General features: G+C 68.5%; 56 protein-coding genes and 2 tRNA genes (1 of these 58 cut by a window edge). 40 read left to right on the forward strand and 18 right to left on the reverse strand.

Annotated features, from left to right (window positions below; genetic code table 11):
- Positions 1-28: 28 nt before the first annotated feature.
- Positions 29-1,732: a dihydroxy-acid dehydratase gene (ilvD, locus tag JNB_RS18845; protein ID WP_009778128.1), complete on the forward strand. Its 1,704-nt coding sequence runs from the start codon at positions 29-31 to the stop codon at positions 1,730-1,732.
- 91 nt (positions 1,733-1,823) lie between these two features.
- On the opposite strand, the gene JNB_RS18850 is transcribed toward ilvD, so the two are convergent.
- A complete protein-coding gene (locus JNB_RS18850; protein ID WP_083784535.1) occupies positions 1,824-2,777 on the reverse strand; it encodes a family 43 glycosylhydrolase in 954 nt (317 codons plus the stop codon).
- Positions 2,778-2,920: 143 nt separating this feature from the next.
- Positions 2,921-3,463 carry a methylated-DNA--[protein]-cysteine S-methyltransferase gene (locus JNB_RS18855; protein ID WP_040885250.1) on the reverse strand — a complete coding sequence of 181 codons (543 nt, stop codon included), beginning with the start codon at positions 3,461-3,463 and terminating at the stop codon, positions 2,921-2,923.
- Positions 3,464-3,721: 258 nt separating this feature from the next.
- Between JNB_RS18855 and JNB_RS18860 the strand changes: the two genes are divergently transcribed.
- From JNB_RS18860 to JNB_RS21080, 5 genes are all read left to right on the forward strand, one after another.
- Positions 3,722-5,116 (forward strand): IS110 family transposase, encoded by a 1,395-nt coding sequence (locus JNB_RS18860; protein WP_083784584.1) that lies wholly within the window; start codon positions 3,722-3,724, stop codon positions 5,114-5,116.
- A gap of 324 nt (positions 5,117-5,440) precedes the next feature.
- The gene (locus JNB_RS18865; protein ID WP_009778131.1) at positions 5,441-7,330 is read left to right on the forward strand and encodes an acetolactate synthase large subunit; all 1,890 of its coding nucleotides are present in this window, start codon (positions 5,441-5,443) and stop codon (positions 7,328-7,330) included.
- Positions 7,330-7,842 carry an acetolactate synthase small subunit gene (gene ilvN, locus JNB_RS18870; RefSeq protein WP_009778132.1) on the forward strand — a complete coding sequence of 171 codons (513 nt, stop codon included), beginning with the start codon at positions 7,330-7,332 and terminating at the stop codon, positions 7,840-7,842. The genes JNB_RS18865 and ilvN overlap by 1 nt, the downstream gene beginning before the upstream one ends.
- A 12-nt stretch (positions 7,843-7,854) precedes the next feature.
- Positions 7,855-8,937 (forward strand): ketol-acid reductoisomerase, encoded by a 1,083-nt coding sequence (ilvC, locus tag JNB_RS18875; protein ID WP_256364587.1) that lies wholly within the window; start codon positions 7,855-7,857, stop codon positions 8,935-8,937.
- 118 nt (positions 8,938-9,055) lie between these two features.
- Positions 9,056-9,577: a DedA family protein gene (locus tag JNB_RS21080; RefSeq protein ID WP_237700707.1), complete on the forward strand. Its 522-nt coding sequence runs from the start codon at positions 9,056-9,058 to the stop codon at positions 9,575-9,577.
- Here JNB_RS21080 and JNB_RS21400 read toward each other — a convergent pair.
- On the reverse strand, positions 9,492-10,028 hold the full coding sequence (locus JNB_RS21400; protein WP_009778135.1) for a hypothetical protein: 537 nt from the start codon (positions 10,026-10,028) through the stop codon (positions 9,492-9,494). The genes JNB_RS21080 and JNB_RS21400 overlap by 86 nt on opposite strands.
- A complete protein-coding gene (locus JNB_RS18885) occupies positions 10,025-10,807 on the reverse strand; it encodes an SDR family oxidoreductase (RefSeq protein WP_009778136.1) in 783 nt (260 codons plus the stop codon). The genes JNB_RS21400 and JNB_RS18885 overlap by 4 nt, the downstream gene beginning before the upstream one ends.
- Before the next feature lie 217 nt (positions 10,808-11,024).
- On the opposite strand from JNB_RS18885, the gene serA reads away from it, so the two are divergent.
- The 14 genes from serA (at position 11,025) to JNB_RS18960 (ending at position 28,006) form a co-directional block, all read left to right on the forward strand.
- Positions 11,025-12,611, forward strand: coding sequence for a phosphoglycerate dehydrogenase (gene serA / locus JNB_RS18890; RefSeq protein WP_009778137.1), 1,587 nt, complete (start codon positions 11,025-11,027; stop codon positions 12,609-12,611).
- A gap of 171 nt (positions 12,612-12,782) precedes the next feature.
- Positions 12,783-13,061 (forward strand): HU family DNA-binding protein, encoded by a 279-nt coding sequence (locus JNB_RS18895; protein ID WP_009778138.1) that lies wholly within the window; start codon positions 12,783-12,785, stop codon positions 13,059-13,061.
- A 505-nt stretch (positions 13,062-13,566) separates the two neighbouring features.
- Positions 13,567-14,646: a 3-isopropylmalate dehydrogenase gene (locus JNB_RS18905; protein WP_040883987.1), complete on the forward strand. Its 1,080-nt coding sequence runs from the start codon at positions 13,567-13,569 to the stop codon at positions 14,644-14,646.
- A 67-nt stretch (positions 14,647-14,713) separates the two neighbouring features.
- A complete protein-coding gene (locus tag JNB_RS18910; protein ID WP_009778141.1) occupies positions 14,714-15,811 on the forward strand; it encodes a branched-chain amino acid aminotransferase in 1,098 nt (365 codons plus the stop codon).
- Between the two features lie 198 nt (positions 15,812-16,009).
- Positions 16,010-17,599 carry an amino acid permease gene (locus JNB_RS18915; protein ID WP_009778142.1) on the forward strand — a complete coding sequence of 530 codons (1,590 nt, stop codon included), beginning with the start codon at positions 16,010-16,012 and terminating at the stop codon, positions 17,597-17,599.
- Positions 17,596-18,510, forward strand: coding sequence for a choline kinase family protein (locus JNB_RS18920; protein ID WP_009778143.1), 915 nt, complete (start codon positions 17,596-17,598; stop codon positions 18,508-18,510). The genes JNB_RS18915 and JNB_RS18920 overlap by 4 nt, the downstream gene beginning before the upstream one ends.
- A complete protein-coding gene (locus JNB_RS18925) occupies positions 18,507-20,975 on the forward strand; it encodes an FAD-dependent oxidoreductase (protein ID WP_009778144.1) in 2,469 nt (822 codons plus the stop codon). The genes JNB_RS18920 and JNB_RS18925 overlap by 4 nt, the downstream gene beginning before the upstream one ends.
- Before the next feature lie 54 nt (positions 20,976-21,029).
- Positions 21,030-21,776, forward strand: a complete 747-nt coding sequence (locus tag JNB_RS18930; RefSeq protein WP_009778145.1) for a FadR/GntR family transcriptional regulator — start codon at positions 21,030-21,032, stop codon at positions 21,774-21,776.
- 16 nt (positions 21,777-21,792) lie between these two features.
- On the forward strand, positions 21,793-23,178 hold the full coding sequence (locus tag JNB_RS18935; RefSeq protein ID WP_009778146.1) for a glutamine synthetase family protein: 1,386 nt from the start codon (positions 21,793-21,795) through the stop codon (positions 23,176-23,178).
- 4 nt (positions 23,179-23,182) lie between these two features.
- Positions 23,183-24,556 (forward strand): aldehyde dehydrogenase, encoded by a 1,374-nt coding sequence (locus JNB_RS18940; RefSeq protein ID WP_009778147.1) that lies wholly within the window; start codon positions 23,183-23,185, stop codon positions 24,554-24,556.
- A 42-nt stretch (positions 24,557-24,598) separates the two neighbouring features.
- A complete protein-coding gene (locus JNB_RS18945; protein WP_009778148.1) occupies positions 24,599-25,366 on the forward strand; it encodes a 3-oxoacyl-ACP reductase in 768 nt (255 codons plus the stop codon).
- A 6-nt stretch (positions 25,367-25,372) separates the two neighbouring features.
- Positions 25,373-26,101 carry a gamma-glutamyl-gamma-aminobutyrate hydrolase family protein gene (locus tag JNB_RS18950; protein WP_009778149.1) on the forward strand — a complete coding sequence of 243 codons (729 nt, stop codon included), beginning with the start codon at positions 25,373-25,375 and terminating at the stop codon, positions 26,099-26,101.
- Positions 26,102-26,198: 97 nt separating this feature from the next.
- Positions 26,199-27,221 (forward strand): MBL fold metallo-hydrolase, encoded by a 1,023-nt coding sequence (locus JNB_RS18955; protein ID WP_083784536.1) that lies wholly within the window; start codon positions 26,199-26,201, stop codon positions 27,219-27,221.
- Between the two features lie 59 nt (positions 27,222-27,280).
- On the forward strand, positions 27,281-28,006 hold the full coding sequence (locus tag JNB_RS18960; protein WP_009778151.1) for a cyclopropane-fatty-acyl-phospholipid synthase family protein: 726 nt from the start codon (positions 27,281-27,283) through the stop codon (positions 28,004-28,006).
- On the opposite strand, the gene JNB_RS18965 is transcribed toward JNB_RS18960, so the two are convergent.
- On the reverse strand, positions 28,007-28,570 hold the full coding sequence (locus tag JNB_RS18965) for a hypothetical protein (RefSeq protein ID WP_009778152.1): 564 nt from the start codon (positions 28,568-28,570) through the stop codon (positions 28,007-28,009).
- On the reverse strand, positions 28,557-28,811 hold the full coding sequence (locus tag JNB_RS18970; RefSeq protein WP_148232519.1) for a hypothetical protein: 255 nt from the start codon (positions 28,809-28,811) through the stop codon (positions 28,557-28,559). Before JNB_RS18970 ends, JNB_RS18965 begins: the two co-directional genes overlap by 14 nt.
- A gap of 175 nt (positions 28,812-28,986) precedes the next feature.
- Between JNB_RS18970 and JNB_RS18975 the strand changes: the two genes are divergently transcribed.
- Complete coding sequence (locus tag JNB_RS18975) at positions 28,987-30,336, forward strand: DUF2786 domain-containing protein (RefSeq protein WP_009778154.1); 1,350 nt, start codon at positions 28,987-28,989, stop codon at positions 30,334-30,336.
- A 23-nt stretch (positions 30,337-30,359) separates the two neighbouring features.
- Here the strand turns inward: JNB_RS18975 and JNB_RS18980 are convergent, their stop codons facing one another.
- Positions 30,360-30,821 (reverse strand): YdeI/OmpD-associated family protein, encoded by a 462-nt coding sequence (locus JNB_RS18980; protein WP_009778155.1) that lies wholly within the window; start codon positions 30,819-30,821, stop codon positions 30,360-30,362.
- Positions 30,822-31,187: 366 nt separating this feature from the next.
- On the opposite strand from JNB_RS18980, the gene cimA reads away from it, so the two are divergent.
- The 4 genes from cimA (at position 31,188) to arfB (ending at position 34,855) form a co-directional block, all read left to right on the forward strand.
- Positions 31,188-32,801 carry a citramalate synthase gene (gene cimA, locus JNB_RS18985; protein ID WP_009778156.1) on the forward strand — a complete coding sequence of 538 codons (1,614 nt, stop codon included), beginning with the start codon at positions 31,188-31,190 and terminating at the stop codon, positions 32,799-32,801.
- Positions 32,802-32,910: 109 nt separating this feature from the next.
- Entirely contained in the window at positions 32,911-34,119 is a 1,209-nt protein-coding gene (locus JNB_RS18990; RefSeq protein WP_148232520.1) for a hypothetical protein, read from the forward strand.
- Between the two features lie 95 nt (positions 34,120-34,214).
- Positions 34,215-34,403, forward strand: coding sequence for a GNAT family N-acetyltransferase (locus JNB_RS21775; protein WP_040883988.1), 189 nt, complete (start codon positions 34,215-34,217; stop codon positions 34,401-34,403).
- Positions 34,404-34,444: 41 nt separating this feature from the next.
- On the forward strand, positions 34,445-34,855 hold the full coding sequence (arfB, locus tag JNB_RS19000; protein ID WP_009778159.1) for an alternative ribosome rescue aminoacyl-tRNA hydrolase ArfB: 411 nt from the start codon (positions 34,445-34,447) through the stop codon (positions 34,853-34,855).
- Between the two features lie 128 nt (positions 34,856-34,983).
- Here the strand turns inward: arfB and JNB_RS19005 are convergent, their stop codons facing one another.
- The gene (locus JNB_RS19005) at positions 34,984-36,888 is read right to left on the reverse strand and encodes an N-acetylmuramoyl-L-alanine amidase (RefSeq protein WP_009778160.1); all 1,905 of its coding nucleotides are present in this window, start codon (positions 36,886-36,888) and stop codon (positions 34,984-34,986) included.
- Between the two features lie 110 nt (positions 36,889-36,998).
- Positions 36,999-37,892 (reverse strand): hypothetical protein, encoded by an 894-nt coding sequence (locus JNB_RS19010; protein ID WP_040885262.1) that lies wholly within the window; start codon positions 37,890-37,892, stop codon positions 36,999-37,001.
- A gap of 115 nt (positions 37,893-38,007) precedes the next feature.
- Here JNB_RS19010 and JNB_RS19015 point away from each other — a divergent pair, with 115 nt between their 5' ends.
- Genes JNB_RS19015 through JNB_RS19025 form a run of 3 tightly spaced genes read left to right on the forward strand, consistent with a single transcriptional unit; the run spans position 38,008 to position 40,120 of the window.
- The gene (locus JNB_RS19015; protein ID WP_009778162.1) at positions 38,008-38,859 is read left to right on the forward strand and encodes an SGNH/GDSL hydrolase family protein; all 852 of its coding nucleotides are present in this window, start codon (positions 38,008-38,010) and stop codon (positions 38,857-38,859) included.
- Between the two features lie 13 nt (positions 38,860-38,872).
- Positions 38,873-39,337 (forward strand): group II truncated hemoglobin, encoded by a 465-nt coding sequence (locus JNB_RS19020; protein ID WP_040885265.1) that lies wholly within the window; start codon positions 38,873-38,875, stop codon positions 39,335-39,337.
- 9 nt (positions 39,338-39,346) lie between these two features.
- On the forward strand, positions 39,347-40,120 hold the full coding sequence (locus JNB_RS19025; RefSeq protein ID WP_009778164.1) for a fumarylacetoacetate hydrolase family protein: 774 nt from the start codon (positions 39,347-39,349) through the stop codon (positions 40,118-40,120).
- A 126-nt stretch (positions 40,121-40,246) separates the two neighbouring features.
- Here the strand turns inward: JNB_RS19025 and JNB_RS19030 are convergent, their stop codons facing one another.
- The gene (locus JNB_RS19030; protein WP_009778166.1) at positions 40,247-40,822 is read right to left on the reverse strand and encodes a GNAT family N-acetyltransferase; all 576 of its coding nucleotides are present in this window, start codon (positions 40,820-40,822) and stop codon (positions 40,247-40,249) included.
- A gap of 150 nt (positions 40,823-40,972) precedes the next feature.
- Here JNB_RS19030 and JNB_RS19035 point away from each other — a divergent pair, with 150 nt between their 5' ends.
- Positions 40,973-41,326 (forward strand): YciI family protein, encoded by a 354-nt coding sequence (locus JNB_RS19035; RefSeq protein ID WP_009778167.1) that lies wholly within the window; start codon positions 40,973-40,975, stop codon positions 41,324-41,326.
- Between the two features lie 10 nt (positions 41,327-41,336).
- Positions 41,337-42,581 carry an RNA polymerase sigma factor gene (locus JNB_RS19040; RefSeq protein ID WP_009778168.1) on the forward strand — a complete coding sequence of 415 codons (1,245 nt, stop codon included), beginning with the start codon at positions 41,337-41,339 and terminating at the stop codon, positions 42,579-42,581.
- Positions 42,582-42,601: 20 nt separating this feature from the next.
- Here JNB_RS19040 and JNB_RS19045 read toward each other — a convergent pair whose 3' ends face one another.
- Complete coding sequence (locus tag JNB_RS19045; RefSeq protein WP_009778169.1) at positions 42,602-42,814, reverse strand: dodecin; 213 nt, start codon at positions 42,812-42,814, stop codon at positions 42,602-42,604.
- 76 nt (positions 42,815-42,890) lie between these two features.
- Between JNB_RS19045 and gltX the strand changes: the two genes are divergently transcribed.
- The 4 genes from gltX to JNB_RS19065 all read left to right on the forward strand — a co-directional run bounded on the left by gltX (position 42,891) and on the right by JNB_RS19065 (position 45,516).
- The gene (gene gltX / locus JNB_RS19050; RefSeq protein ID WP_040883989.1) at positions 42,891-44,423 is read left to right on the forward strand and encodes a glutamate--tRNA ligase; all 1,533 of its coding nucleotides are present in this window, start codon (positions 42,891-42,893) and stop codon (positions 44,421-44,423) included.
- The gene (locus JNB_RS19055) at positions 44,420-45,172 is read left to right on the forward strand and encodes an HAD family hydrolase (RefSeq protein ID WP_009778171.1); all 753 of its coding nucleotides are present in this window, start codon (positions 44,420-44,422) and stop codon (positions 45,170-45,172) included. Before gltX ends, JNB_RS19055 begins: the two co-directional genes overlap by 4 nt.
- 100 nt (positions 45,173-45,272) lie before the next feature.
- Positions 45,273-45,344, forward strand: a tRNA-Gln gene (locus JNB_RS19060).
- A 99-nt stretch (positions 45,345-45,443) separates the two neighbouring features.
- A tRNA-Glu gene (locus JNB_RS19065) sits at positions 45,444-45,516 on the forward strand.
- Between the two features lie 62 nt (positions 45,517-45,578).
- On the opposite strand, the gene JNB_RS19070 is transcribed toward JNB_RS19065, so the two are convergent.
- On the reverse strand, positions 45,579-46,322 hold the full coding sequence (locus tag JNB_RS19070; RefSeq protein ID WP_009778172.1) for an IclR family transcriptional regulator: 744 nt from the start codon (positions 46,320-46,322) through the stop codon (positions 45,579-45,581).
- A gap of 132 nt (positions 46,323-46,454) precedes the next feature.
- Between JNB_RS19070 and leuC the strand changes: the two genes are divergently transcribed.
- From leuC to JNB_RS19085, 3 genes are all read left to right on the forward strand, one after another.
- On the forward strand, positions 46,455-47,888 hold the full coding sequence (leuC, locus tag JNB_RS19075) for a 3-isopropylmalate dehydratase large subunit (RefSeq protein ID WP_040883990.1): 1,434 nt from the start codon (positions 46,455-46,457) through the stop codon (positions 47,886-47,888).
- Position 47,889: 1 nt separating this feature from the next.
- Complete coding sequence (gene leuD, locus JNB_RS19080) at positions 47,890-48,477, forward strand: 3-isopropylmalate dehydratase small subunit (RefSeq protein ID WP_009778174.1); 588 nt, start codon at positions 47,890-47,892, stop codon at positions 48,475-48,477.
- A gap of 388 nt (positions 48,478-48,865) precedes the next feature.
- The gene (locus JNB_RS19085; protein WP_009778175.1) at positions 48,866-49,573 is read left to right on the forward strand and encodes an HU family DNA-binding protein; all 708 of its coding nucleotides are present in this window, start codon (positions 48,866-48,868) and stop codon (positions 49,571-49,573) included.
- 71 nt (positions 49,574-49,644) lie between these two features.
- On the opposite strand, the gene JNB_RS19090 is transcribed toward JNB_RS19085, so the two are convergent.
- Genes JNB_RS19090 through cofC form a run of 3 tightly spaced genes read right to left on the reverse strand, consistent with a single transcriptional unit; the run spans position 49,645 to position 51,287 of the window.
- Positions 49,645-50,385 carry a hypothetical protein gene (locus tag JNB_RS19090; RefSeq protein WP_009778176.1) on the reverse strand — a complete coding sequence of 247 codons (741 nt, stop codon included), beginning with the start codon at positions 50,383-50,385 and terminating at the stop codon, positions 49,645-49,647.
- Positions 50,386-50,444: 59 nt separating this feature from the next.
- Entirely contained in the window at positions 50,445-50,654 is a 210-nt protein-coding gene (locus JNB_RS19095) for a hypothetical protein (RefSeq protein ID WP_009778177.1), read from the reverse strand.
- Between the two features lie 9 nt (positions 50,655-50,663).
- Positions 50,664-51,287: a 2-phospho-L-lactate guanylyltransferase gene (gene cofC / locus JNB_RS19100; protein WP_009778178.1), complete on the reverse strand. Its 624-nt coding sequence runs from the start codon at positions 51,285-51,287 to the stop codon at positions 50,664-50,666.
- Positions 51,288-51,401: 114 nt separating this feature from the next.
- On the opposite strand from cofC, the gene JNB_RS19105 reads away from it, so the two are divergent.
- Positions 51,402-52,232 (forward strand): 1-acyl-sn-glycerol-3-phosphate acyltransferase, encoded by an 831-nt coding sequence (locus tag JNB_RS19105; RefSeq protein WP_040883991.1) that lies wholly within the window; start codon positions 51,402-51,404, stop codon positions 52,230-52,232.
- Positions 52,229-53,227: an NAD(P)H-dependent glycerol-3-phosphate dehydrogenase gene (locus JNB_RS19110; protein WP_009778180.1), complete on the forward strand. Its 999-nt coding sequence runs from the start codon at positions 52,229-52,231 to the stop codon at positions 53,225-53,227. Before JNB_RS19105 ends, JNB_RS19110 begins: the two co-directional genes overlap by 4 nt.
- On the opposite strand, the gene JNB_RS19115 is transcribed toward JNB_RS19110, so the two are convergent.
- The gene (locus JNB_RS19115) at positions 53,224-54,300 is read right to left on the reverse strand and encodes a PLP-dependent aspartate aminotransferase family protein (protein ID WP_009778181.1); all 1,077 of its coding nucleotides are present in this window, start codon (positions 54,298-54,300) and stop codon (positions 53,224-53,226) included. The genes JNB_RS19110 and JNB_RS19115 overlap by 4 nt on opposite strands.
- A gap of 51 nt (positions 54,301-54,351) precedes the next feature.
- Between JNB_RS19115 and JNB_RS19120 the strand changes: the two genes are divergently transcribed.
- The gene (locus tag JNB_RS19120) at positions 54,352-55,500 is read left to right on the forward strand and encodes a D-alanine--D-alanine ligase family protein (protein WP_009778182.1); all 1,149 of its coding nucleotides are present in this window, start codon (positions 54,352-54,354) and stop codon (positions 55,498-55,500) included.
- An 81-nt stretch (positions 55,501-55,581) separates the two neighbouring features.
- Here the strand turns inward: JNB_RS19120 and JNB_RS19125 are convergent, their stop codons facing one another.
- Together JNB_RS19125 and JNB_RS19130 are read right to left on the reverse strand one after the other, a co-directional pair.
- On the reverse strand, positions 55,582-56,037 hold the full coding sequence (locus tag JNB_RS19125) for a DUF3515 family protein (RefSeq protein ID WP_237700712.1): 456 nt from the start codon (positions 56,035-56,037) through the stop codon (positions 55,582-55,584).
- A 2-nt stretch (positions 56,038-56,039) separates the two neighbouring features.
- Positions 56,040-56,055, reverse strand: partial view of an Lrp/AsnC ligand binding domain-containing protein gene (locus JNB_RS19130; protein WP_009778184.1) — the final stretch only. Its footprint extends 218 nt past the window's final position; the window shows 16 of its 234 coding nt (coding positions 219-234); its start codon lies beyond the right edge, outside the window; its stop codon occupies positions 56,040-56,042.

Consider the following 56,055-nt stretch of genomic DNA (forward strand, 5'->3'; position numbering starts at 1 on the left):
TCGTGGACACGGGTCCTAGAGTTGCCCCATGAGCAAGCCCGACATCGACATCAAGCCCCGTAGCCGCGACGTCACCGACGGTCTCGAGAAGACCGCGGCCCGAGGAATGCTCCGTGCCGTAGGCATGGGCGACGACGACTGGGTCAAGCCACAGATCGGTGTCGCGAGCTCCTGGAACGAGATCACCCCCTGCAACCTCTCTCTCGACCGCCTGTCCAAGGCAGTCAAGGACGGCGTCCACGCTGCCGGTGGCTACCCGCTCGAGTTCGGCACGATCTCGGTGTCCGACGGCATCTCGATGGGCCACGAGGGCATGCACTTCTCGCTCGTGTCGCGCGAGATCATCGCCGACTCCGTCGAGACCGTCATGAGTGCCGAGCGCCTCGACGGCTCGGTCCTGCTCGCCGGCTGCGACAAGTCCCTCCCGGGCATGCTCATGGCTGCGGCGCGCCTCGACCTCGCCTCGGTCTTCCTGTATGCCGGGTCGATCCTTCCCGGGATCGCGAAGCTCTCGGACGGCACCGAGAAGGAGGTCACGATCATCGACGCCTTCGAGGCCGTCGGTGCAGCCAACGCGGGCAAGATGTCGCTGGCCGACGTCGACGCCATCGAGCGCGCGATCTGTCCGGGGGAGGGCGCCTGTGGCGGTTTCTACACGGCCAACACCATGGCTGCGGTCGCCGAGTCGATCGGCATGTCCATCCCGGGTTCGGCCGCCCCGCCAGCCACCGACCGACGCCGCGACGTGCACGCCCGCCGCTCCGGTGAGGCCGTCGTCGAGCTCCTGCGTCGCGGCATCACCGCCCGCCAGATCATGACCAAGCCCGCGTTCGAGAACGCCATCGCCGTCGTCATGGCCTTCGGTGGCTCGACCAACGCCGTCCTCCACCTGCTCGCCATGGCCCACGAGGCCGAGGTCGACCTCACCATCGGCGACTTCCAGCGCATCGGCAAAAAGGTCCCGCACCTCGCCGACGTCAAGCCGTTCGGCGCCTTCGTCATGAAGGACATCGACCACATCGGTGGCATCCCCGTCGTCATGAAGTCGCTGCTCGAGGCCGACCTCCTCGATGGCGACGCACTCACCGTGACCGGCAAGACCGTCGCCGAGAACCTCGACGAGATCAAGCCGCCGCACATCGACGGTCGCGTGATCCGCGAGTTCAGCAACCCGATCCACAAGACCGGGGGCCTCACCATCCTCACCGGCTCCCTCGCGCCCGAAGGTGCGGTCGTGAAGTCGGCCGGATTCGACACCGAGGTCTTCGAGGGCAGCGCCCGCGTCTTCAACGGCGAGCGTGCCGCGATGGATGCCGTCGAGCAGGGTGCCCTCAAGCCCCAGGACGTCGTCGTCATCCGCTACGAAGGGCCCAAGGGTGGCCCGGGAATGCGCGAGATGCTCGCCGTCACCGGCGCCATCAAGGGCGCGGGTCTCGGCAAGGACGTCCTCCTCCTCACCGACGGTCGCTTCTCCGGTGGCACGACCGGCCTCTGCGTCGGACACGTGGCCCCCGAGGCCGTCGACGAGGGCCCCATCGCCTTCGTCCGTGACGGAGACGGCATCCGCCTCGACGTCGCGAACGGCACTCTTGACCTCCTCGTCGACGACGCCGAGCTCGAGCGCCGCCGCACCGAGGGCGTCACCCATCCCGAGCCCAAGTACACCCGCGGCGTGCTCGCGAAGTACCGCAAGCTCGTCGGCTCGGCCAGCAAGGGCGCCGTCTGCGACTGACCTCCAGCGCAACGGGCGCAGCCCGCACACGTGAGCACGCGGCATACCGAAAATTTCTCGGTATGCCGCGTGCTCACTCCTTGTTCAAGCGTCAGCGAACGACGGGGAGACCGTTCACCCAGTCGAGCTTGGCCGTCTTGAGGATGCGCTTGCCGGCCGTGGTCGGGGTCGGCTTGCTGTTCTGCCAGACGTGGTACGCGATCCAGGTGGACCCGTCCGCTGCCGTCTCGACCTCGGCACCACCGGGGCCGTAGCCGTATCCCTGCCCGGTCTTCATGAGGTTCTTGCGGAACGTGAAGGTGCCGTGGATCGTGTCGGCCGAGTAGACGGCCGTGTAGTAGGCGTTGGTGTCGTAGCGGTTGCGCGAGACGAACAGCCACACCTTGCCGCCGTGACGTACGAGGCTCGGAGCCTCGTAGACGTAGTCGGAGGTCCGGTGCAGGAGGTTGTCGGCGGCCTGGCCGCTCGTGAAGCCGACCGTGCCGGTGGTTCCGTTGAAGGTCAGCATGCGCGCGATGATGTCGTAGTCGCCGCGGGGGAAGCCGAGGCGGTGCACACCACTGCGCCACGTGAGATAGGTGTTGTTCTCGCTCGTGACGTAGGTCGTCGCGTCAATCGCCTCGCGGCCACCGCCACCACCACAGGTGAGGAGCCTCGGGCCGGAGTAGCCACCCACGACGGTCTTCGAGGAGGCGTAGTAGACGCAGGGAGCCGCCCCGTTGTGGCTGGCGCTGAAGAACGCGAAGAAGTAGCTGCCGCGCTTGACGATGTGCGGGGCCCAGAACTTCGAGTAGCCGGCGCGAGCCGCGTTGATGTTGCCGATCTTCGTGTAGGCGCCGGTGGGCGCGGCACGACGAAAGACCGGCATGGTCCCCGTCTGGCTGCTGCCTGTCGCCGCGAGGTAGTAGTTCGCGCCGATCCGGGTGAAACCCGGGTCAGCGGCGCCCAACGGGCTCGCGATGGTCGATGCGCTCGCGGACCCTGCCGACACTGCGAGCAGGCCCACCACTGCGGCTGCGCTCACGACAAGCTGTCGAATTCTCATGTTCCAGTTCCCTCCTGTCACGGGCTCCCGCCCTTGAGGTGCCGCCCCCTCCGGAGGCACCGTCGGCGCGGAGCCGACGAGTTGAAACGTAGGGACCCGCGGCGGTTTTGCCCATGGGGAGCACTCCCCGCGGTCGAGGTGGGTCAGGCGTCGAACAGGGTCGGCGGGTCGGGCTCGCGCGCGCCCTCGATGACGAGCATCCGCAGCTTCGTCTGGGCGCCACCCGGTGCGGAGAAACCGCCCGGCTTGCCGCCCGCCGCCAGAACGCGGTGGCACGGCACGACGATCGGGAACGGGTTGCGGCCCAGCGCCTGACCCACGGCCTGTGCCGCGCCGGGGTCGCCCAGCAGGCGCGCGACCTCGCCATAGGTCACGGTCGAACCCGGCTCGATCGCCCGGGCGAGCTCGTAGACCCGGTGGTGGAAGTCGGACACGCCGCCCCAGTCGAGGGCCACGTCTGCGAGGTCGTCCCGGGCGCCGTCCATCAGGGCGCGCATCCGGGTGATCGCCTCGGCCACAGCGGGCGGCGGCTCCTGTTCGCTGGCTGCCGGTCGGTCACGAGACATCTGGTCGCGGACCGCCTCGGCGCTCGCACCGGGCAGCAGCACCCGAGCGATGCCGCGTTCGGTCCAGGCCACGGCGCACGTGCCGATCGCGGTGGCGAACAGCGCGAACCCCTCGGACATGCCGCCCATCATCGACCCGACCACCGACATTTAGCGTTGGGGTAGGTTCGCGGGCGGCCGAACCACCGACCGGGACACGTGGTGATCCCTGAGCGCTGAGTGGTCGTCCGCGAGCCGGTGTCTGGTCGATGCGGTGTCCCTGTTCGGGAACTTGGAGCCAGCCGGTTGGCGTGGACTCCTGCTTAGAGAATGTCTGGGCCGCGGCCGCGAGGGTCAGTCACCTGATGGATCAGGATCCGACTGACAGGAGCGGTGACGATGGTATTGACATTGGGTATCGACGTGGCCTGCAGGGCTGCGCATCAAGCGACACTCGTACGCGATGGCGCGACCGTGTGGCGGGGCAGAAAGTTCTGGACCCGGCCCGCGGATCTTGATCGGTTGTGGGCCGATCTGGACCTTTGTGACCCGGGCGATTTGACGGTCGTTGTTGAGCCCACCCGCAATGCGTGGATCGTGGTCGCGGAATGGTTCCGGCGTCGCGGAGCCCGGGTGGTGATGGTCCCGACGACGCAGTCGGCGGACCTGCGGAAGTACTACTCCAAGCACACCAAGAACGACCGGATCGACTCTGAACTGCTCGCCAGGTTGCCGATGCTGCACCCCGAAGGCTTGCGTGAGTATTCCGGCCAGGGACCAGCCGACGCGCTACGGCGGCTGGTCAAGCAGCGCTCGACGATGGTCAAGCGCCGCACTGCGGTCTACTCCCGGCTCGACGCTCTGGTCGAGCTCCTGGGCCCTGCCTGGTACGAGGTGCTCGGGTCGAACTATGGCATCGCTGCGCTCGAGTTCCTGGCCCGCTATGCCGACCCGAACGCGGTGATCCGGCTCGGTCAGGCACGGCTGGCCAGGTTCCTGATCGCTCGTTCGCGCGGTGCGTGGCGTCAGGATCACGCAGCAGGACTGGTCGTGGCAGCCAAAGACACCCTCGCCCTGTGGGGACCTGCCGGGATGGACTTTGCCGAGCTCGCCGACGACATCGGCCACGAGGCCGAGCAAGCCTTGTTCCTGACCCGTCAGATCAAGCAGATCGACGAGCGGGTCGCGAACCTCTACGCCGAAGCCGACCCCCAGGGCATCGTGGCCTCCGCCCCCGGAGTGGGCCCGGTGATCAGCGCCGTCATCGCCGGCCGGATCGGCGACCCGCACCGGTTCACTTCGCTGGCCGCGATCCGCGCCTACACCGGGCTGGTCCCCAAAGTCAGCCAGTCCGGGGTCCGCAAGGTCGAGTCCTCAATCACCAAAGCCGGCGACCCCCTGCTGCGCGAAATGTTGTTCACCGCCGCCGACCAAGCCCGCAAGATCGACCCGCAGATCGCCGCGAAATACCAGCGACTGATGGTCGGCGACCGCCACCATGACTCCGCGATCTGCCACCTGGCCACCCAACTGCTCACCCGCATCGCGACCTGCATGCGCACCGGCCAGCCCTACGCCCTACGCGACGTCGACGGCACCCCCATCACCGAAGCCGAGGGCCGAGCCATCGTCAAAGAGCGATACCAGATCCCTGCGCGGCACCGCGACAACCTCCGCCACAAGCAGATGCGCGACCGCCGCAAGCAGGCGGCGAGCCCGGAGTCACAGAAGTCGCAAAGCGCTCCAACATCCGGGCCCGCCAACACCAAGCCTACGAGCCGCCAAGTGGCTTGACTCTGGTTAGGAACTCAGGCACCCGTGGCGGCAGGCCCGGGACACCCAAATGACCGGATGGTGGGATGTGGCGTCTCACACGTTGACACAGCATGAGACGAGCGGGAGAGTCGTCCTGTGACCCGCTTCCTCGTACTTCTCTCGGCGCCCGGCCCCTCCTGACAGGTCCGGCCAGGCGCCTCCCTCCATCGTCCCCCAGTACGTGGGACGGGAGGGTTTTTTTGTGTCACGCACAGCACGACCAGCACCAACAGCAAGAACAGCACGACCAGCACGGAAGCAACACCCCCGACTCAAAGATTCCGACTCAAAGATGGTGACGACGTGAGCGAGACCCAGGCAGCGCCCACCCCGGCGCGGCTCGCCGAACAGGCCCGAGCCAAGGCGCCCCTCGAGGTGACCGGAGCCCAGAGCCTCGTACTCTCCCTCGAGTCCCTCGACGTCGACACCGTCTTCGGTATCCCCGGAGGCGCGATCCTCCCGGCCTACGACCCGCTGCTCGACTCGGTCAAGGTGCGCCACATCCTCGTGCGCCACGAGCAGGGTGCCGGCCACGCCGCTGAGGGCTACGCGGCCGCGACCGGCAAGGTCGGCGTCTGCATGGCGACCTCTGGCCCCGGAGCCACGAACCTCGTCACGGCCCTGGCCGACGCCCACATGGACTCGGTCCCGATCGTGGCCATCACCGGTCAGGTCGCGAGTGCGTCGATCGGCACGGATGCGTTCCAGGAAGCCGATATTCGCGGCATCACGATGCCGATCACGAAGCACAACTACCTCGTGACGGACGCGTCCCAGATCCCGCGCGTGCTCGCCGAGGCCTTCCACATCGCCCTGACCGGTCGCCCCGGCCCCGTGCTCGTCGACATCAGCAAGGACGCCCTCCAGGCGAAGACCACGTTCGCGTGGCCGCCGCGGATCGACCTGCCCGGCTACCACCCGGTGACGCGCCCGCACGCCAAGCAGATCCGTGAGGCGTCCAAGCTCATCGCCGCGGCGCAGCGCCCCGTCCTCTACGTCGGCGGCGGTGTCATCCGCGCCGACGCCAGCGAGGAGCTGCGCCAGTTCGTCGAGCTCACCAAGATCCCCGTCGTCACGACGCTCATGGCTCGCGGCGCCCTGCCTGACAGCCACGAGCTGCACCTCGGGATGCCGGGCATGCACGGCTCGGTGGCCGCGGTCACCGCCCTGCAGAAGTCGGACCTGCTCATCACCCTGGGTGCCCGCTTCGACGACCGGGTCACCGGCCAGCTGTCGTCGTTCGCCCCCGAGGCCAAGGTCATCCACGCCGACATCGACCCGGCCGAGATCTCCAAGAACCGTCAGGCCGACGTGCCCATCGTCGGCTCGTGCAAGGACGTCCTCGTCGACCTCATCGCCTCGGTCGACGCCGACATCGATGCCGGTCGTGGCGGCGACTACGCGGCGTGGCGCGAGCGGACCCAGGGCTGGAAGCGCGACTTCCCGCTCGGGTACGCCGAGTCCGAGGCCGGCACCCTCGCCCCGCAGTACGTCATCGAGCGCCTCAGCGCGATCGCGGGACCGGAGTCCATCTACGTCGCCGGTGTCGGCCAGCACCAGATGTGGGCCGCCCAGTTCGTGCAGTACGAACGTCCTCGTGCGTGGCTCAACTCCGGTGGTCTCGGAACCATGGGGTATGCCGTGCCTGCCGCCATGGGTGCCCAGGTCGGCGAGCCCGAGCGCACCGTGTGGGCCATCGATGGCGACGGCTGTTTCCAGATGACGAACCAGGAGCTTGCGACCTGCGTCATCAACAACATCCCGATCAAGGTCGCTGTCATCAACAACAGCAGCCTCGGCATGGTGCGCCAGTGGCAGTCGCTCTTCTACGACAAGCGCTACTCCAACACGGACCTGCACACCTCGGCCGATGGCCAGCGGATCCCCGACTTCGTCAAGCTCGCCGACGCCTACGGCTGCGCCGGACTGCGCTGCGAGCGTCCTGAGGACGTCGACGAGACGATCCGTCAGGCGATGGCGATCAACGACCGCCCCGTTGTCGTCGACTTCGTCGTCCACCGCGACGCCATGGTGTGGCCGATGGTTGCCGCCGGCGTGAGCAACGACATGATTCAGGTGGCCAAGGACACGGCGCCGCAATGGGATCGCGAGGAGTCGGAGGCTGTCTCGCAGCCCCTCGACGCTGACCACAGCGGCGACGATGACGCCCCGACCGAAGGTGAGGACAAGTGATGTCGCAGCACACCCTGTCGGTGCTCGTCGAGAACAAGCCGGGCGTCCTGGCCCGCATCGCCGGGCTGTTCGCCCGACGCGGCTTCAACATCCACTCACTCGCCGTGGGCGAGACGGAGCACAACGACATCTCACGCATCACCGTCGTCGTCGACGTCGACGAGCTCCCGCTCGAGCAGGTGACCAAGCAGCTCAACAAGCTCGTCGAGGTCCTCAAGGTCGTCGAGCTCGACGCCAACTCCGCGGTCCAGCGGCAGGTGATGCTCATCAAGGTTCGAGCCGACGCGGCGACGCGCAGCCAGGTCCTCGAGCTCGTCCACCTCTTCCGGGCCAAGGTTGTCGACGTCGCCACCGAGTCCGTGACGATCGAGGCCACCGGCCATGGCGAGAAGCTCACCGCCCTGCTCGGCGTCCTCGAGCCCTACGGCGTGCGCGAGCTCGTCCAGTCGGGCATCGTCGCCATCGGGCGCGGCCCCCGTTCCATCACGGACCGCGCCCTGCGCGGAGCCTGACCCCGCCTTTCGATACCCCAGAACGCAAGCACCCGGCATACCCACAAGGAGAAACGCGAAATCATGGCTGAAATGTTCTACGACGACGATGCCGACCTGTCGATCATCCAGGGGCGCAAGGTCGCTGTCATCGGCTACGGCAGCCAGGGTCACGCCCACGCGCTGAGCCTGCGCGACAGCGGAGTCGACGTGCGCGTCGGTCTCGCCGAAGGTTCCAAGAGCCGCGCCAAGGCCGAGGCCGAGGGCCTGCCCGTGTCGAGTGTCGCTGACGCCGTGAAGGACGCCGACCTCGTCGTCATCCTCACGCCCGACCAGGTGCAGCGCACGGTCTACGCCAACGAGATCAAGCCCAACCTGAAGGACGGCGCCGCGCTGCTCTTCGGTCACGGCTTCAACATCCGCTTCGACTACATCCAGCCCGAGCCCGGCTCCGACGTGATCATGGTCGCGCCCAAGGGACCCGGTCACCTCGTGCGTCGCGAGTACGTCGATGGCCGCGGTGTCCCCGTGCTCCTCGCCGTCGAGCAGGACGCGTCCGGCACGGCCTGGGACCTCGCGAAGTCCTACGCCAAGGCCATCGGTGGCCTGCGCGCTGGCGGGATCAAGACGACCTTCACGGAGGAGTGCGAGACCGACCTCTTCGGTGAGCAGGCCGTCCTGTGTGGTGGTGCGTCGCAGCTCGTGATGTACGGCTTCGAGACGCTCACCGAGGCTGGCTACCAGCCCGAGATCGCCTATTTCGAGGTCCTCCACGAGCTCAAGCTCATCGTCGACCTCATGGTCGAGGGTGGCATCGCCAAGCAGCGCTGGTCGGTCTCCGACACGGCCGAGTACGGCGACTACGTCTCTGGCCCGCGCGTCATCGACCCGTCGGTCAAGGAGAACATGCAGGCCGTCCTCGCCGACATCAAGAACGGCGCGTTCGCCAAGCGCTTCATCGAGGACCAGGACAACGGCGGGCCCGAGTTCAAGGCGCTGCGCGAGAAGGGTGCCCAGCACCCGATCGAGGCCACGGGCAAGGAGCTGCGCAAGCTCATGTCATGGGTCAAGAGCGACACGGACAGCGACTACGTCGAGGGTTCAGCCGCGCGCTGACCCCAGCACAACCCGTCGAGAGAAGAGAACACGCTGCGTGGGCCCGGGCCCGCACGGCGTGTTCTCTCCTTTCGACCGGGCGTGAGCTGGGCCACGGGTTCGTCCCTAGAGTGTGCGCGTGCGTGATCTCGTCGATGGCTGGCCCGTGTGGGCGGTGTTCGGCGCGTTCTTCGTCATCGCCATGCTCCGGTCCAACGCGACCTACTGGGCCGGGCGCGGACTGCGGGCCGGGGGAGCGCGCACCGGCATCGCCCGGCACCTCGACCGTCCCGCAGTGATCCGCACGGAGGCGTTCGTCGACCGCTGGGGAGCCCCGGTCGTGGCCCTGAGCTTCCTGACCGTCGGTGTGCAGACCCTCATCAACGCTGCGGCCGGCGCACTGCGCATGCCGTTGTCGCGCTACGTCCCAGCCACGGTCGTGGGGTCGCTCCTGTGGGCCACGCTCTACACGTCGGCCGGGGTTGCTCTCTGGGAGGCGATCACCGGGGGAGCGTGGTGGTGGCTGCTCGTCCTCGTCGCCGTCGCGGCGCTCGTCCTCGCGGCCACGCGGTGGCTCACTCGCGTGGCGTCGCCTCATGCAGATTCGGCGCCACCCGGTCCGACACGATCCGGTCCGACACGATCCGGTCCGACACCATGACCGTCGTGCTGAGGACCTGACCGCCACGGGTGAAGGTGACCTTGACCGGCATACCCGGTCGGGTTCGTGAGAACCAGAACGTCGTCACGTCCTCGGCGTCGGTGACGACGTAGCGGACGCACTCCTCGAGCCCCACGGGCAGCGACACGGTCTCGTTGTCGATGACGGTCGCGGACGCAGGGAACGACGCATGCTTCTGGAGGTCGAGCCAGGCCACGTGCGAGCCGGCCACCTCGCCGATCACTGTGCCGTCGGCCTCGCAGTCGGCCCGCTCATGGAGCGCGCCCACGTCGTCGGCCGCAGCGAAACGGCTCAGCCGGTGCCGCACGCCGTCACCGTCCTCGACGCGCACGACGACGGTGCGCCCGGACGGGCAGCCCTCGCGAATCTCGCTGGTGGAGAACGGAGTTGGTGCTGTGTCCGGACCCAGGATGTGGTCGCCGGTGCTCATGTGGGCGAGTGGAATCGGCGCGGCATGGGTGTCGGCTGGTCGCCCAGCCAGTCCTCGAAGGTTCGCCCACCGATCTCGGCCTCGGGCCCGGGCAGGATGCCGCCTTCGGCGAATCCGCGCATGACGGGCAGGACCGGAGGGATGCGCAGGATGCGTGGCGTCGTGCGGCCGTCGTGTTTGGCGAGCCGCTCGGCCAGGTCGTCAGCGGTGTATGCCGTGGGGCCGGCCAGGTCCGTGGCCCAGCGGAAGGCGCTTGGCGCCGGTCCGGTGGCATGGTCGGCGAGTCGCTGGGCGACCCAGTCGATGTCGACCGGCTGGATCCGCATGTGGCCGATCGAGAAGGTCACCGGACCGACACGACCGGCGGTGCCGAAGAAGGCAGCGAGGGAGTGGAACTGGGTGGCCCGGACGACCGTCGCCGGGACGCCTGCCTGCTCGAGTGCCTGCTCGGCATCGACCTTGGCGCGGTAGTAGGCGTAGGGGACCCGGTCGGAGCCCACGATCGAGATCGACACGACGTGAGCGGTTGACCCGAGGCGCCGCAGCGAGTCCCCGATCCGGCGCGCGCCCGCGACCTCGACGGACTGGGGCTTGCTCTGGGAGGTGGCCGCGTGAATGACGGCGTCGGCACCGTCGAGCACGGCGTCGAGGCCGTCGCCGGTCGACAGGTCCACCCCGCTGCGGCGGCTGGCGGGCACCGCCGCGTGGCCCCGGGACATGAGCTCACGAACGACCCGACCGCCCAGGTCGCCAGATCCACCGGTCACGACGATGCGCATGCAGCCATCCTCGCGCGAGTCCCACCCTGTGCGCCTGCGAAAGGTGCCGAAATCTCCGCCGATGTGCCGCACCCGGCGGCAGTGTCCGGCTCTGCGTCCGGCTCTGTGTCGTGTCACATGGCGGGCGCCATATCCACATGCTGAACGCGGCTCTAGACTCGCGCCACTGCACAGCGACGTGCGGACCCGTCCACGATCACCCCTTGTGAGGACCGCAGTGACCAAGCCCGTCGTGCTCATCGCCGAGGAACTCTCCCCAGCCACGATCGACGCCCTCGGGCCGGACTTCGAGATCCGCACGATCGATGGCTCCGACCGGTCCCAGCTCCTGCCCGCGCTGGCCGACGTCGACGCTGTGCTCATCCGCTCGGCGACTCAGATGGACGCCGAGGCCATCGCGGCCGCCAAGAACCTCAAGGTCATCGCTCGCGCCGGAGTGGGACTCGACAACGTCGACGTCCCCGCCGCGACGCAGGCCGGCGTCATGGTCGTCAACGCCCCGACCTCCAACATCACCAGCGCTGCCGAGCTCGCCGTCGGCCTCCTCCTCGCCACTGCGCGCAACATCGCGCCCGCCAACCAGGCCCTCAAGGCTGGCGCGTGGAAGCGCAGCAAGTACGGCGGCGTCGAGCTCCTCGACAAGAAGGTCGGCGTCGTCGGCTTCGGCCGCATCGGCCAGCTCGTCGCCGAGCGCCTCAAGGGTTTCGGCATGGAGATCCTCGCGTACGACCCCTACGTCTCCGCGGCGAAGGCCGGCCAGCTGGGTGCTCGCCTCGTGTCCCTCGACGAGCTCCTCGCCGAGTCCGACTTCATCACCGTGCACCTCCCCAAGTCGCCCGAGACCCTCGGTCTGCTCGGCAAGGAGGCCTTCGCCAAGGTCAAGCCGTCGGTGCGCATCATCAACGCCGCTCGCGGGGGCATCGTCGACGAGCAGGCGCTTGCCGACGCGCTGCGTGACGGTCTCGTCGCAGGCGCAGGCATCGACGTCTTCGCGATCGAGCCGACGACCGAGAGCCCGCTCTTCGAGTTCGAGTCGGTCGTCGTGACGCCCCACCTCGGTGCGTCCACCGACGAGGCGCAGGAGAAGGCCGGCGTTGCCGTCGCCAAGTCCGTGCGCCTCGCTCTCGGTGGCGACCTCGTGCCCGACGCGGTCAACGTCGCCGGTGGCGTCGTCGCCGAAGAGGTCCGCCCCGGCATCGACCTCGTCGAGAAGCTCGGCCGCATCTTCACGGGCGTTGCGGGATCCGTCCCGGTCCAGCTCGACATCGACGTCCGCGGTGAGATCACCGAGCACGACGTGTCGGTCTGGGAGCTCGCCGCCCTCAAGGGCGTCTTCACCGACGTCACCGAGGACGCCGTGACCTACGTCAATGCGCCCCTGCTCGCCAAGGAGCGTGGCTGCGAGGTCCGCCTGCTCACCGACGCCGTCTCCGAGGAGTTCCGCAATGTCACGACGCTGCGTGGGACGCTCGCCGAGGGCACGACCGTCTCCGTCGCCGGCACGTTGACCGGACCCAAGATGGTCCAGAAGCTCATCGGCGTCAACGGCTTCGACCTCGAGGTCGCGATCAGCGACCACATGGCGTTCTTCTCCTACACGGACCGCCCGGGCGTCGTTGGCGTCATCGGCGCTCTCCTCGGCGCTGCCGACGTCAACATTGGCGGCATGCAGGTCGCCCGCGACGACGCTGCGGGCACCGCCCTGGTGGCCCTCACCGTCGACAACAAGATCCCCGCCGACGTCGTGGCCGCCATCGCTTCCGAGCTTTCGGCGGACGTTCGTGTCGTGGACCTGGTGGAGTGACTTCTCCTTTCAGTTCCGTTGTGGCACAGCATCATTGACCCACCTCACGTATGCCGTGTGGTCACCTCTCAAGGTGATGACACGGCATACGTGTTTCTGCCCGATGTCAGGGAATGTCGGTGCTTGTGCTTATCGTGGGCCGTCACTGACCACGCTTACTCAGGAGAATTTGTGAACCGTACGGATCTCAAGAACAAGGTTGTCGACAAGGCAGAGCTCAGCGGCGCTGACGCTGACCGCGCCATCGACGCCGTCCTCGGCGCCATCACCGACGCGCTCGTCGCCGGTGACAAGGTGTCGCTCCCGGGCTTCGGCATCTTCGAGACGCGCGAGCGCGCCGCCCGCACCGGTCGCAACCCGCAGACCGGCGAGGCTCTCGAGATCAAGGCCAGCACTGCTGCCGCGTTCAAGCCGGCCGCCGAGCTCAAGCGCAAGCTTGCCAAGAGCTGACCAAGCCCCATCACGTATGCCGTGTGCTCACCTCAGGGTGAGTGCGCGGCATTCGTGCGTTGCGGGGGAGATGGCCCGGCGACTCGGCCTGACGCTGAGATGGCGTCTCAGTACGTGAGCAGCCTCTTCCCGATAGTTGGACGTCCTCATAACCTCGAAGCATGCAGCGGCAGGTAGGTCTTCTCATTGCCAGCCGCGGCGAGGTTCGGTAGTCAGCTCCCTCGTCGCGGAGACCCCGTGACGCCCGCTGACCGGTTCGCCCACACCACGGGCTGGAGCCGACCGTCCCACCCACATCTCGAGTTTTGAAGGACTGAACACCATGAGCGAAGAAGCCAAGGCAGCACAGCAGGCACTGCAGGAGTCGTTGGACCTGCGCGACCAGGACCACACCGACGCCTGACCCTCTCCTCACCTGCGAAACCCCGCCGAGCCCTGTGCTGGCGGGGTTTCGCATTGTGGGACCACGGTCCCGCATTCCGAGATCACTTTCTAAGGTGTGAGCATGACGCAGAGCAGTGCAGGGGACATCGCCTCCAAGGACATCAACCTCGCGGTCATTGCCGGTGACGGCATTGGGCCCGAGGTCGTCACCGAGGGCCTCAAGGTCCTCGAGGCCGTGACCGGCGGCAGCGGCACCAAGGTGACCAGCACGGCATACGACCTCGGCGCGAAGCGCTGGAACGCCACCGGTGAGACTCTCCCCGAGAGCGTGCTCGACGAGCTGCGCGGCCACGACGTCATCCTGCTCGGCGCCATCGGGGACCCGAGCGTCCCAAGTGGTGTCCTCGAGCGCGGCATCCTGCTGCCGCTGCGCTTCGCCCTCGACCACTTCGTCAACCTCCGCCCGGCCAAGCTCTTCCCGGGCGTCGAGAGCCCGCTCGCCGTGGACCGCGTCGCCCCGGGTGGCATCGACTTCGTCGTCGTGCGCGAGGGCACCGAGGGGCCCTACGTGGGCAACGGCGGCGCCCTGCGCACCGGCACCCCGCACGAGATCGCGACCGAGGTCAGCGTCAACACCCGGTTCGGTGTCGAGCGCGTCGTGCGCGAGGCGTTTGCCCGTGCCCAGGCCCGCCCGCGCAAGCACCTCACACTCGTCCACAAGCACAACGTCCTCACCCACGCCGGGCACCTGTGGCGACGCACTGTCGACGAGGTCGGCACCGAGTTCCCGGACGTCGAGATCGCCTACCAGCACGTCGACGCCGCGACGATCTTCCTCGTGACCGACCCGGGTCGCTTCGACGTCATCGTCACCGACAACCTCTTCGGCGACATCATCACCGACATTGCTGCTGCCATCGCCGGTGGCATCGGCCTCGCGGCGAGTGGCAACATCAACCCGACCGGGTCGGCGCCGAGCATGTTCGAGCCGGTCCACGGCTCCGCGCCCGACATCGCCGGCCAGGGCAAGGCCGACCCGACGGCGACGATTCTCTCCGTCGCGATGCTCCTGGAGCACCTGGGTCGCACCGACGAAGCAGGACGGGTCGAGGCCGCAGTCGCCGCCGATCTTGGCGCGCGCGGCCGCGAGGTACGCACGACGAGCGCCATCGGTGACGCCGTCACCGCGCGCCTGTCATAGGCTCAGCCACAAGCCGCAGCGAGTCTCGCACTGCCGTTTGCACCCGCTCTTGGAAGGACCCCCTGAGATGACCGACCTCTCGTTCAGCGTCGAGCGACGTCCGGACCCCGTGAGCGACGAGCGTCGCGCCGAGATCCACGCCAGGCCCGGATTCGGTGTCCACTTCACCGACCACATGGCCACGGCCACGTGGACCAAGGACGGTGGCTGGCACGACGGTCGCGTCGTGCCCTATGGCCCGATCCAGATCATGCCGAGCGCTGCAGTGCTGCACTACGCCCAGGAGATCTTCGAGGGCATGAAGGCCTACCGCCACGAGGACGGCTCGGTGTGGACCTTCCGGCCCGAGGCCAACGCCGCCCGCATGGCGCGCAGTGCTCGCCGCCTGGCCCTGCCCGAGATCTCCGAGGCCGACTTCATCGGCTCGCTCAAGGCGCTGCTCTCCGTCGACTCGGCCTGGGTCCCGCCGGCCGATGGCAGTGAGGCCAGCCTCTACCTGCGCCCGTTCATGTACGCATCCGAGGCGTTCCTCGGCGTCCGCCCGGCCAACGAGGTCACCTACACGGTCATCGCGTCGCCCGCTGGTCCCTACTTCCCGGGCGGCCTCAAGCCGGTGACCCTGTGGATCTCGCAGGACTACGCCCGTGCCGGTGCCGGTGGCACCGGCAACGCGAAGTGCGGTGGCAACTACGCCTCGTCCCTCGCCGGTCAGCTCGAGGGCATCGAGAACGGCTGCGACCAGGCGGTCTTCCTCGACTCGGGGACGCAGCAGAACATCGAGGAGCTCGGTGGGATGAACCTCTTCATCCTCACCAAGGACGGCGAGCTCATCACGCCCGAGCTCACGGGCTCGATCCTCGAGGGCATCACCCGCAGCTCGATCCTCGAGCTCGCCAAGGACCTCGACCTCACGCCGGTCGAGCGCACGGTGCCGATCCAGGAGTGGAAGGACGGCGTGGCCTCCGGCGACATCGTCGAGATCTTCGCCTGCGGCACGGCAGCCGTCATCACGCCGGTCGGTGAGCTCCGCTGGGAGGGTGGCTCGGCCCCCGCCGTCGGTGGACCCGAAGGTGGCGAGGTCACGCGCACCATTCGCTCGCGCCTCCTCGACATCCAGTACGGCCGCGCCGAGGACACCCGAGGCTGGCTCACCCGGCTCGCCTGAGCTGTCTGCCGCACCGGCCGCACCGGGCGCCACCGGACTGCGTTGCCCGGACCCAAAGGTCCGCTTCGACGCCATAACTGCATCGGCGACCGCCATATCCGTGTGTCGTGGGTCACTCCGGGTCTACTATCGGCTCAACTTCAGACCGAAGTCGATGGTCAAGTCTCAAGGCTCAGTGTGTGGGCAAGGAGTGCGCGCATGTCCGATGTGACCGAAATGTCCGACGACGAACGCCGCCTGGCGGAGCTCGGCTACAAGCAGGAACTTCACCGATCGTGGTCGGGATTCTCCAACTTCGCGATCTCCTTCTCGATCATCTCGATCCTGGCTGGGTGCTTCACGACCTTCGGCCAGGCCTGGAGCAACGGTGGCCCGGTGGCCATCTCCTGGGGCTGGCCGCTGATCTCGGTGTTCATCCTCATCATCGGCTTCACGATGTCCGAGCTCGTCTCGGCCTATCCGACGTCCGGTGGCATCTACTGGTGGGCAGCGAAGCTCGGCGGTCCTGCCGCGGGCTTCTTCACCGGGTGGCTCAACCTCATCGGCCTCATCGCCGTGACCGCGTCGGTGGCCTACGGCGCCGCCAACTTCGTCGACATCATGATCGGGCTGTTCTCCGAGGACTACGCGGCGAACTGGAGCCTGACCCGCGTCTTCATCATCTTCGTGGTGATCCTCGTCCTCGCGGCCGTGGTCAACATCTTCTCCAGCCACCTGCTCGCCGTCATCAACAACGTCTCCGTCTGGTGGCACGTGGCCGGCGCGGCGATCGTCATCCTCATCCTCGTGTTCGTCCCCGACCACCACCAGGACCTCGGGTTCGTCTTCACCGAGCGCATCAACAACTCCGGGTATGCCGCGGGGTCGGCGAGCGGTGCCACCTACTGGTTCCTCGTCCTTCCACTCGGCTTCCTGCTGACGCAGTACACGATCACCGGATTCGACGCCTCGGCCCACCTCTCCGAGGAGACGCAGTCGGCGTCGAACGCTGCGGCCAAAGGCATCTGGCGCTCAATCGCGTACTCCGCGGTCGGCGGGTGGTTCCTGTTGCTCGCCCTCCTGTTCGCCGTCCAGGACAAGGACGCCGTCACGACCGGGATCAACCAGGGCCTCTACGGCTCGGACGTGATCCTCGGCCAGTCGCTCAGCACGTTCTGGCACGCGACGGTCATCGTCATCTCGGCGTTCGGGCAGCTGTTCTGCGCGACGGCCTGCCTCACCAGTGCCTCGCGCATGGGTTTTGCCTTCAGCCGGGACGGCGCCATCCCCGGGTCGCGCATCTGGGCCAAGGTCACCGAGCGCAAGGTTCCGGCCAACGCGGTCATGGGTGCCGCACTCGTGGCGGGACTCATCACGCTGCCGGCTCTCATCGAGGTCAACTTCGGCACCGAGGAGGCGCCCATCATCCTGCCGACGGCGTTCTATGCCGTGGTCTCGGTCGCGGTGATCGGGCTCTACCTCGCCTTCCTCATCCCGATCTGGCTGCGCTGGAAGATGGGTGACGCCTTCGTTCCGGGAAGCTGGAACAACGGCCAGAAGTACAAGTGGATGAACCTCGTGGCGGTCGCCGAGATCGCGATCATCTGCGTCTACTTCATCCTTCCGCTCTATCCGTCGGGGTGGCCGGGCCACAAGGACTTCGCCTGGAAGTTCGTCAACTACGCGCCCATCCTCACCATCGGGTCGCTCATCCTGCTGGCCATCTGGTGGCAGCTGTCGGCGCGCAAGTGGTTCACCGGTCCGAAGCACACGATCGACAAGGCGGTCATCGACGCGTTCACCGAGTGAACGACAACCGGCTCGACGCGGCCCTCGCCCAGCTCACGTGGCTGGGCGAGGATCGCGTCGTGTCCGAACTCCCCGGTGGACTCACGAACCACAACTACCGGGTTCGTTCTGCGGGCCATGACGTCGTCGTCCGGATTTCTTCGTCCGACAGCGGTCTGCTCGGAGTGGATCGCGAGCACGAGTGGCTCAACTCGCGAACCGCCGCCGAGGCTGGGGTCGGGGCTCCCGTGGTCGACTACCTTCCCGGCCGGGGTGTCCTTGTCGTGCAGTTCCTTCCAGGGCGCACGTATGCCGCCCGCGACGTGGGTGAGAACCTCCCGCGAATCGTGGAGGCCGTTCACAAAATCCACTCCAGTCCTCCTTTCGCGAACCGCTTCGACATGTTCGCGACCCAACGGGCGTATGCCGCGATCGTCAGCCAGCGCGGCTTCGCGGTGCCCTCTGACTACGCGTCCCACGGGGCCCGGATGGCTCAGGTCGAGGCAGCGCTGCAGTGCCATCCCGAGCCTTTGGTGCCCTGTCACAACGACCTCCTTGCCGCGAACGTCCTCGACGACGGGGGTGCGCTGCGGATCATCGACTACGAGTACGCCGGGATGAACGAACCGGCTTTCGAGCTGGGGAATCTGATCAACGAGTCGCAGCTCGACCACGATCACCTCGTCGAGCTGGTGGGCCTCTACTACGGGCGTGTCTCGCACCACCTCCTGGCTCGCGCCGAGCTCTGGGGACTCACGGGGCGCTACGCCTGGACCCTGTGGGGTGCCATCCAGTACGGCGTCTCCGACGTCGACCACGACTTCTGGGACTTCACGCTCGAACGTCAGGCGCTCGCCTCCGAGCTGCTCACCAGCTCACGCCTCGACGCTCTGCTCGACCAGGCCGCCGCCCTTGAGGAGGACCACGCGTGAGCTCCGTGACGGTGCTCCCCGGGCGCGCCCGCGTCGTCATCATCGGCGGCGGCATCATCGGGTGCAGCGTCGCTTATCACCTGGCCCATCTCGGCTGGACCGATGTCGTCCTCCTCGAGCAGGGCTCTCTCTCCTGTGGCACGACGTGGCACGCGGCCGGACTCGTCGGCCAGCTGCGCGCGACCGAGGCGAGCACCCGGCTGGTGCAGTACTCCACCGACCTCTATTCACGACTCGAGGCCGAGACGGGTCTCGGCACGGGTTATCGGGTCACGGGCGGACTCACCCTCGCCCGGTCCGGCGACCGCATGACCCAGCTGCGGCGCACGGCAGCCAGCGCAGCGGCATACGGGCTGGACTGTGAGCTCCTCACAGCGGGACAGGCGGCCGAACGCTACCCGCTCATCCGTTCGGACGACCTCGCCGGAGCCATCTGGCTCCCGGGGGACGGGAAGGCCAACCCGACCGACCTCACCCAGGCGTTGGCCAAGGGGGCGCGCCAGCTCGGCGTCACCGTCACCGAGCGGGCCCGCGTGACCGCGGTCCACGCCGACAAGGGTCGGGCCACCGGCGTCCGCGTCGAGCACGACGGTGACGTCGTCGACGTTGAGGCCGACGTGGTCGTCAACTGCGCCGGGCAGTGGGCCAACGCCGTCGGCGCGATGGCGGGCGTCAATGTGCCGCTGCACTCCGCCGAGCACTTCTACGTCGTCACCGACCAGATCGAGGGCGTGCACCGGGACCTTCCGGTGCTGCGAGACCCCGACGGCTACACCTACGTCAAGGAGGAGGTGGGGGGCCTTCTCGTCGGTGGGTTCGAGCCGGAGGCCAAGCCATGGGTGTCACCCGACCAGCTGCCGCACCCCTTCGAGTTCCAGCTGCTCGACGAGGACTGGGAACACTTCGGGATCCTCATGGACAGCGCCATCCACCGGCTACCCGTCCTCGCCGAGACGGGGATCCGCAAGTTCTACAACGGCCCCGAGAGCTTCACCCCCGACAACCAGTTCATCATCGGCGAGGCGCCGGAGGTGGCTGGCTTCTTCGTCGCCGCCGGGTTCAACTCGGTGGGCATCGCCTCGGCCGGGGGTGCGGGTCGCGCGCTCGCGGAGTGGATCGTCGAGGGCGGCCCGACGATGGACCTCATCAGTGCGGACATCCGCCGGTTCTCGCCCCTGGCCGGCAACCACACGTGGTTGCGCGAGCGGGTCGTGGAGGTCCTCGGGCTCCACTACGCCGTGCCGTGGCCCAACCGGGAGCTCGAGTCGGGAAGGCCCATGCGGCGTTCACCGGTGCATGACGAGGTCGTGGGTCAAGGGGCGGTGTTGGGCACGCGGAACCACTGGGAGCGGCCCAATGTCTTTGCGCCACAGGGGATTCCGGCGGTCCTGAACTACTCGTGGGAGCGGCCCGACTGGGTGGACTGGTGCGTCTTCGAACAGGTGGCCTGCCGCACCTCGGTGGCGGTGTTCGACCAGACCTCGTTCTCGAAGTACGCCGTCGCGGGCGCAGACGCTGCGAGCACCCTGCAGTGGCTGTGCACGGCGGACGTCGACGTCCCCGTGGGCCGCACTGTCTACACGGCCATGCTCAACGCCCGCGGGACCTACGAGGCCGACGTCACCGTGACCCGTGTTGGAGCCCAGGAGTTCCTCGTCGTGAGCAGCGCCGCCACGACCGATCGGGACCTCGACTGGATGCGGCGGCACGCGCCGATCGGCGCAGCAGTGACGGTGACCGACCTCACCAGCGCGATGGCGGTCTTCGGTGTCATGGGTCCGCGATCACGCGAGCTCTTGAGTGCTCTGTCTCCGGACGACTTCTCCGACACGGCCTTCCCCTTCGCGACGAGCCGGGACGTTCGGTTGGGCCGGGCGACGGTGCGGGCCACCCGGATCACGTATGTCGGCGAACTGGGCTGGGAGCTCTACGTCCCGACGGACTTGGCCGCTGGCGTGTTCGGCGGCGTGGGTGGCGTGGAGGTCGTCCCGGCCGGCTACTACGCCATCGAGGCGATGCGCCTCGAGAAGGGCTACCGCGCCTTCGCACGCGAGCTCACGACGGACTGGGGTCCGGTCGAGGCGGGGCTGACCTTCGCGTGCAAGCTCAGGACGAGCATCGACTTCCTCGGTCGGGAAGAGGTGGAACGGGCGAAGGCGCGAGGGCCGGAGCGACGGGTCGCGTCGGTCGTCGTCGCTGACCCCACGGCGTACCTCTGGGGTGGCGAGCTGGTGCTGCGCGACGGACTGCCCGCGGGCCAGGTCACGTCGGCCGGGTGGGGAGCGGCGCTCGGTCGCAGTGTGGGCCTCGCCCTCGTCGGTGACCGTGCCAGCGGGACGGCCACCGCCGACTGGATCGCGTCCGGGCGGTGGCAGGTCGACCTCGCCGGCGAGCGGCTCGACGCGCAGGTGACGCTGCGTCCGCCGTTCGACCCTGACTCGCTGCGGCTCGGACGGGGTGTGTGACATGATGGAATGGTTCATTCACGGACCTTTGATGTCGGGCAGGGGAGTTGACGCATGGACGCGATGAGAGCCTTCGACAAGGCCTCGCTCCCCGATGTCGTGCTCCAGCCCTCGGCCGGCAACGCCTTCGAGAACACCGTCGAGCAACTGGCCCGGGCGATCCGACTCGGCGTCCTGGCCAACGGTGAGCAGCTGCCTCCCGAACGAGAGCTCGCCGAGCGTCTCGGAGTCGCCCGCAACACCCTGCGCGACGCCATCGCCGCCTTGCGCGAGAGCGGGCTCGTGACGACCAAACGGGGCCGTGGCGGTGGAACGTGGGTCACGTATGCCGCGCAGTTCCCTGCCGCTTCGACCGCCGCGCCCAAGGGTGCCTTCGTCCGCAGCGGCGCGGCTCTCGCCGACGCCATCGACTTCCGTCGGGTCGTCGAGCCCGGCGCGGCCTGGTTGACCGCCACCCGCTCACTGGCTCGCGACCAAAGGGTCTGGCTCACCGACAGCCTGCGTGAGGTCGACGAGGCTCCCGATGACGCCGAGCGCCGGGTCGCGGACTCACGACTCCACCTCGCCATCGCGGCCTTGTCCGGTTCGCCCATGCTCATTGACGCCGTGACGCGTTCACAGGCGGCCCTGCACGAGATGCTGACCGCCATTCCGGTGCTGCGGCGCAACATCGAGCACTCGGACCAGCAACACCACGACATCGTCGACGCCATCCTTCGCGGTGACGCCGAACGCGCCAGGACTGTCATGGAGGAGCACTGCGACGCGACCTCCGCCCTGCTCAGAGGACTCATCGGATGACGAAGGAGATCAAGGCATGAGCGGTTCGATTCACGCTGGGGGCCCCACGCAGCTGACCCTCGATGACCTGCGCAGCGGCGCCGAGAGCGGCGAGATCGACACGGTCATCGTCGCGTTCACCGACATGCAGGGTCGCCTGACCGGCAAACGGTTGCACGCGGCCTACTTCCTCGATCATGTCCTCGACGGGGGAGCGGAGGGGTGCAACTACCTCCTCGCGGTCGACGTCGACATGAACACCGTCGACGGCTACGCCATGTCGTCGTGGGAGAAGGGCTACGGCGACTTCGAGTTCGTGCTCGACCTCGACACCCTGCGGCGCACGCCCGGGCAGCCGGGCTCCGTGACGATCCAGTGCGACCTCGCCTGGCTCGACGGCTCCGGCCCCGTGCGGCAGTCGCCGCGCGGCATCCTCAAGGCGCAGGTCGAGCGCGCCCACGAGAAGGGCTGGATGGCCATCGCCGGCACGGAGCTCGAGTTCATCGTCTTCGAGGAGACGTTTCACTCCGCCTGGGATCGCCGCTACGTCGGGCTCACGGGGGCCAACCGCTACAACGTCGACTACTCCATCACCGGCGGAACCGTCGTCGAGCCCCTCCTGCGCGAGATCCGCAACGAGATGTATGCCGCGGGCGTCACCGTCGAGGGTGCCAAGGGTGAGTGCAACTTCGGCCAGCACGAGATCGGGTTCCTCTATGACGAGGTCGTCCGCACGTGCGACAACCACGTCATCTACAAGACGGCGGCCAAGGAGCTCGCGGCCAAGCACGGCATGTCGCTGACCTTCATGGCGAAGTACGACGAGCGCGAGGGCAACTCGTGCCACATCCACCTGTCCCTGCGCGGGCTCGACGGCAAGGTCGTCTTTGCCGACAAGGAGCGCGAGGGTGGGCAGGGCATCCTGCACGACCAGTTCCTCGCCGGTGTCCTCGCGACGATGCGTGACTTCACCTACTTCTATGCTCCGAACATCAACTCCTACAAGCGTTTTGCTGCCGGCTCGTTCGCGCCGACCGCCATCGCGTGGGGTCGTGACAACCGCACCTGCGCCCTGCGGGTGGTCGGCCACGGAGGTGGCCTTCGTATGGAGAACCGGGTGCCGGGCGGTGACGTCAATCCCTACCTCGCGGTGGCCGCGATGCTCGCCGGCGGGCTCTACGGCATCGAGCACGAGCTCGAGCTGGAGCCGGCCTTCGAGGGCAACGCCTACACCTCGGACGTCGAGAAGGTGCCCGCGACGCTGCGTGAGGCTCGCGAGCTGCTCGCGTCCTCGACCATCGCCCGTGAGGTCTTCGGCGATGACGTCGTCGACCACTACGTCAACGCTGCCGACGTCGAGCTCAAGGCCTTCGACGCCGCAGTGACCGACTGGGAACGCATCCGAGGCTTCGAGAGGCTCTGAACAGATGACTTCGCATGACGTGATCAACCCGGCGACCGAAAAGGTCGCCCGCACCATCGACCTCGTCGGTGTCGAGGAGACCGATGAGGCCGTGGCCCGCGCCGTCGAGGTCGGACCGACCTGGCGTGCCATGGCGCCCGCCGACCGGGGTCGACTGTTGCGGCGCTTCAGCGAGGTCGTCGACGAGCACCTCGACGAGCTGGCCGCGCTCGAGGTCGAGAACGCCGGCCACACCATCGGCAACGCCCGTTGGGAGGCCGGCAACGTCCGTGACGTCCTCGCCTACTACTCGGCCGCGCCGGAGCGCCTCTTCGGGCAGCAGATCCCCGTTGCCGGTGGCATCGACCTGACCTTCAAGGAGCCCCTCGGGGTCGTGTCGATCATCGTGCCGTGGAACTTCCCCATGCCCATCGCGGGCTGGGGCTTCGGCCCGGCCCTCGCGGCAGGCAACACGGTCGTGCTCAAGCCGGCCGAGCTCACCCCGCTGACCGCCATGCGCCTGGGTGAGCTCGCCCTCGAGGCCGGCGTGCCGGAGGGCGTCTTCACCGTGCTGCCGGGCAAGGGCTCGGTCGTGGGGGAGCGGTTCGTCACCCACCCCGACGTGCGCAAGGTCTGCTTCACCGGATCGACCGCCGTGGGTCAGGGCATCATGCGCAAGGCCGCCGACCAGCTCAAGCGGGTCACGCTCGAGCTCGGTGGCAAGTCCGCCAACATCGTCTTCGACGACGCGGACCTCGACGTTGCCGCCGCCGCCGCACCCATGTCGTTCCTCGACAACGCCGGCCAGGACTGCTGCGCGCGAACGCGAATCCTCGTGCAGCGCAATGTCTTTGACGCCTTCATGGAGCGGTTCGAGGCAGGCATGCGCGCCGTGCGTGTCGGCGACCCCAACGATGAGGCCACCCAGATGGGTCCGCTCATCAGCGCCGGTCAGCGCGAGGCCGTGCGTGGTTTCGTCGAGAACTCGAACGAGTCCGTCGACGTCGCCTTCCGCGGCACCGCACCCGAAGGGGCCGGCTACTGGTACCCCCCGACGGTCGTCCTCCCCGGCAGCACCAACGACCGGGTCTGGCGCGACGAGATCTTCGGACCCGTCGTGGCGGTCCTCCCGTTCGACGACGAAGCCGACGCGATCCGCCTCGCCAACGACACGGCATACGGGCTGTCGGGTTCGATCTGGACGCGTGACGTCGGTCGAGCGATCCGCGTCTCGCGCGCCGTCGAGGCCGGGAACCTCTCGGTCAACAGCCACAGCAGTGTGCGCTACTCGACACCCTTCGGTGGCTACAAGGCGAGTGGCATCGGCCGCGAGCTCGGCCCCGACGCGCTCGACGCGTTCACCGAGGTCAAGAACGTCTTCATCAGCACCGACAACTGAGCACACCCAACAAAGACAACACAGAACTGAGGTCAGCAAGACATGGGAGATCGGCTCGCAGGCAAGGTCGCCGTCGTCACCGGAGGATGCTCGGGCATCGGGCTGGCGACGGTGCGCCGCTTCGCCGAAGAGGGTGCCAAGGTCGTCATCGGCGACCTCGATGACGCCAACGGTGAGCGCATCGCCGACGAGATCGGGGGCGCCTATGTCCATTGCGACGTCACCGACAAGGACCAGGTCGACGCGATGTTCGCCACGGCCAAGGAGAAGTTCGGCAGCGTGGACATCGCCTTCAACAACGCCGGCATCAGCCCGCCCGAGGACGACTCGATCCTCAACACCGACCTCGACGCCTGGCGCAAGGTGCAGGAGGTCAACCTGACCTCGGTCTACCTCTGCTGCAAGGCGGCCCTGCCCTACATGATCGAGCAGGGCAAGGGCTCGATCATCAACACGGCGTCCTTCGTCGCGGTCATGGGTGCGGCCACGTCGCAGATCTCCTACAGCGCGTCCAAGGGCGGGGTCCTGTCGATGTCGCGCGAGCTCGGCGTCGAGTTCGCCCGCCAGGGGGTGCGCGTCAACGCCCTGTGCCCGGGCCCGGTCAACACGCCGCTGCTGCGTGAGCTGTTCGCCAAGGACGAGGAGCGGGCCGCCCGGCGCCTCATCCACGTCCCGATGGGTCGGTTCGGTGAGCCGGAGGAGATGGCCAACGCCGTCCTCTTCCTCGCCTCCGACGAGTCGAGCTTCATCACGGCCAACACCTTCCTCGTCGACGGCGGCATCTCCGGCGCCTACGTCACACCCCTCTGAGGCGTCGTGGCAACGAGGCCGGTCATCGGCGTCACGAGCTACGTCGAGCCGGTGAGCCGGGGTGACTGGGCGGGGCAGCACAGCACCGTCCTGCCGCATGCCTACGTCGAGCACCTCGAGCGCGCGGGTGCCATCGCGGTGGTCCTCCCGCCGCGTTTCGATGCCGACGACGCCCTCGTTGCAGGGCTGCTCGCGCGTCTCGACGGTGTCGTCATCGCCGGCGGAGCCGACGTCGAACCGATCCGGTATGCCGCCGTGCCCGACTCCCGCGTCCAGTCACCTCGGCCGGACCGCGACGCCTTCGAGCTCGCGGTGGCCCGGGTGACGGCACGGACGCGCCAGCCGTTGCTCGGGATCTGTCGCGGGATGCAGGTCATGGCGGTGGCTGCCGGTGGCGAGCTCGAGCAGCACGTCCCGGACCGGGTGGGTCATGAGGCCCACAGCCCCACACCGGGTGTCTATGCGTCGCACCATGTGACTCCGGTCGAGGGCACGCGTCTTGCCTCGATCCTTGGCACCGAGGTCCTCGACGTCCCGACCTACCACCACCAGGCGGTGCGCACCCACCCCGGCTACGCGGCTTCGGCATGGCACGAGGACGGGACGCTGGAAGCGATGGAGGACACGGCATACCCGTTCCGGGTTGCGGTTCAGTGGCACCCGGAGGCGGGGACGGACACCCGACTCTTCGACGCTTTGGTGCAGGCATGCAGCGCCAACCAGCAGCGTGGGTGACACTGGACGAGTGAAAATCCCAGGACTGGCGATCGCTGCAGGTGGTGTCGGACTCGCTGCATGGCTCGTGCGCGCGGGACGTCCGATACCTGAAGCCATGGGCGGACGCGCATCCGGCGCGCGCGCCGCTCGGATGGCGGAGTCGCCCGAGTGGTCGAACGGCAAGTTCCACAACCAGCAACTGCGCTTCGCGCCGTCCTCGCGCTCGATCGCGGGCACCGTCAAGGAGCTCGTCGCCGGACGCCAGGAACGGCACCCGGTCGGGGACGTGCCGCTCGTGCGCGAACCGCTGGAGCCCCGGGCCGAGGGCACCCACGTCACGTGGCTGGGGCACTCGACCGCACTCGTCCAGGTCGACGGCACCGTCGTGCTCCTCGACCCCGTGTGGAGCGACCGCTGCTCGCCCTCGCAGCAGGTCGGGCCGCATCGCCTCCACGAGGTGCCGGTCGCGATCGCGGACCTGCCGCCCGTGGATGCCGTCGTCATCTCGCACGACCACTACGACCACCTCGACATGGACTCGATCAAGGAGCTCGCGGCACTACGTCCCGAGACACGGTTCGTCGTCCCTCTCGGCGTCGGCGCCCACCTCGAGAAGTGGGGTGTTCCGCTCGACCGCATCGACGAGCTCGACTGGCACGAGGACACCAAGGTCGAGGGCGTGCGCCTTGTCGCGACACCGGCCCAGCACTTCTCCGGGCGCGGGCTGTCACGCGATGGCACGCTCTGGGCCTCGTGGGTGATCGAGGGTGAGTCGCACAAGGTCTTCTACTCGGGTGACACGGGCTACTTCGTCGGGTTCGCCCAGATCGGGGAGCGCTACGGACCCTTCGACGTGTCGCTGGTGCAGGTCGGCGCCTATGACGACGGCTGGCCCACGATTCACATGACGCCCGAGCACGGCGTGGAGGCCCACCTCGACGTGAAGGCTGGGGTGATGATGCCGGTGCACTGGGGCACGTTCAACCTCGCGTTCCACCCGTGGAGCGAGCCGGTCGAGCGTGTTCTCGTCGAGGCCGAGCGTCGTGGAGCGAAGGTCGTCGTGCCTCGCCCCGGCGAACGCATCGACCTGTCGGCCCTGCCCGAGGCGCCGAGCTACTGGTGGCGTTCGATCACCTGAGTTGGTCTCCCGGTGAAACCCGGTCGCACTGTGCGGACCTGACTGATTGACTCGGCCCGGTGACTGACACCCCGGGTTTCTATGAGCACCTGACCTTCAACGCGCCGTTGTCCGAGGCGCGTGCCGACGCCCTCGCCGCTCGGGTGGCAGCGGCTGGGCCATCCACCGTCCTCGACGTGGGGTGTGGCTGGGGGGAGCTGTTGATCCGGGTGGCGGCGCAGGCTCCGGGAGCACGTGCCCTCGGTGTCGACACCGAGGAGCGCCACCTGACGAGGGGACGGGCGCGTGCCCGCGAGCTCGACGTCTCGACGAGGGTGACCTTCGAGAACCTGTCGGGTGACCAGCTGAGCGAGCCGGCGGACGTCGTCATCTGCATCGGCTCCTCCCATGCCTTCGGTGACTCACCGGCCGAGGCACTCGCGGCGCTGAAGCCGCTCGTGCGACCCGGTGGTCGTCTGGTCCTCGGCGAGGGGACGTGGGAGGTGCGGGGTCCGGGCGACCCCGACCTCGTGTGGGATGACGTCGTCGCCCTGCCGTCCGTTGCTGCGTTGGTGGACCTGGCGGTCGAGGCGGGGTTCCGGCCGTTGTGGATCGAGACCGCGAACGAGGACGAGCTGTTCGCGTTCGAGTCCGGCTATCTCGCCGACCTCGAGGAGTGGCTGCTCCACCACGACGACGCCGACGTCCGGGCTCGGGCCGACGAGCACCGCAGGCGGTGGCTGCACGGCTATCGCAACGCGTTCGGCTTCGCCTACCTCACACTCGGTGTCCCGGGCCACTCCTAGTCAGGACTCGACGGGCCGGCCCGTGTCGCGCACGAGGTAGACCCAGGGGAAGGCCCGGCAGCCCACGACCCAGCCGGCCTTCTCGTGGCGGCTCAGCGAACCCGTCCACACGACGCGCTTGTGCTCCCACTGGGTGGAGGTGCGGACGACGAGGTGACGCAGCATCCCGGCCCGGATCGTGTGCCAGCCCAGACGACCGGCGATCTCCAGCTCGGCCATCTCGTCGAAGGCCGTGACCGGTCCCAGCCAGCGTTGCTCGGCCGTCAGGGTGTCGTGGGCGCGTTCGCCGAAGCGCTGCTGGACGGCCTGGCGGCTCATGCCGAGCTCGGCTCCGATCGCGGCCCAGCTGTGGCCGGCCGCGCGAGCGGCACCGACCGACTGGTGCAGCAGGTGCCGCACGGAGCCCTCGGCGTCGGCAACGCGTCGCACCAGTCCCAGGGGGTCGTCCTGGGGTGCGCCGTCAAGGATGGCCGAGCCGATGGCATCGACCAGTTGGGTATGCCGTTCGCTCACCTCGGTCGGGTCGCTCACCTTGGCCCCGTGGCCGGGTTCAGCGTTCGTCACGGCTGGGCAGCCAGGCGTCGTTGTGGCCTGACTCGTCGTCGGTGGGCTTGCGGAAGGTCCCTGAGCCCAGGAGGTAGGCGCCGAGGACCATGAAGGCGACGCAGGCTCCGGTGAACAGGCCCTTGTCGAACCCGTCGCGCCCACGCGACAGGGTCAGTGAGGCGAGTCCCAGGAGGACGAACACCATGCCGGTCGAGAGGGAGGTGCTCTTCCTGGGGCGAAGAAAGAGTCGAGATGCCATGCGTCAACCGTAGGTTGACGCGGACTCCCTTGTCAACTGGAAGTTGACGTCAGGGATGGTCTTGTCCACAGGCCGGCGGCACCACCGGCCTCGTCCACAGATGGCGGCTGAGGGTGTCAGTGCCGTCGGGGTTCGGTGCCATGCTGAGCGCTCACACCACGACGGGGGAGGCCCGATGAGTTCGAGCGAACGGGCACAGCAGCAGCACCACGAGTTCGCCGATGCGAGCAACAGGTCGACCGAAGCGCTCATCGCCCTCGCTCTGTCAGCGCTTGCAGCCAAGCGTGGCCGCGCCTTCGACGATGCGGCCGTCTCCCTGGCTCAACGGTGCAGTGCTGAGGCCGGGCGACGGTCTGTGGTCTCCACGCTCGTCGAGAGCATCGCCGCCGCGACGAAGGAGGCCTGGCAGCGCGGATGGCAGCCAGCCGACGTCCACCGCATGGCGACACGCACGGTGAGCACGGACGAGCAGGCGCTGGTCGTCGACGCGATGAGCGAGGAACTCGGTCGCTATGCCCCCTCGACGGTGGACCACCGGTGGCTGGCCCAGATCATCGAGCTCGACGGGGGAGTCTGGTGGCTGCGCTCGCAGACCTGGCTCGACGCCCGGCGCGGTCGTGGCGTCGACTGGCTGACGTTGCTGTCCCAGGGACTCATCGTGCTGCACCTGCTGTGGACCCTGCCCAGGATCGAACGGCTCTCGCCCCTGCCGGGCACCGTCCGGCCTCCCGAGCGAGGCGCATCGGGGCCGACGGACGCCATGGACTCGTCGGCGGCGCCCGGGCCCCAGGCGGACGACCGGATCCTCGCCCGCGTGCGCATGCTGCTCGCCAAGGCCGAGTCGACGACGTTCGAGGCCGAGGCCGAGACGTTCACGGCTGGTGCTCAGGCGCTCATGGCACGGCACAGCATCGACGCAGCTCTGCTCGCCGCCGACGAGGGCCGCGAGGGTCGAAGCAGCGACGGGCCCCACGGCCGACGCATCGGCATCGACACCCCGTATGACGGACCCAAGGCCGTGTTGCTCGATGCGGTGGCAACGGCCAACCGGTGTCGAATGGTGTGGAGCCGTGAGCTCGGGTTCGGAACGGTCATGGGGTTCGAAGCCGATCTCGACAGCGTCGAGCTGCTCTTCACCTCGCTCCTCGTGCAGGCCAACGCGAGGCTGATGGCCGAGGGCAAGCGCGCCGACCACCGTGGCCGAAGCCGCACCCGCTCCTTCCGCCAGTCCTTCCTCACGGCCTACGCCCACCGCATCGGTGAACGACTGCGCGAAGTGATGGATGCCGAGGTCGAGTCGGCGCAGGAACAGGCCAGCTCACGAGGCCAAGCCCTGGTGCCGATCCTCGCCGCCCGCGCGGAGGAGGTCGACGAGGTCATGGGCGAGTGGTTCCCGGTCGTCAAGAAGAGTTCGGTCGGCTCCGTGCGTGACGCCGAGGGGTGGAACGTGGGCCGGGCGGCCGCCGACCAGGCGTCGCTCGACGGAACCGCGTCGAGGGGACGGGTCGGCAAGGGCCGACGCTGAGCTGGTCCGGTTGTCGCCGGGCGTCAGCGGGTCTGGCCGGCGCGCACCATGTCGACCGCCTTGGCCACCCGATCCATCCGGGTCTGTTCGCGCTTGGCCTCGGTGATCCAGCGGACGTACTCCTTGCGGTGCGAGTAGGCCATCGCGGTGAACGCCTTCTCCAGGGCAGGGTCTGCGACCAACGCAGCGGCCAGGTCGTCGGGCACCTCGACGGTGCGCGGGGTCAGGTCGGCCGCGATGTCGAACGTGACCTCCTGGCCGAGTTCCACGCCCGCCTCGGCACGTGCAGCCTTGCTGAAACCGACGAGGTTCTCCTTGCCCATGCGGGCCAGTCGCAACGGGATGGCCTTGCCCTTGATCGTCACGATGACCGGGAAGGCCTTGGCGCCATCACCCATCGCGGCGACCTGCTCGTCCGTGAAGGCGAACCCACCGGCAGGCCCACGCGGTTCGAGGATGGCGGTCAGGTGCAACGTCTCTCCCATGGAAGGCGAGCGTAGCGACGCAAAGGAGCGGGCGGCATACCCTCAAAGAAACTCGCGGCGACCGCGATGTGGACACGCCTTCCCAGATGCCGGTCACCCATGTCAGTCTCTCCCCGTGACTCTCATGTCCGTGGCCACCGCCACCGTCATTATCGACTAGCGCGACGAACGCACAGTTCGTCGCGCAGACCTCCCACACCCGGGGGGTCTTTTTGTTTGGTCGACGATGGTGAGCCCGAGTCGGCCGGACGACAAGGCTCGGCCGCCACACCCCCGGCCGCTCGAGCAGCAGCGCACGTCGACAGCGACACTTGAGGCACACGTTTTGACGAAGCCGACGCACGAGACCAGATCGAGGCGACACGAATGAGCGACTTGCACGTCTACGACACCACCTTGCGTGATGGTGCCCAGCAGGAGGGCCTCAACCTCTCCGTGGCGGACAAGCTCACGATTGCGTCGCACCTCGACGACCTCGGAGTCGGCTTCATCGAAGGTGGCTGGCCCGGAGCGAACCCCAAGGACACGGAGTTCTTCGCCCGGGCCGCCACCGAACTCACCCTCAAGAACGCGACGCTCGCGGCCTTCGGTGCAACGCGACGGGTCGGGGGCAAGGCGGCGACGGACCCGCTCGTGCGTGCGCTCATCGACAGCCAGGCGCCCGTCGTCACCCTCGTCGCGAAGTCGCACATCGGCCACGTCGAGCGTGCCCTGCGCACCACCGGCGCCGAGAACCTCGAGATGATCCGCGACACCGTGTCGTTCCTGCGCGGGGAGGGGCGGCGTGTCTTCCTGGACGCGGAGCACTTCTTCGACGGGTATGCCGTGGACCGCGACTACGCGATCGAGGCCCTGCAGGCGGCCCTCGAGTCGGGCGCAGAGGTGGCCGCGCTGTGTGACACCAACGGTGGGATGCTGCCCGGCCAGGTCTGGGACGTCGTCAAGGACGTCGTCGCCGCGCTCGGGCTCGACCCCGTGGATGGAGCCGCGCGGCTGGGCATCCACTGCCACAACGACACCGGCTGCGCAGTCGCCAACTCGATGGCGGCTGTCGATGCAGGGGTCACCCACGTGCAGGGCACGATCAACGGCTACGGCGAGCGCACCGGCAACGCCAACCTCGTCACGGTCGTCGCCAACCTCCAGCTCAAGGAGGGGCTGCAGGTCATGGACCCGCACCTCCTCCAGGAGTCGACGCGGATCAGCCACGCGATCAGTGAGATCACCAACGTCCCGGCCTACTCGCGTCAGCCGTACACGGGGGCGAGCGCCTTCGCGCACAAGGCGGGGCTGCACGCGAGTGCCATCAAGGTTGACCCTGATCTCTACCAGCACCTCGACCCCAAGGCCGTCGGCAACGACATGCGCATGCTCATCTCCGACATGGCCGGGCGCGCGTCGATCGAGCTCAAGTCGCGCGAGCTCGGGTTCGAGCTCGACCCCCAGAACGCCGAGGACAGCGCCCTCGTGGCCAAGGTGCTGGCTCGGGTCAAGGACCTGGAGCTGCGTGGCTACACGTTCGACGCCGCCGATGCGAGCTTTGAGCTGCTGCTGCGGCGCGAGATCGAGGGTGCGCTTCCGGCGTTCTTCGAGATCGAGTCGTGGCGGGTCATCACCGACTCGCAGTCGGAGGGCAACGCGCTGTCCGAGGCGACAGTCAAGCTCACGGCGGGCGGCAAGCGCGTCCTGCGCACCGGCGAGGGCAACGGTCCGGTCAACGCACTCGACCACGCGCTCCGGCTCGCTCTCGCCACGGCATACCCGGAAGTGGAGGACCTCGAGCTCATCGACTACCGCGTCCGCATCCTTGATGCGGCCCACGGCACCGATGCCGTGACGCGTGTCCTCATCGAGACCAGTGACGGCGAGACCACCTGGGAGACCATCGGGGTGGCGCCCAACATCCTTGAGGCCAGCTGGATGGCGCTGGTCGAGAGCGTCACCTACGGACTGCTGCGTGCCGGGGTTCCCGCGCGCTGAGTGGCCGAGTCGGGCGCGCGGCCCACGCTCCAGCGGATGCGGTGCGACGCAGGCGGCCATAGCCTTCAGTGGGGGGTCGCTCGGACCCCGCAGACTGGAGGGGAAGCACATGCGGAGACTGCGCGTTCTCGGGGCAAAAGGGTTCTTGCGAGCGGTGATGGCGTCGGCTGCGGCGGCCGTCGTCGTCGGCTCGATCGGGGCGGGGGCGGCGCAGGCTGCGTCGCCGATCTCCACTGCTGGCTTCGACCTCAGCCGGACGAGCACCTCGAGTGCGGTGCTCAGCGCCCTCGACACCGCGCTGCCCAACCTCAGCATCGACACCGTTGCCGCAGACGCCAACCGGGTGGGCCCGACGGGGTCTGCCTGCGGGTCGGTGCTGCCTCACGTGATCAAGAAGTACTGCTGGGCCGACGACGACAACGACACTGAGCAGTGGTACCCCCAGGGTGTCTCGACCACCTATGACGCGTACGGGGGTGCAGGTACGACAGCCGGCGGACGCTCCCTCATCGCAACCTCTTGGTACGACCATGACGGCGGCACCGACAAGGGAGCGCGGGTCTCGATCCTTGACCGGGCCAACGCCAAGTACCGCCACGTCCTCCTGGCCGTCCCCGGTGGGACTTCGACGTCGCCCACGTTCTCGATCGCGAGCACCCACGCTGGTGGTCTGGCCTGGTACGGCCGCTACCTCTACGTCGCCGACACGACCGGCATCCGTGTCTTCGACATGGGCCGGATGTGGAGCGTCAACACGTCCATCACCGATGCCATCGGGAAGACCTCAGCCGGCTATGGCGCCTACGGCTACAAGTACGTCGCGCCACAGGTCCACCGCTACGCTCGCACGGGAACGTTCCGCTACTCGTCCGTGTCGATCGACCGCACGACCACACCGGACACCCTCATCGCCACCGAGTACCGCGCGCCCGGCGACACGGCGCAGGTCTCGCCCCGCACCGTGCGCTACAACCTCGACGAGACGTCCAAGCTGATCGCCGAGACGACGTCGACCGTGGCCGGTGCAGACGGTGCTTGGGACATCGGTGTCGACAGCCTCCAGGGTGGTGTCTTCGTCAACGGGAGCCTCTTCCTCAGCCAGAGCGACGGTGGTTCGGTCGCCGGCACGGACAACGACCGCGGGGATCTCTACCGCTACACGCCGTCGTCCGGCTCGCTCGTCAGCTGGGGCAACCATCTGCCCGTGGGCACCGAGGACTTCAGCTACTGGAGTGGGCGGGGCGAACTGTGGACGACGGCGGAGTACCCGACGCTGCGCGGTCTCTACGCACTGGACTACGGCTACTACAGCGGGTGACAGGCCTCCTCGTCCGAGGTGTGGAGGCCTCCCCAAGAGGTCCCGGATGGCAAACGTGCTCGACAGCCGTGCCCACGCACGCCGATGATGGCGCAGTGACGGGCGAGCAGGGGCCGGAAGGGTCCGACGACCAGATGCCCTGGATCGGGGGCGTCCTCATCGATGCGGCGGAGCAAGGGCGCGGGGTGGGTCGCGCGGCCATGGTGAAGCTGCTTCGGTGGCTCTTTGCGCGGCCCGAGATCATGGCCGAGCTGACCGCCGTCCGGGCTGCGCCCCTGCTGTGACGTCCGGAACGGGTGATCTCGTGGTGAGACCAGGTCCGGGTATGCCGGGTGGTCTCGTCATTGATGCGGCTGACCTGCTCGAGCGGTTCAGCCGGTCGTCGGGGCCCGGAGGGCAGGGCGTCAACACCACCGACAGCAGGGTCGAGCTCGTCTTCGACCCAGCCGCTTCCACGTCCCTCACACCGACCCAGATTGAGCGCGTCCTCGAAGTTCTGGACTCCAGCCTCGTCCAGGGTCGGCTCGTCGTCGCCGCGTCCGAGTACCGCTCGCAGCTGCGCAACCGCGCCGCCGCCCGTGAGCGTCTTGGCAACCTGTTGCGGGACGCCCTGGCGCCAGCGCCACCGGCCCGTCGCCCCACGCGGCCGACCCGCGGCTCCCAACGGCGCCGACTCGACGCGAAGAAGCGCCGTGGTGACCTCAAGTCGGGTCGCGGTCGGGTGACCCCGGACTGACGTTGGGCTGACACCGAGCAAGTCGAGCAGGTCGAGCAGGTCGAGCACCATCTCGAGGGGACGGTGGTGCAGCGGGTCGGGCGGCTCCGCTCCCGAGCACCGCCACGAGATCGCCAGAGCTGGCCCTGTCAACGGCCGGAGAGCACCCTCACGTCCGCGGCCTTCACGTAGCCGAAGCGGTGCCCGACCCAGACCTGGACGTACTCCTCCGTCCCGGTGACCACGGTCTTGTCGCCGGGGAGCGAGTTGTCGAAGGACTTCGCGTAGTAGTAGTCGGTCGGAACCGTCCGGTCGGCGATGACGTAGCGCTGACCCGGCTGGAGGGTGAGCACCGAGCCGTCGGGCGCGGTCACGGTGGGCTGCCCCTGGTAGGGCACCGGAGTGCCGGCGTAGGCCGAGGCCTCGGGGTAGGCGCGCGCATAGACCGGCACGGACGGGCGCACCGGTTCGACGACCTCGCCCTGGGACGGGACGACGTTGGCCTGGTCGCCCTTCGGGCTCTTGATCCACGCGGCGGAGCCGTCCCACCAGACCTTCAGCCAGTCGCCCTGGCGCCCCATGACGTAGAACTTGTGGCCGGCGACTGCGCGAGCGTCGCGGTCGGAGACCAGGTCGGAGGATCCCCACGCGAGCGGCGCCGAGTCGCTCGGGGCCGTGCGGACGTCGACGTAGTTGGTGCCGAAGGAGGGGCAGGGGCGGCCCGGCTGGGTCTCCGTGGCGAAGCACCCGTCGAGGCTGCGAGCGTTGTCCGTGAAGCCGGGCTTCACGGTGAACACCTGGCTGGGGCCACGTCGGTCGGGCCGGATCGGGGCGCCCAGCAGCGCCATGTAGTGCTCCCAGTCCCAGTACGGCCCCGGGTCCCATTTGTAGTTGCTCGACATGAACTCCTCGTGGCCGACGATGTGGGCACGGTCGAGCTCAATGCCCTTCTGCGCGGCGAGGTAGGTCACGAGCTCGGCCGAGGAGCGATACAGCGCTTCGGTGTACCACGTGCCCGGCTCGCCGGCCTTGCCCTCGTGCTCGACACCCACGGAGTGCATGTTGAGGTACCAGTTGCCGGCATGCGCGGCGACGTTACGGGTGGCGACGTGCTGGTCGACGTGCCCATCGTTGGATCGGACGGTGTAGTGCCAGGACACGAACCGGTTCGGTTCGGCCTCGCCCTTGATCAGCTTGGTACAGACGTCGTAGGTGCACTCGGTGTTGTGCACGACGAGGTAGTCGATCGACAGGTCCTTCTCACGGTCGGCGAGGTCGTAGTTGACGTACTGCGTGACGGCCGGTCCGGTGCTGCGGTACTGCGCCTCGACGACGTCGCACTCGATCGTCGCGGGGCACTCGAGCTCTTGGACGCCGGGTTGGAGGAGGCGGTCGTCCGCCACCGCGGAGGTGTCCAGAGCCGCGCTCGGGTTCGACGCCAGCCTCACGGTGTCGCCGAGATCCGTGGTCTCGGTGGCACCGGCTCGAAGCACGTCGAACACGAGGCCGGCGTAGTGCAGGGCCTCCTGTCGGTCGGCGGTGCCGGCATAGCGTGCGACTGCCTTGCTCCACCCCGCCGGGGCCTTCGTGGTCGTGCCGGGCTGGTACGACGCCAGCACCGCCGCGGCGCCGCAGATGTTGGCGACCGGGTCGGTGCGCAGCTGCTCGGCCGACAGCCCGGTCTGCTGGCGCGCCACCTGCAGCGTGCCCGCACGACTGGGCAACCCTTGGTTGGTGTCACCCTTCTCGGGTGCGGACACCGGGGCCACCGGTGCGTCGGTCAGGTGCATCACGCCATACCCGCCGGACACGCTGGGCTGTCCACCGTGGTGGCTCCACCGGCCGCCGAGGTATCCCACGGCGAGCAGGACGTCCTCGGGGACCCCGCTGACCCGCGAGGCCCGGGTGAAGGCCGACTGTGTGTCGTCCGGACCCGCGAGGCAGGTGCCCCAGTCCGTGGCCGACGCCACCGAGGTGCTGCTGAGCGTGAGTCCGGCTGCGGCCAGCGTCGCCGCCAGCGCCCCCGCCCCGAATCGTGAAAACCTGCGCGCCATCGTCGCAACCCTTCCAGCAAAGGTCCCGGGGGAGTCCCGGGCGATGGGACTATCCAACGCCGTCGAACGTTCACACGTCAATGGTTGACATGGCAGTCGACGCGGCCGCCTCAGGGCACGCAGGTGTCCAGCACGCCGATCAGCCTGTGCCGCAACACGTTCGAGCGCTCCGCGAACGCTCGCTGACGCTCCAGGTATGCCGCCTTGCCGGCTGCCGTCTCGATCCTCACCGGTGCGACGCCATAGTCCGAGAGGTCATAGGGCGACGCCTGCATGTCGAGGAGCCGGATCTCCTTGGCGAGGTCGAAGCAGTCCATCGTGAGGTCGCTCGGGACGATCGGCGTCAGTTTGGTCGCCCACTTGTAGACGTCCATACCGGCGTGGAGGCAACCCGGCTGCTCGAGCTCCAGCTGTGACTCGCGCGTCGGCTGGATCGCATTGCGCGACAGGGCTTCTGGCGTGAAGAATCGGAAGGCATCGAAGTGGCTGCAGGTGATCTGGTGCCGTTCGACGACCTCGTCGGTCTCGTTCTGGCTCAGCCGCAGGGGCACCTGCTCGTGGCGCACATCCCCCTCGCGAGCGCGATAGACCATCGCCCATTCGTGGAGTCCGAAACACCCGAGCCGGGCGGGTCGCGCCGAGGTGGCGGCCAGCAGGCGGCCGATGAAATCGACGGCCCGACCGCGCGCGGCGACAAAGGCATCGACGTCCACCTCGACGGCGTCACCGACGACGCGGTAGTGCTTCCACGACGCTCGCTCCAGCGCCGCAGCACCCTCAAGGCGCACGCCCACTCCGGGGTGCCAGCGCCGCAGCTGTGAGGGCTTCGTGGAGTAGTAGCTGAAGAGGAAGTCCTCGATGGGATGAGGCACGCCCTGACCCCGACGCGAGCGGTGGTCTGCAGTGGCCACGTCGACCCGCCGCTGATGCGCCGCTTCACGGGCCGACCACGCCTCGAGATCCACGAGTGTGGGGACCTCTGAGGGGCGGGTTGCAGCATTCATGACCCGACCAGCGTAGGCGAGCGACTTCGCCCGACCTCCCGTCACGTGTCAGGTCCCTGTGCAACGATCCGATGAGGCCCGCAGCGCCGCGGACCGTGACTGCCCTGGAGCTGATGTGTTGCGTCGAGTCCTCACCCTTGTCATTGCGTCGTTCATTGCCCTCGTGGCGCCGTCCGCGGCCCACGCCGGCCCCGGCCAGGGAGCAGGTAAGGGAGCCGACAAGGCGACGAGCTGGTACCTCGCCCTCGGTGACTCCCTCGCTGCGGGCTATCAGCCGGGCGTGGGCGATGACCGCACTGGTGGCTACGTCGGGGGAGTGCTCGATGCCCTGCAGGACACCGCTCCCAAGGCCAAGCTCCGCAACATCTCGTGCTCCGGTGCGACGACCACGTCCCTCATGGGCACCGACCGCTGCACCTACGAAGCCGGCAGCCAGCTCGCCGAGGGCGTCGAGTTCCTCAAGGCGCACAAGGGCAAGGTCGACCTCGTGACGATCGACATCGGCGCCAACGACGTGACCCCGTGTGCGCGACCCGTCGTCGACGTCACCTGTGCCCTCACCGCGCTCGGAACGGTCGAGCGCAACCTCACCGCGACCCTCGGCCAGCTGCGCGCGGCCACCGGCCCGGACACCCAGATCGTGGTGCTCAACTACTACAACCCGTTCCTTGCCGCTTGGCTCACGGGACCGGCGGGCCAGCAGGTGGCCGGGCTCTCGAGCTTCCTGCAGATCCTGCTCAATGACGCGGTCGCCCGTTCGGCTGCGACCGTCGGGGCCGATGTCGCCGACGTGGCCACGGCGTTCAAGTCCGCCGACAAGACACTGGTCAGCACGGCATACGGAACGATCCCGGCCAACGTCGCGACGATCTGCGCGTGGACGTGGATGTGCACGAAGAGTGACATCCACGCCAACGACGCCGGGTATGCCGTCCTCGCCGGAACCGTGGCTGCTCGCCTTCCCTGACCTTCGGAGTGTCATGACCGAGTCGATCTACGAGGCGGCAGGCGGAGCAGACGGAATGCTGCGCCTCGCCGATGCCTGGCATCAGAGAGTTCTCGCGGATCCCGTTGTCTCGCACGCCTTCTCGCATGGATTCAGGGAGGACCACACGGAGCGTCTCGGCGCCTACCTGGGCGAGGCGCTGGGCGGGCCGCAGGCCTTCACCGGGTCGATGAGCACCGAGTCCGACGTGGTGCGCATGCACTCGGGGCAGGGGCGCGAGGAGGAGATGGACCGGCTGGCGCTCGTCGCCTGGGACGAGGCGCTCAGCGACTGCGGGCTCACGGACGATCCACGCCTCGCGGCGACGCTGCACTCCTACTTCGCGGACGCCATACGCCGGATGGGCGAGCACAATGACGACTCGGACACAGTTCCGGAGGGCTTGCCCCTCGAGGTGTGGACCTGGGACTCGTCCGGCTCCGCAGGCTCTGGGTCCTAGAGTGACCTCGTGCGCATCGCGAGATTTACGACAGGTGAAGACCCCGTCTACGGCCTGGTCGACGGAGCCGGCGAGAAGATCGCCGAGATCACCGGAGACCCGCTGTACACGAAGATCGAGCTGACGGGCGCGACCCACCTCGTCGCAGATGTGCGCCTGCTCGCGCCGGTCATTCCGCGCAGCAAGGTCATCGGCATCGGCAAGAACTACGCCGATCACGCCAAGGAGATGGGTGGCGAGGCGCCGTCCTCGCCACTGATGTTCCTCATCCCCAACACTGCGGTCGTCGGTCCGGGTGACCCCGTCGTCATCCCCGGCTTCACCCAAGAGGTGAGCTACGAGGGAGAACTGGCCGTCATCATCGGCCGGGTCGCCAAGGACGTGCCGGTCGACCAGGCGCTCTCGGTCGTCTTCGGCTACACCGTTGCCAACGACGTCACCGCGCGTGACCTCCAGCGCGGCGACGGCCAGTGGGCGCGGGCCAAGGGCCTCGACACGTTCTGCCCACTCGGCCCGTGGATCGAGACCAGCCTGGACCCGGCGGCCTGCCGCATCAGGACGACCCTCGACGGCGACGTCGTGCAGGACGGATCCACCTCCGACATGGTCCACGGTGTCGCCGAGCTCATCGCCCACGCCTCGCAGGCCTTCACCCTGCTGCCGGGCGATGTCATCCTCACCGGCACTCCCGCGGGCGTCGGTCAGGTCGTGGCAGGCCAGCGCGTCGACATCGAGATCGATCAGATCGGCACCCTGAGCAACCCCTTCGTCGACGCGGAGTAGCGCGCGGATCACCGCGAGGGCTGCGAGACTCGCCGGCATGAAGGTCTTCCCGTTCGCCGTGCAGCTGTCCTGGGGTCTCGGTCTGGTCCTGGCGGCCCTCATCCTCGGAACCCGAGAGTCCTTCGACTACTGAGGACCAGCCGGCCAGGAGTCGGCGAGCAGGTGGAAGGTCACGTGCGGGGCCAGCGGATGGTCGTTCGGCAGGTCTGGATGCAGGCTGCGCGTGTGCTCGCGCAGCCCGAGCCGTCGCATGACCGCCTGCGACGGTGTGTTGACGACGGCGGTCCAGGACCAGAGTTCGTCCAGACCCAGGCGGCGTATGCCGTCCGCAACACTCGCGTGCGCCGCTTCCGTCGCGAACCCGTTCCCCCACGCTGACCGCGCCAGGCGCCACCCGACCTCGACGCCGCCCGCGCCGGGGGAGCCGGGGTGCATCGGTGCCAGCCCGACGAAGCCGATCAACTCGCCCGTGACGTCGCGATCCACTCGGTCCACCGCCCAGAGGCCGTAGCCAAGGCTGTCGAAGGTGCCGTCCACCCGCTCGACCATCGCGTCCGACTCCTCGCGCGACCGCGTGCTCGGGAAGTAGCGCATGACGTCGGGGTCGGCGTTCAGGGCGGCGAAGGGTTCGAGGTCCGAATCGCGCCATCGACGGAGCACGAGACGGTCGGTGTGGAGCAGCGGCGGGGGAGGGGACGGCATACCCGTCAGCGTGGCATTTCTGTCCCGCCGAAAAAAGTGTGAAGAAACTTTGCCGGAGGTGTCGTATCCACGTGGGGCCGTTCGTGGAGAGGATGAACGACACCACAGGGCGCCACGCGGCGGCCGGTCGCTCACCAGAGGAGAACGATCATGACGCAGTACATGCTTTCGGTCATGGGCAGCGCAGACGCCGAGACGCCCACCGACGAGGTGATGCAGGAGATGTTCGCGACCGTCGGGCGCTTCAACGACAAGGTGCAGGCCGCCGGGAAGTGGGTGTTCGCGGGCGGCCTCGAGGCGATCACGACCGCGACCACGGTGGACGCGACCGGCGAGAAGCCCACTGTCACCGATGGTCCCTACTCCGAGGCCAAGGAGTTCCTCGGGGGCTTCTGGATCATCGAGGCGACCGACCTGGACGACGCGCTCGACTGGGCCAAGCAGGGCTCTGCTGCCTGTGGTGCCCCGGTCGAGGTTCGGCCGTTCGACGCTGCCTCCCAGTGATCGCCGGCGAGTGACCGCTCACGAACCTGCCGCCGCTCTCGGTGCGGACGCCGTCACTGACGTCGTCCGCGCCGAGTACGGCCGTGTCGTTGCCGGGCTCATTCGTCGCTACGGCGACATCGGTCTCGCCGAGGACGCCCTCGGCGAAGCCATCGTCATCGCGCTCGAGCGGTGGCCGCAGGACGGCGTCCCACCCAATCCCGCCGGGTGGCTCACGACGACGGCGAGCCGCAAAGCGCTGGATCACCTGCGCCGCGAGAAGGTCCGCGACGAGAAATACGCCGAGGCCGCCATGATCACCGACGACACGCTCCCGCAGCCGACCGGTCCGATCGCGGACGACCGGCTCCGCCTCATCTTCACCTGCTGCCACCCCGCGCTGGCCGAACCCGCCCGCGTCGCCCTGACGCTCCGCCTGCTCGGAGGTCTCACCGTCGCCGAGATCGCCAACGCCTTCCTCGTACCCGAGACGACGATGGCGCAGCGCATCACCCGGGCCAAGGCCAAGATCGCCAAGGCCCGCATCCCCTATCGGATCCCCGAGCAGCCAGACCTCGCCGAGCGACTCGACGGCGTTCTCGCCGTGCTCTATCTCGTCTACAACGAGGGTTATCTCAGCTCGAGCGCCGACAACGCCGACCGTCAGGACCTGGCCGACGAGGCGATCCGGCTCACCCGGGCGGTGCGTTCGATCGCCGACGGCATCGGTTCGCCGCCGGAGGTCGATGGTCTGCTCGCCCTCATGCTCCTCAGCCAGGCCCGCCGGCCCGCGCGCATTGCCGCCGACGGGAGCCTCGTCACTCTCGACGAGCAGGACCGCACGCTCTGGGATGCGGGACTCATCGACGAGGGGCACGCGCTCGTCCGTGAATGCCTGCGCCGCAACGCTCCTGGCACCTATCAGATCCAAGCCGCCATCCAGGCCGTGCACACGGACGCGCTCGACGTCTCGCTGACGGACTGGAGTCAGGTGGCCGCGCTCTACGACCAACTGATGCACGTGAGCCCCTCGCCGATCGTCGCCCTCAACCGAGCCGTCGCCGTGGCCGAGCTTGACGGACCACAGGTTGCCCTGGCCGCGGTCGACGGACTGGAGCTCACGGCATACGCACCGTGGCACGCCACCAGAGCGGATCTGCTGCGCCGTCTGGGACGTACGGACGACGCACGACGCGCGTATGCCGCCGCCATCGCGACCACGGAGAATCCCGCCGAGCGTGCGTGGCTGGCTTCGCGACGCGAGACTTTGGGCTGAACCGCCGGGTCGTCGTGGTTCTACTTCTCGACGCGGAAGCCGAGCTTGATACCGACCTGCCAGTCGGAGATCTGACCGCCGTCGCCGAGGTGGCCGCGGATCTCGGTCACCTCGAACCAGTCGAGGTTGCGGACACTGGAACTGGCCGAGGTGACCGCGTTCTGCACCGCGGCCTCGACACTTTCCGGTGAGCTGCCGACGAGCTCCGAGATGGCATAGACGTGATTGGCCATGAGGTTCCTCCGGACGTCGTGCCGGACGCCGGTCGCCCGGTCCTGCCCTCAACGTAGACCCTAGAATCGGGGGATCATGAGCGAAAAGCCCACCCCCGCAGCCAGCAGCCCTCGACTTCGCGTCGCCCCGTCACCCACGGGAGACCCGCACGTCGGCACGGCCTACATGTCGTTGTTCAACCTCGCGTTCGCGCGACAGCAGGGTGGGCGCTTCCTCCTGCGCATCGAGGACACCGACCGCGCGCGCTTCCAGGCCGACAGCGAGCAGCAGGTCTACGACACCCTGCACTGGCTCGGGCTGACCTGGGACGAGGGCCCCGACGTGGGTGGGCCGTTCGCGCCCTACCGCCAGAGCGAGCGGCTCGACACCTACAAGCCCTACGTCGAGCAGCTGCTGGCCGACGGCCATGCCTACTACTGCTACTGCTCGGGGGAGCGGCTCACGCAGATGCGCGAGGTCCAGCAGAAGACCAAGCAGCCGACCGGCTACGACCGCCTCTGTTACGGCAAGACGCGCGAGGAGCGGGCCGAGCTGCCCGGCTTCAGCGAGAAGGACCCGGTCGTCCGGATGCTCATCCCGGAGAACCCGCCCCTGACCTTCGACGACCTCATCCGTGGCAGCGTCTCCGCACCGCGCCCCGATGACCAGGTCATCCTCAAGGCCGACGGCTTCCCGACCTACCACCTCGCTGTCGTCGTCGACGACCACGAGATGGGCATCACCCACGTCGTGCGCGGTGAGGAGTGGATCAGCTCCACTCCGAAGCACGTGCTGCTCTACCAGTGGCTCGGACTGGAGCCGCCGAAGTTCGCGCACATGCCGCTGCTGCGCAACACCGACAAGTCCAAGATCTCCAAGCGCAAGAACCCCGCGGCCCGCCTCACGTGGTTCCGCGAAGAGGGCTACCTCCCCGAGGCCCTCGTGAACTTCCTTGCGCTGTTGGCCTATCCGCCGATCCTTGAGGAGGACGGCACCGAGCGCGAGGTCTTCACGTTCCGCGAGTTCAGCGACGGCTTCGACTGGAAGAAGGTCAACCCGGTCGGGCCGATCTTCGACCTCAAGAAGCTCGACTGGCTCAACGGCGTCTACATCCGCGAGCTGGCGCTGGGCGACTTCACGTCCCGTCTCCTGCCGTTCCTCGAGCGCGACGAGGTGCTCTCGGGCAATCCCTCACTCGGTGAGCTCGGCCGGCTCAAAGCCGTGGCCGAGCTGATCCAGACGCGCATCGCCCACCTGTCCGAGGCCTCCGTCCTCGTGCGCCCGTTCTTCGTCGCCGACGACGCCCTCGAGATCGCCGACGACGCCCGAGGGCAGCTCAAGGACGACGCGGGCCAGGTGCTCGATGCAGCGATGGCCGCTCTGGGTGACATCAACGACCAGGGTGCCGGGGTGCTCGGCACCGACAGCGGGTGGAACGCCGCGGCCATCGAGGCGACTCTGCGTGACGCGATCGTCGAGGGCCTCGGCATCAAGCCGAAGTTCGCCTTCGGCCCCCTGCGCACTGCCGTCTCCGGTGCTCGCGTCAGCCCTCCACTCTTCGAGTCGATGGAGATCCTCGGCAAGACCTCGACGCTCACCCGCCTGCGGGCGCTGCGCGACTCCCTGTGACGGGCTCGACCTGGTCGCACGTCACCGGCGTCCTGTTCGACGCCGACGACACGCTCTACGACACCCGCGCGGCGATGCACGTCGCGGGTGCCGTGGCCGCGGGTCGGCTCTGGCCGAGTGCAGATCCTGATCGGGTTGCCGCAGCTGGTGTGCGGTTCCGCGACGACCCGGAAGGTTGGTTCGCGGCCTACACCCGCGGTGAGCTCGAGTTCGACGAGATGCGCCAGCGTCGGATTGCCGAGATCGGCCGATGGCTCGAGGGCGGCGAAACGGTCTCTCCCGAGGCGTTCTTCGCGATCTACGAGCCGGCCTTCCACGAGGCTCTCCAGGGCTTCGATGACGTCCGTCCCGCAGTGTCAGCCCTGCAGGCCGCGGGCCTGGCCGTCGGGGTGCTGACGAACTCGTCCGGCGACTACACGACGACCAAGCTCGCCGCCGCCGGCCTCGACGGGGTCTTCGACGTCATCTGCAGCCGCGACACACTCGGCTTCGGCAAGCCCGATGCTCGGGCCTTCCACGAGGCCTGCCGACGCATCGGGACGTCCCCGGAGGCGACGCTCTATGTCGGCGACGAGCTCCACACCGATCCGCTCGGAGCGGCAGGAGCGGGTATGCCGGCCGCCTGGCTCGTGCGCGACGGTCACGTCGCGGAGGAGGGCCGGAAGGCTGTGGCGGCACGCGGCATACCCGTCGTTCCAGGTCTCGACGAGGTGGCGAAAAGGCTCGGATTGGCCGACGCGGCGGGCTGACAGCCGACCGATTTGGGAGTGGGGGGAGCCGCCCGGTAGTATCACTCCTCGGTTCACCGGCGCACGAGGTCTTCGGACTGAGGCGGCAGTGATACCCCCTTGGGGTATGGTGTAATTGGCAACACTACGGTTTCTGGTACCGTCATTCTAGGTTCGAGTCCTGGTACCCCAGCTTGGTCAATGCCCTTGTGGCGGAGGCCGATTCGGAAGAGATAGCGTTCTTTGCTATTCTTTCACCTGCTGTCGAAGTTCGCTCCGACAGCACAGTTATGGCCCCATTGTGTAGCGGCCTAGCACGGCGCCCTCTCACGGCGTTAGCACGGGTTCAAATCCCGTTGGGGCTACAACTGGAAGTCCCCGTCACCACCAGGTGACGGGGACTTTCGCGTTGGTGGGGAGGTCCGGCTCAGGCGGAGTGCTGCTCCTCCGCGGTCTTGGCGTGACGGGCGAGCACCTCGGTGAGCTTGTTGGCTCCGGCGATCACGGTCGCGGCGTGGAGCCGACCGGGCTGACGTGAGAGGCGTTCGATGGGTCCCGAGATCGAGACGGCGGCGATGACCCGACCGGAAGGGGAGCGGACCGGCGCCGAGACCGAGGCGACGCCGGCTTCACGTTCGCCGACACTCTGGGCCCAGCCGCGGCGGCGCACCCCCGAGAGGGTCGTCGCGTTGAAGGCCGCACCCTGCAGGCCGCGGTGGAGCCGGTCGGGCTCCTCCCAGGCGAGCAGGATCTGCGCGGCCGAGCCAGCGAGCATCGTCAGGCTGGCGCCGATCGGGATCGAGTCGCGCAGCCCCACGGGGCGCTCGGCGGCCGAGACGCAGATGCGGTGCTCGCCCTGGCGGCGGAACAGCTGCGCGCTCTCGTTGGTGTGGTCCCGCAGCGCGCCGAGCACCGGACCGGCGGCCGCCAGGAGGCGGTCCTCCCCGGCCGCGGCAGCGAGCTCGCCGAGGCGCGGTCCGAGCACGAAGCGGCCCTGCATGTCACGACCGACGAGGCGGTGGTGCTCCAGGGCGACCGCGAGGCGGTGCGCCGTTGGCCGGGCGAGCCCGGTGGCAGTGACGAGCTGGGCGAGGGTCGAGGGGCCTGCTTCGAGTGCGCTCAAGACGATGGCTGCCTTGTCGAGAACGCCCACCCCACTGGTGTTGTCCATGTCTTGATACTGCCGTCCCAAGCCGTGAGACGCAAGTCCCGGGTTCGAGACCGCGTGCCAATCTCGATGGGAGCGAAGGCGCCGACCCTGTGCGAGGCGGCGCCCCGAAACTGTTTCGTGGAGGTGTTGGCCGTGGGCAAGACCCTGGCAGAGAAGGTGTGGGAGTCGCACGTCGTGCGACGTGGCGAGGGCGAACCGGACCTCCTCTACATCGACCTCCACCTCCTCCATGAGGTGACGAGCCCGCAGGCCTTCGACGGACTGCGTCTCACCGAGCGGCCCGTCCGCAGGCCCGACCTCACCCTGGCGACCGAGGACCACAACGTCCCCACCACGCCCGGCCCGATCACCGACCCGATCAGCCTCACCCAGGTGCAGACGCTGCGCAGCAACTGCGACGAGTTCGGCATCAAGCTCTATCCGATGGGTGACGCCGAGCAGGGCATCGTCCACGTCGTCGGCCCGCAGCTCGGTCTGACCCAGCCCGGCATGACCGTGGTGTGCGGCGACAGCCACACCTCGACCCACGGCGCCTTCGGAGCGCTCGCGTTCGGCATCGGCACCTCCGAGGTCGAGCACGTCCTCGCGACCCAGACGCTGCCGCTCAAGCCGTTCCGCACCATGGCGATCACCGTCGAGGGTGACCTCCAGCCCGGGGTCTCGGCGAAGGACATCGTCCTCGCCGTCATCGCCAAGATCGGCACCGGCGGCGGCCAGGGCTACGTCCTGGAGTTCCGTGGCAGCGCGATCCGCGCCCTGTCCATGGAGGCGCGAATGACGGTGTGCAACATGTCGATCGAGGCCGGTGCCCGCGCCGGCATGATCGCCCCCGACGAGACCACCTTCGACTACCTCGAGGGCCGCGACCACGCGCCCAAGGCTGCCGACTGGGACGCGGCGGTCGCCAACTGGAGCGAGCTGCGCACCGACGACGACGCCGAGTTCGACAACGAGGTCATCCTCGACGCGGCGTCACTGACACCCTTCGTCACGTGGGGCACCAACCCTGGCCAGGGTGCGCCTCTCAGCGAGAGCGTGCCGGACCCGTCGATGATGGACGACACCGAGCGTCAGTCCGCCGAGCGTGCGCTCGAGTACATGGGTCTCATCGCCGGCACTCCTCTGCGCAAGATCCACATCGACACGGTCTTCGTCGGGTCCTGCACCAACGGCCGGATCGAGGACCTGCGCGCGGTTGCCGCTGTCGTGCAGGGCCGCAAGGTCGCCGAAGGAACGCGCATGCTCATCGTCCCCGGCTCGGCGCGAGTGCGCCTGCAGGCCGAGGCCGAAGGGCTCGACGCGATCTTCACCGAGGCCGGCGCCGAGTGGCGGCTCCCGGGATGTTCCATGTGTCTGGCCATGAACCCCGACAAGCTCGCTCCGGGGGAGCGCAGTGCGTCGACCTCCAACCGCAACTTCGAGGGCCGTCAGGGCAAGGGTGGACGCACCCACCTGGTCAGCCCCCAGGTTGCCGCCGCCACCGCGGTCCGCGGAACCCTCTCCAGTCCGTCCGACCTCGAGCCGCTCGCGGCGCCGGTCGCCGATCTCGCCACGCAGGAGGCCTGACATGGAAGCCTTCACGACCCACACGGGCACCGGTGTCCCACTGCGCCGCAGCAACGTCGACACCGACCAGATCATCCCGGCCGAGTACCTCAAGCGCGTGACGAAGTCCGGCTTCGAGGACGGCCTCTTCGCCGCCTGGCGCAAGGACGAGACCTTCGTCCTCAACGACCCGACCTATGCCGCGGGCTCGGTTCTCGTTGCTGGTCCCGATTTCGGGACGGGCAGCTCTCGAGAGCACGCCGTGTGGGCCCTCATGAACTACGGCTTCCGGGTCGTCATCTCGTCGCGCTTTGCCGACATCTTCCGTGGCAACAGCGGCAAGTCGGGGCTCCTCACGGCCCAGTGCAGCCAGGACGACGTCGAGCTGCTCTGGAAGCTCCTCGAGAACGAGCCCGGGACACCGGTCGTCGTCGACCTCGTGTCGCGCACGATCACGGCTGGTGAGCTCGTTGCGGCCTTCGAGGTCGACGAATACACCCGGTGGCGTCTGCTCGAGGGCCTGGACGACATCTCGCTGACACTGCGTCACGAGGGTGACATCACGGCATACGAGAGCTCTCGTCCGGCCTGGAAACCCGTCACGATCTGAGGTATTGAGCGCGCGACACGCCGTGTGGGAGTGGGCAGTTCACGCCGACCTGCATCGTGGGAGCGTGGGGCTGATGTGACTCATGTGACTGGCGGTCCGCTGTGACGGCGAGGCGCCGTGCGGAGTGCGGACGACCTGCTGGGAGTCAATTCTATTGCGCTGCAACGCAATTGACGCGAAAATGGCGCTCCGGGCAGCGATCCGTCAGGGCGTTGGTTGTCCAACAGCACACGTACCTTTCTGACCGAATGCCCTTGTGGGACAACGGAAACCGCTTGAGAGGTGATGGACTCCGCGCGTCGTGCGGCCTAACGTCGTGACTGAACAGGCGATCGCCTGATCACACACATCGTCGGGTAGTCCCGGCGGCACACTCGATGGAGAGACAGTGAACAAGGGAGAACTCGTCCGGGAGCTCGAGAAGCGTCTCGGCAGCCGCAAGGCAGCGACGGAGGCCCTCGATGCGGTCCTCGACACGATCGTCCGTGAGGTCACCAAGGGTGGCAAGGTCGGCATCACCGGCTTCGGTACCTTCGACCGCGTCGAGCGCGCCGCACGTACCGGCCGCAACCCGCACTCCGGTGCCAGCGTCCGCATTCCGAAGTCCAAGGCTCCGCGCTTCCGCGCCGGTGCCGCATTCAAGACCTACGTGAAGAAGCCGTCCGCGCTGCCCAAGGCGGCACCGGCGGCTCAGCGCGCGAGCGCAGGCACGGCCTCGGTCGTCGCCAAGGCAGCGCCCGCCAAGAAGGCAGCGCCCGCCAAGAAGGCTGCGCCCGCCAAGGCTGCGGCCAAGAAGGTTGTCGCCAAGGCGGCTCCCGCCAAGAAGGCCGCTCCGGTCAAGGCCGCTGCCAAGAAGTCGGTCGCGAAGGCTGCGCCCGCCAAGGCTGCGGCCAAGAAGGTTGTCGCCAAGGCAGCGCCCGCCAAGAAGGCCGCGCCCGCCAAGGCCGCAGCCAAGAAGGTTGTTGCCAAGGCAGCCCCGGCCAAGAAGGCCGCTCCGGCCAAGGCTGCTGCCAAGAAGTCGGTCGCGAAGGCAGCGCCCGCCAAGAAGGCTCCCGCCAAGAAGGCCCCGGCCAAGAAGGCCGCCAAGAAGAAGTGATTGCGTGCCGCATCAGGCGGCATGCACGTCAGACAGGGCCGGCGCCTCAGGCGTCGGCCCTGTCTGACGTGTCAGAACCCTTGTGGTGATGGGTCAGGTGGCGTGCTCGGTGTGCCCCACGCCGGCTCGTCGCCAAACGGGTTGTCACAGAAGGTCACGGACCAGTGAAGGCATCCGATCACCTCGTCGATGAGCTCATCGCTCTGCATGACCACGAGCCAGCCCTGGGGCTCGTCCAGGGCGGGCACCTGCCCCACGACGCCTCGTCGCTGTTGGTAGGTGCTGTCGCTGGGGGAGCAGTAGCGGCTGCCGTCGGTGGCAGGACCGACGTAGAAGAAGGTGAGTCGGCTGTCGGCGAAGATGTCCTGCTTGCCGAGTGCCTCGGCCACTTCGTACTTGCGGCAGGCGCCGTTCATGGAGGACTCGGGGCCCGACTGGACCTGCGTTCCGAGCAAGGTTCGGGCCTGCGCCTCGATGTCGACCTTCCAGGCGCGCACGGACTCGAGGGTGCAGACCTCTCGGTAGTCCTGAACGATCCATCCGGCGTCATCGGTGGAGAAGCCGCACTGCTGCGCGACCCAGGCGTGGGTCGGTTCGGTTTCCACGTGGTCGGCCACAGCATCCGCTCGCTGCTGTGACTGGGCGAGTTCCGCCGAGATGCGCCCGCTGATCTGGTCCCCGAGGGCGTCGCGTTTGCCGTGCGCAGACACCACACCGGCAATGTTGATGACGAGGTAGAGCGCAACCACGAGAGCGACGAGAGCCACCATCGCTGTGAGGGCAAGGCGGAGGATGCGCTTGAGAGCCGGCATGGCAGCCAACGTACGGAGGAACGCGGGTTGCGCGCCTGAGTACGCCTACGCGACTGCGGTCAGCGGATGACCTCGCCCTCACCGATGCCGACGATCCAGAGCCGGGTCACGGCCGTCCCGTCGAGCTCGATGCTGACGCGTTGACCCACCCGCACGTGGCGCAGGGCGCTGTCGGCGAAGACAGCGCCGGGCCACGAGACGAGCAGTCCGTCATCGAGCAGGGCAGAGCCCGAACCGTCTTCGGCGAAGGTGTGAATGCTCGCTTGCACCCTGTGACGCTATCGCTCGAGGGCATGGCGTGTGCGCGGGCCCAGCGTGAGCCGGGTTGCGGCGTGCCGCAGCGAGGCCTCGTCGTCCACGTCGTGGCGCAGGCCGGGGAGGTCAAGGTCCAGCGGGTGGTGCCCCAGAGCGAGGTGCAGCGCCGCGCTGCCCGGGCCGAACGCGAGGTCGGGCACGCGGGCGACAGTCGTCCCCACGAGCGCCGTGCCCACCCCGTCGGCGTCGGGCACGAAGAACGTCTCATGGCCCGCACCCGCGTCCAGGCAGGCGCGGAGCTCGTCGGGAGTGAGGGCGGGGTGGTCGCCGAGAAGGATGGCCACCAGGTCCGCGCCGGCGGCCTGTGCCGAGCGCACACCGGCCAGGCAGGCATCGTTGAGGCCGATCCCGGGATCCGCGACGACGGTGAAACCGGCTGCCTGCGCGTGAGCGGTCTCGTCGGCGTCCCCGGTCACGACGATGACCGCTGCGGGCGTCACGACACTGGCGACGACCTCGAGGGTGTCGTGGATGATCGCTGCCACGAGGGGTTCGTCGTCGAGGGAGCGACGCAACCTCGACTTCGCACCGCGTCCGCCCTTGACGGGGACCACGACGTGCCATTCGGTCTCGTGGGGCGACTCCATGACTCGATCCTCCAACGCGGCCCCAACCTGCTCGACATCGCCCCCGGCGCGGACAAAGATGTGCGCAGACCGCACGCGAGCACGTGGGCGCGGTGAACGAGACGGAAGGCCTGCATGAGGATCGGACCACGCCACTCTCCACCGGCATACCGGTTCGCGGTCTCCGTCCTACGGCCACTGCTCATGTCACTCACCAAGCGGGAGTGGTCGGGCGCCGAGAACCTGCCGCGGGGGCGAGGTTTCGTCGCGGTGTCGAACCACGTCTCGCACGTCGACCCGTTCATCTTCGCCCACTTCCTCAACGACTCCGGGATCGTGCCGCACTTCCTGGGCAAGGTCGAGGTCTTCAGGATCCCCCTCATCGGGGCGATCCTGCGAGGCGCCGAGCAGATCCCCGTCTATCGCGAGACCGGTCAGGCATCGGATGCCTATCGCGCCGCGGTCGAGGCCGTGGGTGAGGGCAAGTGCATCGCGATCTATCCCGAGGGAACCGTCACGCGCGAGCCCAATCTCTGGCCGATGCGCGGCAAGACAGGTGCGGCGAGGATCGCGCTCGAGACCCGGTGTCCGATCATCCCGATTGCCCAGTGGGGAGCCCAGCAGGTCCTCGCTCCCTACGGTCACCGTCCGAGTGTCCTGCCACGGCACACGATGCAGGTCCGCGCGGGCACCCCGGTCGACCTCTCCGACCTCTATGACCAACCCGTGACCACCGAGGTCCTGGCCGATGCGACGGAGCGCATCATGGCTGCCCTCACGCGGGGAGTCGAGGAACTCAGGGGTGACACGGCGCCAGCTGGCCGCTTCGACCCACGCGAGCAGGGGATCACCGTCACCGGTCGTCCCCGTGCCGCGAAGCCAACCGAGCGTTCAGGCCCCCGTGAGCGTGAACAGCCCCCACAATGGGCCGACGACCACCCCGACAAAGTGGAGGACGACGCGTGACGAAAGCAGCCGTGTTCGGCACCGGTAGCTGGGGAACCGCCTTTGCGGCCGTCCTCGCCGATGCTGGCACTGACGTGACGATGTGGGGCCGACGGGGCGAGGTGGTCGACGCCATCAACGCGGGCTGCAACGACGAGTACCTCCCCGAGCTGCCCCTGCCGCAACGGATCTCGGCGTCGATCGACCCCGAAGAGGCAGCGTCCGGAGCCGACATCGTGGTCCTGGCCGTCCCGTCACAGACCTTGCGAGCCAACCTGGGTTCCTGGGGCTCCGCGCTGCCCAGCAGCGCTGCCGTGGTCTCCCTGATGAAGGGCGTCGAGCTCGGCACGACCCAGCGCATGAGCGAGGTCATCGCCGACGCAGGTGGCGTCGACATCGGTCGCATCGTCGTCGTCTCCGGCCCCAACCTCGCCCGCGAGATCGCCGTGAAGCAGCCGGCCGCCAGTGTGGTCGCTGCGGCCGACGAGCAGGTGGCCCAGCGGGTCGCGGACGCGTGCGCCGCGGCATACTTCCGTCCCTACACCGGCACGGACGTCGTCGGGACCGAGATCGCCGGGGCGACCAAGAACGTCATCGCGCTCGCCGTCGGCATGGCCGAGGGCCTCGGGATGGGTGACAACTCCAAGTCGTCGATCATCACGCGCGGACTGGCCGAGACCACGCGTCTGGGGCTGGCCCTGGGTGGTGACTCGCGCACGTTCGCCGGTCTTGCTGGCGTGGGCGACCTCATCGCGACGTGCATGTCGCCGTTGTCGCGCAACCACAGCTTCGGCGTGCGCCTCGGGCAGGGCATGACGGTGGACGAGGTCATCGCCGTGACGAACCAGACCGCCGAGGGCGTGAAGTCGTGCACGTCCATCCTCGACCTGGCCCGTCATCATGGTGTCGACGTGCCGATCATCGAGCAGGTCAACGCGATGATCACCGAGGGCAGGTCGGCCCAGGAGGTCGTCGAGGCGCTGCTCTCGCGCCCCCGCAAGGCCGAGACCGGCTAGATCGCGCCCAGCGCGGCGTCGAGGTCGCGCCAGAGGTCCTCGACGTCCTCGATGCCGACCGAGAGCCGCAACAGGTTCTCGGGCACGACCTCGGGCTCACCGGGCTGACGTCGGCGGCGCTCGAGCTGACTCTCGACGCCACCGAGGCTCGTCGAGTGGACCCACAGCTGCGTTGAGGCGGCCACGCGTTCGGCGGCGTCCGCATCGCCCGCGACGTCGATGGAGACCATCGCCCCGAACCCGGGGTAGCGCACCCTCTCGACCCCGGCGTGCTCGGCGAGACGGGTCGCGAGCACTGCGGCGTTGGCGCAGGCGCGCTCGAGCCGCACCGACAGGGTGCGCAGGCCGCGCAGTGCCAGCCACGTCTCCATCGGCCCGGCGATGGCTCCCTGGAGCTGCCGGTGGCGGCGCAGGCGTCCGCACAGGGCCTGGCCCACCTCGGTGCCCGCCGTCACGGTGGCGCCGAGCAGGAGGTCGCTGTGGCCGGACAGGTACTTCGTCGCGGAGTGCACGACGACGTCGGCGCCAAGGGCGAGCGGTTGCTGCAGCAACGGGGTGGCGAACGTGTTGTCGACGACGACGAGGACATCGCGGTCCCGGGCGGCCTGGGCCAGTGCCTCCACATCCGCGACGTCGAGCAACGGGTTGGTCGGGGACTCGATCCAGAGCATCGCGGCGCCGTCGAGCGCCGCCACCACGGTTGCCGTATCGGTGATGTCGACGGCGGCGACTTCCACCTCGCCGGCTTCGGCCCGGTCAGTGAGGGTCACGAGGGTGCCGTTGTAGGCCGCAGTCGGCACCACGACCCTCCCACCGTGCGGCACGAGTGAGAGAGCTGCGGCCACGGCGGCCATTCCTGACGCGAAGACGAGGGCCTCCCCGCCCTCGAGCGAGCCGAGAGCCTCCTCGAAGGCCGTCCACGTCGGGTTGCCCGAGCGGGCATAGTTGACCGCCCCGTCCGCGTGGTAGGTCGAGGTGAAGGTCAGCGGCGCGCCGACCTGTTCGCCGGGCTCGCGCGCGACGCGCCCCAGTGAGACGACGCGGGTGGCAGGGCTCAACTCTTCGGGATCCACGCAGGCGAGCGTATGCCGTGTGCCCACCGCTGCGGGATAGGGTCCAAGGCGATGAACTCCGATCTCACGCCGACAGCTGCCCCCACCGACGCGCCGCGCCGCCTGCGCGTCGCTCTCGTCTTCGGAGGCCGCTCCTCCGAGCACGCCGTCTCGTGCGCCACGGCCGCGAGCGTCATGTCGGCGCTCGACCCGGAGCGCTACGACGTCATCCCCATCGGCATCGCCAAGGACGGCAGCTGGGTGCTCGCCCCCAACGACCCGGAACCGCTGCGCCTCGCGCCCGGTCACATCCCCGAGGTCGATGCGTCCGGCCCGAGCGTCCTCGTGCCCACCAGCGCGACCGCGCGGCACCTCATCGTCCACGAGCCGGGTGCGGCGCCGCGCGAGCTCAATGAGGTCGACGTCGTCTTCCCGTTGCTCCACGGCCCCTTCGGTGAGGACGGCACCATCCAAGGGATGCTCGACCTCGCCGACGTGCGATATGTCGGCTCCGGCGTCACGGCGTCCGCGGTGATGATGGACAAGCACATGATGAAGGTCGTCTTTGCGGCCGCCGGACTGCCCGTGGGTCCGTACACCGTCATCACCGACCGAGAGTGGCTGCGCGATCCCGAGGCGGCTCTCGACGCTGTCGGGGCCCTGGAGTTCCCTGTCTTCGTCAAGCCCGCCCGCGCCGGCTCGAGCATGGGCATCAGCAAGGTGGACTCACCCGACGGACTGCGCGCTGCAGTCGAGGCCGCCCGCGAGCACGACCCCAAGGTCATCGTCGAGCAGGGCATCGTCGGGCGCGAGATCGAGTGCGGTGTCCTCGACGGCCACGGCACCGACGCGCCGCGCACCAGTCCCCTCGGCGAGTGCATCGTCGTCAAGGGTCACGCGTTCTACGACTTCGAGGCGAAGTACCTCGCCGACGACGACATCCGGCTCGAGGCCCCGGCCGACGTCGCGCCGGACATCGCTGAGCAGATTGCGCAGATGGCTGTCATCGCCTTCACGGCGGCGGGGTGCGAAGGGCTCGCCCGTTGCGACTTCTTCCTCACCGACACCGGCGACCTGCTGATCAACGAGATCAACACGATGCCCGGCTTCACCCCGAGCTCGATGTATCCCCGCATGTGGGCGGCCGCCGGCCTGACCTATCCACAGCTCATCGACGAGCTCATCGCGCTCGCGATGGAGCGCCGCGTCGGCCTGCGCTGACTGCCCTTTTCCCGACTTATTGCGCATTCCGACGGTGAGGAGCGCAGCGACGAGCGTCGGAATGCGCAATAAGTCGGGGTTTCAGCTGCAGGCGAGGGAGTTCTTGGGGAGCTTCTCGGCAGCCTTGGTGAAGGCCGGGAGCAGCAGAGGCTCCGGCGCGTAGTCACTGGGGATGAGTACCTCGAGCGCCGGGTCCCGCCCGAACGTCGTGAAGCGGGTCCCGTCGCTGAGCTTCTCAGCGACCCACCCCATGCCGTCGACCTCGATGCAGTCCTCCGTCGTGGGAGCCAGGGCCGGGACGCCGCACCGCGCGATGATCGCCGGATCCCCGTATGCCGCACCGGCGCTCGCGTCCGACACGTCCCGTCGGGCGTTGCCGCCAACCTTCGCCGGCCAGACAGAGGTGACCTCACGGCATACGCCGCTCGTTGCTTGGGAAGCCGGCTCGATCTCGACGGCTGACGAACACCCGGAGAGCACGACGACGGCGGTGGCGCCGAGCGCCACCGCCGTCGTCAAGTGCCTGCGTGATGTCACGGTCAGACGTGAACCACC

Origin of the sequence: Janibacter sp. HTCC2649, from assembly GCF_000152705.1 — a bacterium.
GTDB lineage: Bacteria > Actinomycetota > Actinomycetes > Actinomycetales > Dermatophilaceae > Knoellia.

Bases quoted from the DNA above. Each gene is read 5' to 3' on its own strand.
- ilvD (WP_009778128.1), top strand. From the start codon at position 29: ATGAGCAAGCCCGACATCGACATCAAGCCCCGTAGCCGCGACGTCACC.
- JNB_RS18850 (WP_083784535.1), bottom strand. From the start codon at position 2,777: ATGAGAATTCGACAGCTTGTCGTGAGCGCAGCCGCAGTGGTGGGCCTG.
- JNB_RS18855 (WP_040885250.1), bottom strand. From the start codon at position 3,463: ATGTCCGAGGGGTTCGCGCTGTTCGCCACCGCGATCGGCACGTGCGCC.
- JNB_RS18860 (WP_083784584.1), top strand. From the start codon at position 3,722: ATGGTATTGACATTGGGTATCGACGTGGCCTGCAGGGCTGCGCATCAA.
- ilvN (WP_009778132.1), top strand. From the start codon at position 7,330: ATGTCGCAGCACACCCTGTCGGTGCTCGTCGAGAACAAGCCGGGCGTC.
- JNB_RS21400 (WP_009778135.1), bottom strand. From the start codon at position 10,028: ATGAGCACCGGCGACCACATCCTGGGTCCGGACACAGCACCAACTCCG.
- JNB_RS18885 (WP_009778136.1), bottom strand. From the start codon at position 10,807: ATGCGCATCGTCGTGACCGGTGGATCTGGCGACCTGGGCGGTCGGGTC.
- JNB_RS18905 (WP_040883987.1), top strand. From the start codon at position 13,567: ATGACGCAGAGCAGTGCAGGGGACATCGCCTCCAAGGACATCAACCTC.
- JNB_RS18910 (WP_009778141.1), top strand. From the start codon at position 14,714: ATGACCGACCTCTCGTTCAGCGTCGAGCGACGTCCGGACCCCGTGAGC.
- JNB_RS18915 (WP_009778142.1), top strand. From the start codon at position 16,010: ATGTCCGATGTGACCGAAATGTCCGACGACGAACGCCGCCTGGCGGAG.
- JNB_RS18930 (WP_009778145.1), top strand. From the start codon at position 21,030: ATGGACGCGATGAGAGCCTTCGACAAGGCCTCGCTCCCCGATGTCGTG.
- JNB_RS18935 (WP_009778146.1), top strand. From the start codon at position 21,793: ATGAGCGGTTCGATTCACGCTGGGGGCCCCACGCAGCTGACCCTCGAT.
- JNB_RS18940 (WP_009778147.1), top strand. From the start codon at position 23,183: ATGACTTCGCATGACGTGATCAACCCGGCGACCGAAAAGGTCGCCCGC.
- JNB_RS18945 (WP_009778148.1), top strand. From the start codon at position 24,599: ATGGGAGATCGGCTCGCAGGCAAGGTCGCCGTCGTCACCGGAGGATGC.
- JNB_RS18955 (WP_083784536.1), top strand. From the start codon at position 26,199: ATGGGCGGACGCGCATCCGGCGCGCGCGCCGCTCGGATGGCGGAGTCG.
- JNB_RS18970 (WP_148232519.1), bottom strand. From the start codon at position 28,811: ATGGCATCTCGACTCTTTCTTCGCCCCAGGAAGAGCACCTCCCTCTCG.
- JNB_RS18975 (WP_009778154.1), top strand. From the start codon at position 28,987: ATGAGTTCGAGCGAACGGGCACAGCAGCAGCACCACGAGTTCGCCGAT.
- JNB_RS18980 (WP_009778155.1), bottom strand. From the start codon at position 30,821: ATGGGAGAGACGTTGCACCTGACCGCCATCCTCGAACCGCGTGGGCCT.
- cimA (WP_009778156.1), top strand. From the start codon at position 31,188: ATGAGCGACTTGCACGTCTACGACACCACCTTGCGTGATGGTGCCCAG.
- JNB_RS18990 (WP_148232520.1), top strand. From the start codon at position 32,911: ATGCGGAGACTGCGCGTTCTCGGGGCAAAAGGGTTCTTGCGAGCGGTG.
- arfB (WP_009778159.1), top strand. From the start codon at position 34,445: ATGCCGGGTGGTCTCGTCATTGATGCGGCTGACCTGCTCGAGCGGTTC.
- JNB_RS19005 (WP_009778160.1), bottom strand. From the start codon at position 36,888: ATGGCGCGCAGGTTTTCACGATTCGGGGCGGGGGCGCTGGCGGCGACG.
- JNB_RS19010 (WP_040885262.1), bottom strand. From the start codon at position 37,892: ATGAATGCTGCAACCCGCCCCTCAGAGGTCCCCACACTCGTGGATCTC.
- JNB_RS19020 (WP_040885265.1), top strand. From the start codon at position 38,873: ATGACCGAGTCGATCTACGAGGCGGCAGGCGGAGCAGACGGAATGCTG.
- JNB_RS19030 (WP_009778166.1), bottom strand. From the start codon at position 40,822: ATGCCGTCCCCTCCCCCGCCGCTGCTCCACACCGACCGTCTCGTGCTC.
- JNB_RS19035 (WP_009778167.1), top strand. From the start codon at position 40,973: ATGACGCAGTACATGCTTTCGGTCATGGGCAGCGCAGACGCCGAGACG.
- JNB_RS19045 (WP_009778169.1), bottom strand. From the start codon at position 42,814: ATGGCCAATCACGTCTATGCCATCTCGGAGCTCGTCGGCAGCTCACCG.
- gltX (WP_040883989.1), top strand. From the start codon at position 42,891: ATGAGCGAAAAGCCCACCCCCGCAGCCAGCAGCCCTCGACTTCGCGTC.
- JNB_RS19070 (WP_009778172.1), bottom strand. From the start codon at position 46,322: ATGGACAACACCAGTGGGGTGGGCGTTCTCGACAAGGCAGCCATCGTC.
- leuD (WP_009778174.1), top strand. From the start codon at position 47,890: ATGGAAGCCTTCACGACCCACACGGGCACCGGTGTCCCACTGCGCCGC.
- JNB_RS19090 (WP_009778176.1), bottom strand. From the start codon at position 50,385: ATGCCGGCTCTCAAGCGCATCCTCCGCCTTGCCCTCACAGCGATGGTG.
- cofC (WP_009778178.1), bottom strand. From the start codon at position 51,287: ATGGAGTCGCCCCACGAGACCGAATGGCACGTCGTGGTCCCCGTCAAG.
- JNB_RS19105 (WP_040883991.1), top strand. From the start codon at position 51,402: ATGAGGATCGGACCACGCCACTCTCCACCGGCATACCGGTTCGCGGTC.
- JNB_RS19120 (WP_009778182.1), top strand. From the start codon at position 54,352: ATGAACTCCGATCTCACGCCGACAGCTGCCCCCACCGACGCGCCGCGC.